This is a genomic window from Sphingobacterium sp. MYb382, assembly GCF_037572665.1.
Classification (GTDB): Bacteria; Bacteroidota; Bacteroidia; order Sphingobacteriales; family Sphingobacteriaceae; genus Sphingobacterium.
Genome location: NZ_JBBGZT010000005.1, coordinates 1 through 57,671, shown reverse-complemented (window position 1 = coordinate 57,671; position 57,671 = coordinate 1). Strand labels below are relative to the sequence as shown.

The window sequence follows — 57,671 nt, the reverse complement described above, 5'->3', positions numbered from 1 at the left end:
ATGAGCTCCTTGAAGTAAATCCATATTGGAAAGGATTGTGGCGTAAAAAAATTGAACTCTATCGGACGATGGGAAATCACGTCGAGGCCGATCGCTTATTAAAGCGTATTTCTCAAATATATCCTGAAGATGAAGAACTGAAGAAGGATCAAACCTATTTGGTCGAGCAAAAGGCCGTGAATGTGAAGAAAACAGGGAAGATAGACGAGCTTATTGATATGGCTAAAAAAGTCGTTGAGGATAAGCCTCAGCAGCAAGATGGTTACCTATTGGCTATCGACAACTTCATCAAAGCTGGTGATTATAATAATGCTTTAGTCTACACGGAGCGTGCGCTAAACCAATTTCCCGGTAATGGAGGCTTTGTGCAGAAGAAAATTGCTATTCTAGAACATCAACAGCGTTATCCTGAAATCCTCGTCTTCTTAGAAGCCCAAATGAAGGGTGGTGGTGGTGCTATGCGCTCTCAGTACAATTATTTCCTATTAGAAGCAGCACGCAGCGCCAAGAACAATGATCCAGCGACGCTATATGGTAAAATATTTGATGGTGCTCCCGGAAATAAGGAAGCCTTCGATTATGTATTCAATGATTTCTTAGCGAAGGATCAGTTGGAAGCATCGCTACTTGCGCTGAATAAACATCGTAAGGCCGTTGGCACAAATAAAGAGCTCGATATGAAAGAGCTTATGGTTGTTAAAAGAACTCAAGATCAAGGGCGAATAGAAGCGCTTACACGCACGTACTTCGCTAAATATCCAGCAGATATCGAGCTTAAGGAATCTTATGTAAACATGACCGTTCAACGTGCTAAAGCAAATGTACAAGAAGGTAAAATAGGCGATGGTATTGCCGAATGGAAAGAGGTCATAAAACATGGCGATGAAGAGTCGGTAGCGATGGCACAGCGTGGTTTATACAATGCCTATGTTGTAGAGAAAAGATACCAAGAAGCCATTATGATACTCGACGATATGTTGCTTGACCAACCCGGGAATAGTGACCTTATGCTTAAGAAATCCGACCTGTATGATAAGCAAGATCGCTATGAGCAGGCCCTTCGTATTTACGAGCAGGTAATTCAGGCTTCTTCGATGCAGGATAGAGAGCGTTTGGTAGGTGGCTATAATGAGATGATTCAACCGCGCTTGAAAGCTCTTCGGGATAGCTATCGTTTGGTTGAGGCAAAGCAGTTGGGCGAGCGTTGGCTACTCGTCGATGAGCGTAATCAAGATGCGCTTCTGGCTATGATTAATATTTCTTACCAGATGAAGGATAAGGAACAAATGCTACATTATGCACAGATGGCTGAAGAGCAGTATGGTGATGATGTTTCCTTTAAAGTGAAGCTTGCCGAAGCTATGTTGAACCAAAAGAACGATAATTTTGAGCGCTCATGGACCTTGTTGCATGAACAAATACAGCTCAATCCTTATCACGTGCCTTTGGTAAAGACATTTATCAACGCTACCGAAGAATATGCAGGGAAATTATTGAAAGAAAAATCAAATACGGTAGCCGTCAAATTGCTCGATACCGCATTGCGCTATGAAGATAATAAGACCTTGAAGTATATGAAAGGATTGGCTTATGAAGGCTTGAAGAACTATGACTCCGCCTATTATTACCAGCGTTTCCATGATCCTTCTATAATGGAATATGAAGAGTTTAAAAGCCATCTCAACTATTTAAGTCATAAAACCTTTAAAAATGTGATAGGCCTAGCTCACCTGCGTGCGCGTTTTGGAGATGACTATAGCATTACTTCGATTTCTACGGTAGACTATACACGATTGATGGCTCGAGGCGGTTCTTATACAGGACGATTAAACTATGCCGGAAGAGGCGATGGAAAAGGAATTCAAGGGCAGGCAGAATGGTCCAATCCATGGACAGACGATATCGTCACACGCGTAGATCTAGCCTTGGCCAATAAGTATTTTGCGCAGCTGGCGGTAAACTTAGCTGCAATCTATACGTTTAAACCTACTTGGGATGCCGAGGTAGGCGTGGGCTACCGCCGATTTTTTACCAAACAGAATTTAATGAATCTCAATTTAGGGATTACTAAGGATATTGACGACTTTAGGCTAGCCGCTAAGTTGAGTAACTTCTACCTTACGGACAACGATAAAAGTCATTACCTATATAGCGTTGGCCTTAAAGGGCAATATTTTATGGGAAATTCACTAAATTATCTTTTAGCGGTAGGTAGCGTCGGGAATTCGCCAGATATAGACCTTGTAAATAGTCAACTGTATAGTGGCTACAATGTTATGAATGCGATGGTTGGGGCCGGAATTGGTCGTTCTATTACTCGCAATATGAATGCGAGTTTAATGGGTACTTGGTATAATTTCCAAGTAGATAAACCGATGGAATTTGGAACGTATAGAAATTTGTATAATCTCTATTTTCAATTGAATGTATCCTTTTAAAGAAATCACTTTTTTTGTCTTTTTGCTCTGCTTTTTTTCGAGCTGCAAGGGTGGTCAATTTGATTTTTCAGCCTCTACCATGGTAATCATCTCTAATGGTGATAAACTAAGCGAAGGGGCCGCCGATTATCTATTTCGGCATATGAATAACCGTAAAAAAGGACAACTGAACATACAGCGGTCGGATAGCTCTCCGGATAACTTTACCGGAGGGATTATTTACGTGGAGGTCGTACCTGATTTAGCCTATGACTACGAAATCAAGAATGAAAAAGGTAGGCTTTCTCTATTCGGGAAGGATAAAGCGGTATTGCAATGGTTAACTTATATGCTGATAGGTCGTTTAAGCGACGCTCAGCCGATGGAGGTTACAGACCTTCCTCCGCATTATATAGCTTTCCAAACGGAAGCTGTACGCTTTGCTTTTGATTATCGTGAGCCGCACTTACAGCCAAATGTGGATCTTATTAATTCAGGTATCTTGTTCACGAATAATGTGGACCGTGACTGGGGATTATGGGGACATAACTTGCATCGTGTATTCGCTAATCATCCGCCGGCCGCAGCCCTGGCTTTAATTAATGGTGTACGCGAGGATGATCAGTATTGTTTTTCTGCTCCGGAAACCTATCAAGCTATTCGCAATTTTGTCATCGACCAATATGGAAGAGGAGAGGCCGACGCTAAGAACTTTATGATTGCTCCGAATGATAATGATCTTGTTTGTAGCTGTGCTGCATGTCGTAAAGCGGGTAATACAAAACAAAATGCAACGCCATCCCTGATGGTACTTCTAAATCGCTTGGCTGCAGAATTTCCAAAGCATCATTTTTATACAACCGCTTATCGAACGACGATGACGGCACCGACTGTAAAGATGCTCGAAAATACGGGTGTTTTTCTGAGCACGATAGAACTTCCAAAAAATGGACTGCTGGATCAGCAGAATAAAGAGGTACGTAACTTTATACGTTTGACGCAACAATGGAAAGACAAGACTGCTCATGTTTATTTGTGGGATTATATCTCGAACTTCGATGATTACTTGACGCCTTTCCCGGTTATGCGTCGGGTGCAGAGCCAGCTTACTTTCTTTAATGAGCAAGGGGTTAAAGGGATGTTCTTGAATGGGAGCGGATATGATTATACACCTTTTGATGATGTTAAAATCTATGTGTTGAGTGCGCTATTGATTAATCCTTCATTGTCGGTAGACAAGCTTGTCGAACGATATTATCAACGTTTTTATCCGATTACGGGGAATATCCTTTCTGCATATATCCTAGCTATGGAAGAAAATGTAACAACTAGAAATGTTGATATAGCTATTTATACACCTTTTCGTCAAGCTTTGAAAAGTTACTTCAATCCAAACAAAACGAATACTTTATACCGCGCATTAATAGAATCATTACCACGCTTAAAAGGGGATGAGAAAGTACGTGTCGAAAAGTTAATAATTGCTTTAAGTTATGCACAGTTGCAGACGAGCTATGAAGAAGCCGCTTTGTCGAACGGTTTTTTTGTGCAAGAAGGTACTTATTTGCATCTTTCATCAAAAAATGAACCTGCGATAGCTTTATTGAATCAGTATACCCGATTTAAGGATATCAGTAGGTACAAAGAAGAGCATGGTATGCTTGCCCACTATTTGAAGGAGTGGGAAAGCTGGAAAAAGAAAAGAACACCGATTAATTTAATTAGTGCTGTGAAAGCTATTGAACTTTCTTCAGGATTACCCTTGGAAGATTCCAATATCCTCATTGATAACCGACCTGGATTTTTATCTGATTTCAATCAAGGGTGGCTGCTTTCGGGCGAAAGTATGCAAGTTGAATGTGAGCGTATAGACCTTGCAAAAAAGAAGGTGGAGCTACAGCTTAATTTTCTAATCAACAAAAAGCATCGAATGCTAGCTCCTGAACGAATAGAAATATGGGAGGCGAATCAACTGTTAGCTCAGTATACCGAAAGTAATTTTCACCTGACAGATCAATGTGCTTCTCTGCGTGAACGTATTGAGGTTGATCCTAATAAGAAAATTGTATTTAAGATTTTTAAAAGTAACAAATTGAAAAACTCCGTAATTGCCTGTGATGAAATCTGCTTATTTTAATTTTATGGTTGTAGGAATATTGTTGTGTACGTCCTGCTTAAATATAGCGAATAGGAAAACAACAATGGATGTGGAAGACAATGATAGGCATTATTACCCGATTCTCGCTGGCCAACGAAAGGATATCGCGTATAAGATTACCAATACAGGGAAAAACCCATTGATGATAACCGATATTATTACATCCTGTGGATGCTTAAATGTCGACAAAGGTACCGCTGTGTTTACGATACCTCCAGGAAAAGATAGAATACTCACACTAAGTTATAATAGTGCTAAAAATGTAGGCTACGTAAAACATTATATCACGCTATATGGTAACTTTGAAAAAGCTTTATTCAAAGAATTGGTATTTGATATTAATGTGGTGCCTAACGCCATGTACACACTTGATTACGAAGAACTTTATGCCGATGAGGTGAAAAAAGATGGCGGCGTAAAAGAGTTTGTCGATGGTAGTGAAAATAATAAAGGCTACTATATGGATGTTGACCTAAGTAAAAGTGTCCATCAAACCAGATAGTTAGTTTTTTTTTAATGATAATATTTAATTAATTGTTTTTCATAATAATAAAAAAATATACTTTAAATCATTTTAAAATGGAACGAAATTTTGATATTAGTAAAGTCTTTATAACATTTAAAGTCTTTGATATCTACCTATGCGTTCAGAGTTTTACAAACCCAAAGAACTATTATCTGCTTTAATTGAAGTCGATGATAGGTTAAAAAGTACAATTGAAAAACATTGCCCGGATAAGGATTTTAAACTTTCAGGTGATGTTGATGTCGATTTGCAGGATTTTTTGCAGCTGACTGCCTCAGCTGATAATGATGTTGCTTACTTGTCGTCACAATTGGCGTTATTACATCTTCGTAAAGAGATGGAAAAAACAATAGAAGTAATTGTCGAAGTGAATGGCTTACGCGCACACCATGACTTCAACTTAATGCGGATTGCGACTCAGAAGGAGTTGAAGGAAAAGGGGAATGACAGTTCTTCAAAAAAGTTAGTACTTATCGGACTCCTTGGAGGGGTGATTCTAGCTTTTGCATTGTTTTTATTCGTTTTGTAAGCTTTGGGGGAGCTTTATCTTAGCTAAATGAGAAAAGTATCTGTATAAGATTTTAATAGCTATTATTGTTTACGAATGAGACTTTTCTTTTTTTCTGCTTTATTTATTTTAATACCATTCAGCTTTGCTTTTGGACAGAAGAACTATTCTAATAAATTTAATGAATTTTATCTTAAGGCGGAAGCATTATTGTCAGAAATAGACAATAATGATATCCATAAAACGATAGACTCCCTATCTGAGTTGGCAAAAACTGATGAGGAGCTTATCAGGTTGCAATTGCTGTTGGCAAGGTTGGCTCAAAAAGAAGGGGCTATAAGGGATGCTATTCATTTTGCGATGAAGGCAGACACCATTGCTGATGCCTCTTTTAATTTTTATTGGAAGGCGAAAACAGGTGTTTTTCTCGCTGCCTCATTTCGCCAATTGGGACTCACCAAGATGTCTTCAGAATATCTAGCGAGTGCGGAAGAGGCCAGTCAAAAAGAGAAAAATATTGATAAGGGGAAGTTCTTACAAATTAGTATTCTCCATGAAAGAGCATTTTATAATATAGCCATAATGGATTATTATGAAGCGAATAGAAATGCTATAGCAGCGGCTAGCTATTCTCGAGACCTTTCTTCTGCCGATAAAGAAACCATTCTTCTGCTAGCAACTAGCGATCAGCTTTTAGGTCTATGTAATATTTACTTGGGGAATTTCGTTGAAGCAGATTTCTTTTTGAATGAAGCTCTGCGTAAAGTCAATAACTTTGAAAATCCGTTAAAACCATTCGTCTTAGTTACGCTAGCCAGCTTAGCAACCACCAATGGTGACCAAAAAAAGGCTGAACTATACCTTAACGCATTGGATCCTTACCTGGTGCTCGGAAATTTGAGAGATCTTAAAATTCAAATTTATGAGGCTTGGGCCGACTATTATCAAAAGTTTGGAAGTATAGCGCTCTCTGTTGACAATCGTACAAAGGCCTTAACAGTTAAAAATCAAGAGTCCGATTCTGTTAAAAAGGTGCTCGATGAGTTAATTGTAAATAGCAAAGGAACGAATCAGCAGTATCGCTATAAATACTATTTTGCGATAGGTGGCGCTTTTTTTATTTTATTGTTAGCTCTTTTTTGCATAGGTTTTATACTTAAGAAAAAAGAACAAATTAAGAAAGATTATCAGTCCCTTGTGGATGCTATTGCTCAACAGGCTGCCGTGGTGCCAACTTCAAAATCAGGGATTAATACGCTATTGACAAAACCTGAAAATAGCCCAGTGAAGACAGCTAGGGAAGTTAATATTTCCAAAGAAACAGAGTCACGCTTGCTTCATGAGTTTGTAAAACAAGAATCACGCTTGTTTTTTCTTGAAAAAGGCTTAACCGTACGCCAATTAGCGAGTTACATGGGTACAAATGCCCGATATGCGGCTTATATTGTACAGAAATTCCGTAATAAAAACTTTTATGACTATGTGCAGTGCAAAAGGATTGAGTATATAATAGAACAATTTGAAAAGTCACCTAAACTACTCGATTTTAAACTATCGCACCTAGCAGATATGGCTGGATTTGTGTCGTTGAGTAAATTCTCCATAGCCTTTAAAATGGTGATGGGAATGCCTCCTTCAGCATTTGTTCATTTACTAAAGAAAGAACAAGAGCAGGAGAAGCGCTAAGCGCGTTGAAGAAATCTTTAATCTAATTTAGGCTTATCCATTTTAATACCTAAGGCAAAGCGGGCATAGCTAAGTTTTCTAATTGCTGTTTTTAATAATCGACAAACAACAAAGGATTTTTATTGTTTATAGGAAAAGTGTATTGTTTTCAGCAGTACATTTGAGTCATTTAATTTATACATATGGGATTTAAAACACTACTAACCGGATTACTTCTAGTGGGAGGCTTACAAAGTTATGCGCAAGATGCAAAGCCTGAGGATGCGAAAAAATGGACTATCAAAGGAGAGAATACCTTTCTGATTAATCAAAGTTCCTTTTCCAATTGGGCTGCGGGTGGTATCAATTCATTTGCGGGTAACCTAGCCCTAAACTATGATTTCAATTATAAGAAAGATAATTGGAGTTGGGATAATAAAGCTATCCTTGCCTACGGACGTACCTTTCAAGATGCTACCAAATGGCGTAAAAATGATGACCGCTTAATTTTGAATAGTTTACTAGGACTTAAAGCCAGCGAATACTGGATGTATACCTTCTATATGAACTTTAATACGCAGTTTACCGATGGCTACGACTATAAGTCTGATAACACCTTAGGGAATGGTGGAAAAGCGATATCACGCTTCTTTGCACCTGCATATTTAACCTTCGGTCCCGGTTTTGCTTTTAAGAAATCGGATAACTTTAGGGTGAATATATCCCCTGTGGCGGCACGTTTTGTGATGGTGGAGGATAAAGCTTTACGTAGTAGATATAGCGTAGATGAAGATAAATTTGCACGTGGCGAGTTTGGTGCTTCTGTAGATGCTTACTACAAAGTGAACCTAATGGAAAATATCACTTTTGAAAATATACTTAAGCTTTATTCCAACTATTTGGATAAACCAAAGAATGTAGACGTTGACTATACGGCCAACTTATTCATGAAGGTTAACAATTATATCTCCGTGAATGCAGGCGTACAGTTAATCTACGATGATAACGTGGACGTGCCAAAATCTGATGGCCATATCGGTAAAGGATTGCAGGTGCGTCAAATATTTGGAGCCGGATTTACCTATAAGTTTTAAAAAAGGCCAAAAACAAGTAGTTTCGTATCGAATTAGTGCTTGATGCCTCTTGGTATTCAAGCACTAGTTTCATTGGACGTACGCTGCGAATGAAAATAGCTATTTACCTTAATCTACGACCTTTAAGTAATTTGCATTTGACGATTAAAGGCATCGAAAAAGTTGCTTACATGTATTCCGTCGCATAGGGCATGATGCACATGCACAGCAACAGGAAGTAGTACTTGAGTCCCTTCAAAGCTCAATTTACCAAATACAATTTTAGGAATACTATCTGTAGAGGCTATATGCTGAGCATGCTGCATACTCGTGAAATTCACCCTAGGGAGTACGGAGTAATGAATAAGGCTTGTTAAGTCCGCTCTTAATTGAAGGCCATTGTTTGTTTTTTCATGATCGATGGCTAGCCTAGCTGTTGTGCTAAATGATTCGAAATTTGGTTGATAGTTGAAATAGGCAAATCCAAAAGTTTCATTTCTTCTCATGACAGTCACAGAACCAGAAATAATTGCATATTCAAACACTTCTTCACCTTCCATTCGATAGCGAAATTCTTTTATTTGATTGACGGCAATCAGGGATTTATGTAGATAATATAAAAAGAAGTTTACACCGTGTGCTTTACAGTAGGCATAGGCTTCGGTACAATTTATCATATTTGTAATACCAAAGAAGGGCTGTTGAAAGCCTTTGAAGAAATTATAATGATCCCTACGTTTCCAGTTACTGATATCTATCTTATATTTGTTTGAGTTCTCCATGCGGCTAAGGTGCCGATTAAAATCATTTGAGCATGTGCGCGAAGGGATGCGAACTAATTACACGGAAGTTTACTGCTGATATCGCTGCCCATGAATCATCAGGTTCTTTATCGGGGGTATTTGATTGTTATTCTAAAAATGTGCGAACAGCAGATTTCGATTTATTGAGATTTAATGCTAGTTTTCAAGATACGTTATATGTCAAAGATTTTCAGGATACGACACATTTAAGTATGCATTTTCAGTTGTCTGGAACTTCTAATGCCTCCATTTCTTGTTTAGCGGCTGATATTCCTATGCAAAAGGGACAGTTTAATATATTAAACTGTGTGGATCCTGTAAGTTCATTTATCTTTCCCGCACAGGAAAAATATGACTACCTATGTGTTGGGTTAAAAACTTCTTTTTTTGATGAAGTCGTCGAAGATTGTGGACCTGCCTATGCTGATGTACTGAAAAAGAGTCAAGCACAAAGGGGATTTAGCCTGTTTGCTGGAAATGCTGTAACCAGTCGACATCAGCTTGACGTGCTAAACTGTTTGCAGGCTCCTCCAGTAGCCGACAATTTAAGGACAAACTACTTAGCGTCAAAAGTTCAAGAATTATTGATTCTTTCCTTAGGGATGTATAGTTCCAGTAGTCAAAGCCAGCTTGATGTTGTTTCAGTTTCCGACCGTGAAAAATTGGAAGCTGTTCGGAGCTATTTATCGATAAACTACCTCTTGGCGCTGGACATGAAGAGTATAAGTAGGCAATTTCTCTTGAATGAATTTAAGCTGAAAAAAGGCTTTAAACTGTTGTTTTCTCAGACGGTTTTTGGCTTTATCCATGAATTACGCATGCTTCATGCCGCCACTTTATTAAATGAGGGGGGCTTATCTATAGGCGAAATTGCAACAATAGTTGGCTATACCTCCGACTCTTCATTTATTAGGGCATTCGGTACTTTTTATGGATATCCGCCGGGAAAAGCTTCGAAAAGAAGATAAAACGTTACTTTTGGTTTTTCCTTTAAGTCTATTGAGCAAGTTCATTTTAATTGATGACATTCATAGGTATTGCTTCGCATAAAGCAGGTTAAATAGTTCTTCATATACCCTCTTTCGTTAAATACAATCTTAGTCCTATCTGGGGGGCTTTTTTCTATAAAAATCTATTTAAATTTTGTTTAAATTTATAAAAAGAAAGCAGATGGGATCCAATCAAGTAAAAGCAGCTACGTTGCGTGAATTATATGGAGCAATGAATCTTCCTGTAGACGACTTGGAAGCTGAATCTGGTTTTACGATTCATTATCTTGAAGATACATTTAAAGAACTACCTTTTCGTTCAGCACCTTTTCGACCCAATTACTTCAGCTTTCTGTTCATAAAAAATGCGTTGGGTTATTATACGATTGACGATCAGCGATTTGAGGTGACCGAGAATACGGTGTATTTTACGAACCCTGGTAACTACCGAGTTTTCGAATGGGAAAAGCTGGAACATACCTGTTTAATAACCTTTGAGGAAGATTTTTTGAAAGAATATGTTCATGATGATGTATATCGTGATTTCTCCTTCTTATTGTCAGAAGTTGTATTGCCACGTGTATTGAGCCAAGAGCAATTTAATCAGGTAGAAGAGTTGTGTACACAGATACTTAAAGAATATAAAGGGAATGCGCTCTACAAGAATAAGATTATTGGAGCTCTTGTTATTGTGTTACTTTTAAAGCTTAAAGCCTTCTTTTTTCTTGATTATAATCCTATTTATGAGGGTAATCGCAGCTCACAAATAGTAAAAAGCTTTAAAATAAATATTGAAAAGCATTTTCGCGACTTAGTAAGTGGAAAGACGAACACGCAGCTTCGCGTTCAAGATTATGCCGATTTACAAGCGCTACATGTTAACTATCTTTCCAGTGTAATAAGTAGTAAGACCGGAAAAACAATCAGCTCATGGATTGCCGACCGTACGACTACAGAAGCGAAGGTATTGCTGCAGAATGAAGAACATAGTATCAAAGAAATTGCGGCGCGCCTAGGTTTCTTGGAAACAGCACATTTCAGCAATTACTTCAAAAAACATACGGAAATGAGTCCCGCCGAGTATCGAAAACATTATTTTACGCAACATCCTTAGAAATTTGCAACAGTTGCTATAATTCTTGTACGTTCCATCAATCAGTTAAGTGCCAACTTTGTTCTATCAAATAAAAACAAAGAATAATGAGCACATTAAATAACAAAGTAGTCCTCGTGACTGGATCGTCAAGAGGTATCGGTGCCGAAGTAGCACAACAACTGGCTGCTGCTGGTGCTAAGGTTATTGTAAACTATGCCGGCGGAAAAGAAGCTGCTGATGCCGTTGTATCGGCTATCAAAGCACAAGGTGGTGATGCTATCGCCTTGCAGGCGGATGTTAGCCAAGCGGAAGCGGTAAAACAACTTTTTGATGCCGCTATCAACCATTACGGAAAGATAGATGTGTTGGTTAATAATGCCGGCATTATGATTACTAAACTAATTAAAGATACTACAGACGACGATTTTACACGTCAGTTTGATATCAACGTAAAAGGTACATTCAATACCTTACGTGAGGCAGCAACCAAGCTTGCCGATAATGGTAGCATCATCAACTTTTCTTCTACTACAACACGACTTATGATGCCTACCTATGGTTCTTATGTAGCGACCAAGGGAGCGGTAGAGCAGCTTACGCGCGTCTTCGCTAAAGAGATTGGTGCTCGTGGCATCAACGTTAATGCCATCTTGCCAGGACCAACAAATACCGAATTATTTACGGCAGGTAAGCCACAAGAAATCATCGATCGCTTGGCAGCATTGAATGCCTTCAATCGTTTGGGAGAACCGACTGATATTGCCAAGATTGTCACTTTTCTAGCTAGTGATGATGCTAAATGGATCAGCGGACAAATTATCGGCGCCAACGGTGCTATGGCTTAATTTTTTACCTAACAAAGATTAAAATCATGAATACCTTTAAAAATAAAGTAGCCCTAATCACAGGGTCTGCAAGAGGCTTAGGGAAAGCTATTGCGGAGCGCTATGCGGCTTTAGGAGCCGATATAGTCTTGAATTACTCGCGCGATAAAGCATCTGCCGATGAGGTTGAAAATAATATCAAAGCGATGGGTGCGCGGGTTATTGCTGTACAAGCAGATGTAAGCAAAGTAGCCGATATAAAACGGTTGTTTGAAGCTGCAAAAGAGGCTTTCGGCAAGGTTGATATCGTCGTGGCAAATGCAGGAATTGAGATGGTAGAGACTCCTGTTACCGCATTTACAGAGGAGCAATTTGATCGTTTATTTGCCATTAATACAAAAGGTGCTTACTTCACCATGCAACAAGCGGCACTGCAGGTGGAAGATAAAGGACGTATTATCTACATTGCTTCGAGTACTACGGCCTTTCCTATGCCGGGTATGGCTGTCTATGGCGGCAGTAAAACAACTCCTCGTTACCTAGTTGATGTTTTAGCAAAAGAGATTGGTCATCGTGGCGTTACCGTAAACACGATTATTCCTTTTGCAGTTGATCACTCCGGAATTTTTGCCGAAGAAGGAAGCTATCCCGAATTACGGAAATCATTAATCGATAGCTGCCCGATGGGAAGACTAGCCGAGGTCGAGGATGTCGCTAATATTGCAGAGTTTTTTGCAAGCGACCTATCTTCATTTGTTAATGGACAACATTTATTAGTCAATGGCGGTGCTACACAATAACAAAAAGTGCAGGTTTATGTTAACCTATATACTTCCAATCTTCCTGCTCGCTTCTCTGCAGGCTTGTGGGCAGATTGGCAATCATCAACATAAAAATATAGGACAGATGGAATACCGTAAAATAAGTAATCAAACAGTGAGAGCTGCGATTACGGCTTGGCAAAAGGGGGACGCTGCATTATGGCTTTCTTTCTTTACGCCTGATGTCGAATTGTTGGACGATGGGAAGCCTAGAGATTTTAAGCGATTTTCGAAAGAGGCGCTTGGTCATGAGCGCTTCACGACGATTGATAAAGTAGAATATGATGGAACCGCCGTGTATGGTCGTTTTCACAGCGATACATGGGGAGACTTTAAAACCTATTTTAAATTACACTTAAATAGTGCAGGAAAGGTTTACAAATTAGAAATCGGTCAAGCTCGTTATTAATGTGGGCATTAAAGTCAATGGTTTGATTTTCATAAGCAACAGCATGTTTTGCATAAGTAGGGGAACATCAATAAATAGGTATTTTTGTATGTAATTAAAAATAGGTGTTATGGCAAAATCGGAGGAAAGCAAAAAAATAGACCAGTTGCGCGATATGGGCGATATTTTACCCATATTTCATGAATCTTTTGATGCGGTGGATATTCAGGTAGTGAGTCGTAGAGATGATCCTTGCAAAAATTACCTTTCACCAAACCGTAGAGATTTTTATAAGATTCTTTACTTTTCTAAAGGCTTAAGCGTATTGACGATCGGCATAAATACCTATTATCTGGACGAACCTTCTATTGTGTTTCTGCATCCCAATGAAATTGTCTCTTGGAAAAACTTGGGGGAAGAGGCCGATGGTTATTTTGTGCTGTTTAAAAAGCACTTTATTGAGGCTAAGCCTATTTTAAAACTGGCCATGGAGCAATATGGTTTGTTTGCGAAGGCGGATCATCATGTTGTACGCTTGGCAGATAGTCACCTTCCTTTGTTTGATCATTGGTTTGACGAAATGTTGCAGCAAATCAAGACTAGAGATGCTTATACGGACGATCGTTTGCAAACCTATATCCAGATGCTGATGATTGAGAGTGTCAAGGTGGCGAATTTTACGGTGCCTAGTTTGGTTTCCGATGCTTATCGACAGGTACATGATTTTTTCCAATTGCTGGAAGAGGAAACATCGCAGATTAATGTAGACAACCCGATTAAGATGAAAACAGCTAAAGAGTTTGCCAATTCATTAGCCATACATCCCAACCAGTTAAATACGCTTTTAAAAAGACATACCGGGCAAAATGTAAGTACACATATAAAAACTCGTCTATTGGAAGAAACTAAAGCAATGTTGATTCAAACAGATTTGACGATGCAGGAAATAGGCTATAGCATTGGTTTTGCTGATCAGCCTAATTTTACGCAGTTTTTTAAAAAAAATATAGGCCTTTCTCCACAGGCATTCCGTAAAAGTTATCAGTCTTAAAGCCCTTGCTTTTCGTAAAACGACAACAAAGTCTGAGCCTGTGCTCAGACTTTGTTGTTTGTGTGTATTCCGATTTGATTTTCATAAGGGATAGCCTGTTTTGAATAAGGATGCCACTTAATAGCGTAGTTACCTTTGTATTGGTTTAAGATTCAGCTGTACAGGTGTTTGCAGAAGAGTCGATTTTACATAAGATAATTAGATAAAGAAATGAATAGTCAAAAAGTATGGCTCATTACGGGAGCCTCCCAAGGATTGGGTTTATTAACCGTAAAGTATTTATTGGGTAAGGGACAGCTTGTTGTTGCTACTACGCGAGATCAGAATAGCTTTGATGCGACCTTGTTAAAAGATGATAATCTGCGCGTTTATAGTTTAGATGTTACTAACGAAGATGCTGTGCAAGAGGTTGTGGAAGAGGTAATCGCAACGCATGGACGTATCGATGTGTTGATAAATAATGCAGGTTTTGGATTTCTGGGCGCTGTGGAAGAAGCTTCTGTAGATGAAGTGAATGATGTATTAGCGGTCAATGTGTTGGGTACCTTCAATTTAATGCGTCAGGTGTTGCCTTACATGCGTAAAGAACATAGTGGACATATCATTAACCTTTCTTCGGCCTCGGGCCTTGTGAGTACCCCTGGTTTTGGTATTTATAACGCCAGTAAGTATGCTATTGAAGGATTGACGGAAGCTTTAAAACTAGAGGTTAAAGGACTAGGAATTAAAGTTACCTTGATTGAGCCTGGCGCTTTTCGTACCAATTTTTTAGGGACATCACTGCGCAGCGCAAAAAAGGAAATTGATGATTACCTGCCTACAGCAGGACATTTTAAAACGATGTTTCACCATAATAATGGGAAGCAGCTGGGCAATCCAGAAAGAGCCGTTGAAGCTTTGTATGCGGTAACTGAAATGGAAAATCCGCCACTACGTTTGCTCTTGGGATCGGATGCTTACACACGTGTTCATAGCAAATTGGAGCAGCTTCTTGCGGAGTTTGATCTTTTCAAGAACATCACTTTTTCTACAGATTTTAAAAATTAAAAATAATGAACAAGATAATTTATGCCTTGGCACTCGGCGTGTTTGGGGTGGCAACAAGTGAATTTTGTGTGATTGGCATTCTGCCGGTGCTCGCCAAAACATTTGGCGTATCCATCGACACCGCAGGGTGGCTCATGAGTGGTTTTGCCCTTACGGTGGCACTTTGTGGTCCTTTTATTACGACATTAACGAAGAATATTAATCGCAAAACAATTTTACTATTGGTATTGGCAACCTTTGTATTATCAAATGTATTATCGGCCTTTGCCACTGATTTTAATGTGTTGTTAATCTCTCGCATCATACCTGCTGTTTTCTATCCTGCATTTTGGGCAATAGCCCTTACCTTAGCTATGAAGCAGGTAGCTCCTAAAGAAGCTCCGCGAGCGATAGCTGTAGTCATGACGGGATTGAGTATTTCAACTGTAGTAGGTGTGCCGTTGACCACCTATTTTGCGGACTTATTTGATTGGAAAGCCTCTTTTATTATTGCAGGCTTGATAAATTTATTGGCCTTCTTTAGCCTCCTGTTTGCCGTGCCTTCGACACCGGTAGAGAAGACTAAAAGTACAAAGCAAGATTTTTCTATATTGAAACAACCGTTGGTATGGGTAAATTATGGCTATATTTTGCTTATGATAGCTGGAATGTTTGCCACCTATAGTTACCTAGCCGATTATTTTACGCAGATCACTAAAATGAATGGAGCGCAAGTAAGTCTGATGTTGCTTTTATTTGGTGCAGCGGGTATTTTGGGAAATTGGCTTGTCGGTAAGGTAATTAGCCGGAATGTACAAATAGGGTTTCGCTATTTTCCAATAGCCTTGATTGTTGTGGAGTTATTGGCTTATTTCTTCGGAACTTGGTTCGCCCCGATGACGCTAATCATCATGATTTGGGGATTTGTACATACCGCTGGTTTTCTAATCGGTAATACGCGTGGTGTATATCAAATTCCTCAGCATACGCTGGAATTTACCAATAGTTTTGTGCCGTCATTTTTTAATCTTGGGGTTACTTTCGGTACGATGGCTGCAGGTTGGGTAATAAAGTTTAGCAATGTACATTACATCATCTGGGTAAGTATCCTATTTCTAGGAGGAGCCTTCGCTTTAAGTTTTGTGAAAGCTAATTTGAAAATAGAGAGCGATGAAGCCCAAAATATGGATGATGTACGTCAATTAAAGCAGGCATAGCTTATAAATCATCCATATTATACATAAATTGGGCGCCTATAAAGACGCCCAATTTATGCTTTAATCTCTTTTTTCGGCAACAATAGCATACACCATCGGAATTTTATTATCCAAATGTTTTATGCGGTATTTTTTAGGTTCTACCTCAACTAAATGACTGAAGGTAGGGTAGGGAGAATAGTCAAATTCTTGAATTTTAGCTAAACTTAAGTTGTTGTTAAGCAAACTGCTGATGACTTCACTCATGCTATGGTTCCAAGTGACATAGGATTGAGAAATAGTAGCATCCTTATCGGCATAAGTACCATTTTCTGTTTCTATAATAGGAGCTACATTAAAGTAATTGTAGCCTATTTTATCAAAATTATCGTCAAACATCCAAACAACAGGGTGAAACTCAACAAACACAAACTTCCCGTGAGGCTTCAAAAACTTCGAAATTAATTTACCCCATTTATCCAAATCGGGAAGCCAGGTGATGGTACCGTAGCTCGTAAAAACAATATCAAACTGTTGGTCTAAGTGATTTTCTAAATCATACAAATCACAACAGATGAACTGTACATCTGCCTGTGTCTCTTCCGCGATTCTTCGCGCACTATCAATAGCCTTATCCGATAAATCAACAGCAGTAACGCTTGCGCCAAGCCTATTTAATGAAATCGAATCCTGTCCAAAATGACATTGTAGGTGTAAGATACTTTTACCCCGTATATCGCCTAACAGTTCTAGTTCAATAGGATTTAGGGAGGTCTCTCCTTTAAGGAAACCCTCCATGTTGTAAAAGTCTGATTTTAAGTGCGTGTCAGTTCTGTTATTCCAAGAATGCTTGTTTATTTCTATATAATTACTTGCCGAGTCTATCATGGTTATCGTATGTTGGTTATACCTCACAACTTTTCTTGTATGTTGTAAATTAACAGCAAAATAGGAAAAATACCGCTTATGGATAGCTTTTCGTTATTTTTCTTTGTTAAAACCCTTTTAGTTTAGGCCTCTGTAAAAGAATATAGAGTAGCAGCCCATGGCAAGCTGCATAATAAAACAAGGTGGCACTTTATGTGATGCCACCTTGCTTGTTATCCTGTTGTAATACACATGCTTTCGCTGCTTATTTCTATTTTACGACGACATTGCTAGGCTTCGTAAGATACATCGTATGACGGTAGCTGCTAAAGGTTGCTTGATCTGGTGGTGCTGATTTGTAGAATAAACGTAGCTGACCGACTTTCTTACCCACGAATTTATTAATTTCATCAGGCACTTTGAATTGGATGCTGTTTGCTGTACGTGTAAATTGTTTTATCTCGACGCTCTCTTCATATGAAATGTAAAGTAAGACCGTCTCCACATCATTGGTACTGTAGAATCTTGCCACTTTACCGCCTTGATTGTCCGTTGCGGCATAGTTAATCGTAAGCATATCGCCCGCATGTATATCCTGACCATCTTGTACAAAGCTCGAGGTGATTTGGGCACCATAAATATCTGGAGCATATACTTGGATGTCAACAGACTTAGTAGGTTTATCACCTATTTTCATATAAAGCTTATGCAGTCCTATTCCCTGAGATTCTGTGAACTCTGGAACTTTAGCGATTAACGAATAATTGGTAGTTCTTTCTTTGATAACTTCTAAAGGAAATTCAAAACCATCAGAAACACGCTGTAAGTAAATACCAATATTAGCGGCATCGGCCTGTACTAAGAAGTTTTCTCCATAAATATTGAGCTGTGTTGTAGAAAGCCAAGTAATGTTTCCCGATACATTAGAAATGGATGGCAATGGCTTTTTAACGATAGGATTTAAGCGGTAAGTTTTTACGTCTCCATTTTCGGCGGTAACGGTATAGGTCGTGTTTTTTGTAAAGGATACAGCCTCACCAGAAGCAGGACTGACAGTCGCTTTTTCATCAACAACAATGCGTGGACTTACCTTATCGGGCATCGCAACATCTGGATTCCAGAATACGGTAATGCTATCGCCTTGTATAAGGCACTTTGTCGTATCACCCGTACTGGTGACGATGTAAAACTGTTTAATCTCATTAAAAGGGCGTAGTAAGTAGTCGTAATTCGTCTTACTACATGATTGTATAAGCATACCCAATAAAAAGAGTATGAAAAATGGCGTGCTGCTGCGTAGTTTCATTAGCGTATTTTTTCCGTTAATCTTTAGGTTATTTCTTAGCATTTATTTGAATGGTATAGTTTATCGATGATAATAAATTATCATTGCCCCATTCGGCCGAATTAAAGTCGAAGTAGAAACCAAAGCCTGTATATTGGATGGTGGTTCCATTGGTTCCCATACTCGTGGAGTAAGCTCCCACAGGAATGTCAGGGAATTTAAATTGAATCTGTGTTCTACTCTGGCTGACGATGTCTAATGCTATAGGTTTATCAAATAGGTTCTCCGGAAAATCCTTTGGATAGTAAGCGCCTGGGAATGTAAAATGTTCCTTGGTGAATTTAATATAGGCACGTTTGACACCTGTGTTGATGCCTCCACCGGATGGCGTATTGTCATTGTATAAGTTTAAAGTAACAATATCGCCAACGTTATAAACTTTAGCTAAACGCTCAAAAACAGGCTTCTTGTAGCTTATGTGTATGCTTGGTAATGTCGCTCTACGACCTTGATGCTCAACACTAACGTAGTAAGTGCCACTATCTACTTGAGCGTTCACATGTAATTCCATGGTATGGGTTTGGTTGTCACGCGTTAGTTTAATAATCTTCAGTGCATTGGGAATAACTTTGTTATTTTTCTTATCAATCAAGTTGACTGTTGCAAATGTACTGCTCGATTCAAAGTTGCCGACAATGTAAAAACGTGCATTAACCGATGTTTCTCCCGTTTCCAAGGTGTCTGCAATAGGATTGTTGTTCGCATCAACGGTCAAAGAATAACCTAACTTTAAGGCGTCCTTGTGTGGAATGATTTTGCTGATTAAGGTGTATTCTCGAATTTGCCCTTCGATATCTTTAACGCGGTATTTATAGCCGGTTGTACCCAATGGCACCGGTTCTAAATCCTCCCGGATATCAATATCTTGTCCATCTTTGTCAATAAGCTTAGCGCCAGTTTCTAGCTTAATTTTTGGTATGATTACCTCGATACTAAGGTAATAGGGGATATATACCGTGATTGTTTTATCGATATCGTCAATAATACCATAAATGGTTTCAGCGGCGTTGGTGACTTTGTATTCAATAATTTTGTTCTGTGCATCCTTTTCGTAATCTACGATTTCCGTTTTTGTGCAGCTTGTCAAGCTAGCGAGTAGCAGGAAAAGTAATAGGTATCTGTGCATGGTTGGTGGTTGTGATGTATTTTATTAATATTTATTTAAACTAATTATAAATTATTTCGAGCGTAAAAGTCAATAACCTTTTTTAAAAGCCCTATATGCAATCCGTATTTTTTTATATGCAATCCGTATTTTTGCTATCCATAGTTTCTTTAGTCTGTTAATTAGTTAGTTAGGTTTGTTTTCTTCTTCTTTTAAGAGGGGGATATCGGACCTTGTATAGGTTCTGTTTTGTACTCCTTGAGCTGCTTTTTAGCGTAAGTTTTATAGCCATAAAACCATTCTTTTTATCTTTTTATATGCTCGCTTTAGGTCCTTAGGAAAGCGGCTGAAAAAACTAAACGTGTTGCTTTTTGTTCAATAGTGTAGTATCAGTGAGTATGTTATGATTTAATAAGAATGTTTTACACTAATTTTTTTATTTATGGAACCAACATTAAGACAAGAAAAGAACAGACGCTCTCGTTATTTAAATCGGATAGCTTGGGGAGCAATTATTGCCGGAGTTATCATAACTATTATCGTTCAATTATTACTATCGCTCTTAGGTGCAGGGATAGGGTTTGCTAGTTTTACGCCTACTTCTGATGCGAAGCCATTTAGTGGCTTTGGAACAGGTGCATCGATATGGTGGTTTGTATCAATTCTTATTGCACTATTTGCCGGAGGATGGGTCAGCGGCTGGTTGGCAACGACGACCAACAAGATTGACCGTCTATTGCATGGTGTCTTAACATGGGCAATATTTGCCTTGTTTAGTCTCTATGTGGTGACAACTTCCGTCGGATCAGCTATTGGCGGAATTGGCGCGTTGATTGGAAAAACAGCTTCTGCAGCAGGGGGAGCAATTAAAGATAGCGCACCAGAAGTATCTACATTAATAAATGACCAGTTGGGTATTGAAAATAGTGACTTGAAGAAGCTGAAAGAGGAGGCCAACACAATCCTTAGACAGACAGGTAAAGGTAGTCTACAGCCTGAAAACTTGAAAGACAAGGCTCAAGGTGTAGCAAACGATGCAAAGCAAGCGGGTAAGGAAGTCGGTGAAAATCCAAAAGCTATTGATGAAGAGTCTGATAAATTGCTAAATAAATTGTACAGCTTGAAAGACGAGGTATTATCAGATGTTGATAAAGATGCTTTAGCTAATGTTGTAGCAGCACGTACCGGCAAATCTAAAGTAGAGTCTAGACAAATAGTAGACAATTGGGTGTCTACCGCCGAGGAGGTTAAGGTTAAAGTAAAACAGTGGTCTCATGAAGCAGAAGAAAAAGCAAAAGTAGTGAGTGAAGATGTCACAAACTCATTAGGCAAATTTGCTATATTTAGTTTCTTTGCACTGCTTTTAGGAGCAGGAAGTGCCATCGCAGGAAGCCATCTAGGCAAAAATAAAGCGCAGTATGATGATGCACAGCCATCAGATTATTAAGAGCCATTTTACAAAATAAAATAGTTCCAAAATACAGCTAAAAGTGTATAGGACTATGGATAAAAAGGCTTAAAATAAAGTTTTTATCCCCGCTTAGGGGGAAATAGGAAGGATAAACGATGCGCAGTCACTATGATTGCGCATCGTTTCATCTTTTTAAATGCTATTCTTTCTCAAAGAAAGTCGGTTGATCTAATTTAACGGCTATGCGATAAGCTGCATTAATCAAGCCTACATGACTATACGCCTGTGGGAAATTCCCCCATTGGCTACCTGTACGTTCACAAACATCTTCACTAAACAGCGATAAATGGTTTGAATAACTCATTAGGTTGTTTAGTATGTCTTGGGCTTCCTCCACACGACCTACGCAAGCTAGCGCCTCTACATACCAGAAGGCACAGACTAAAAAGGTAGATTTAGGCTTCCCAAAATCATCCTTATGTAGATAGCGGTAGAAAAGACCGTTTTTACCTTTCAGCTCTTTCTCCATGGCGTTAAGATGTTTTTTTGCACGGTCACTTGCTGGATCTAGGTAGTTCATCATGATGAGCTGTAACGTGCTGGCATCCAGGTTTTCACTGCCAATGGCATTGGTATATACATTGTTGTCCTCATCAAAGCAGCTTTCAATATGTTCTTTAGCCCTGCTAATCATGGAGCGCGCTTCCTGCGCAATATCTTCCATGTCATACATCTTCGCAATTTTTAGGGCCGCTGTACTTCCTGCCCATTGGAATAAATTGGAATAGCAGTGTCTATTTTCAAATTGACGAAATTCCCAGATACCCGCATCATACTCGTCAATGGTTAACTTTATCTTTTCCAATATGTAAGATGTCCATTCGCGCGCATTAATTTGCTGCTTATAGTTAAATCGGCTGTCCGTCAATAAGGGGAGTAAGGCAATCATCGCCTGTCCATAAACGTCATTTTGGATATGTTCATAAGCTTGGTTACCAACGCGGATAGGCTTGTTACCAAGGTAGCCATCCAGATGGTCTAATGTTTTTTCCGTTAGCTTATTCTGCCCAAATATTCCATATAATGGTTGTAAACGGCCGCTATCCATATGACTGATATTAGCAATGTAAGCAGCATACTTTTCCATCTCCTCAAACTGGCCTAGATGGCTTAGTGCCGTCAACACGTAATAGCTGTCGCGTAGCCAGCAGTAGCGGTAATCCCAGTTACGTCCTGATTCCGGAAACTCGGGTAGGCTAGTGGTGCTCGCCGCAATGATAGCCCCTGTGTCTTCATATTGATGGAGCTTGAGCACCAGTGCGGACCGAATAACTTCTTTTTGAAAGAAATTAGGAATCGATGCATTCTTAATCCATTTCTGCCAATAGGCTTCTGTACGTGATAAGAATTCTTCAGCGGTACGCTCTATCGGTGCTTCAAAAGCGCTGCCAAAGGTTAATATCAGATAAATAGGCTTTGCGAGAACGTAAGTTGTATTGTTTTCAAAGAAATGGCTAATAGGCATATTTGTCGCTAGCCTTATCTTCAAATTGTCATGATGGTACTGCACATGGTTGCTCCCTCTTTGTTTCTCAAACTCTTTCTGTCCATATTCATATTTAGGGTTGCATGTCACTTGAATATTAGGGTACCCCTCCAGCGGCTCTACCTTCCGAATAAGGATTAGCGGCTTGTAATAGCGTTCATATTGTTCAAATCGAGGAGCAAAGTCGGTAATGCGGTAGCTGCCGTCTTCGGTATGGATTTCGGTACATAATATGTTGGTGTTTTCAACGTAGTATTGTTTACTTTCGGTAATAGCTTTGCTAGGTTTTACTGAAAATTCACCTCCTTTATTTTTGTCAAGCAAGGATCCAAACACAAATGAATCTTCAAATGTTGGCCAACATAGCCAATTGATGTTTGAATCCATGCCGATATGTGCGATGTAAGCACAGTTGCCAATAATACCACTATCATAACGATGTCTCTGATTTAATTCCATACTTATTTTTTCTTTCTTCTTAAATGGGATGTTACTTATCTTTCTATAAATAAGGTCTTCAGTAATTTGGTTACTTCTTCTTGATTTTCGACATAAAATTTAGCCGTAGATTTGTTGCTACCTACTTTGATACTAATGGTTTTATCCTCAGGTAGCTCGATAAACATGTCTTCATCGGTCGTGTCATCCCCAATAGCGAAGATGAAATCTGGATTAAAGTCACGAACGATAGAAATGGCTGCTTTACCTTTGTTGACCTCTCTGTTTTTTACTTCTATTACCTTCTCGCCACGCAAAAGCTGAAGCCCATGTTGCGGAATAAGAAAACGCATACTATCGATAAGCTCTTGGGCACGTTGCTGACCCAAACCAGGTTGTGTTTTTCGATAATGCCAAGCCAACGAATATTCCTTCTCCTCAATAAAAGCACCGGCTGTTTCATTGGCATACTTACGCATGACCCGCTTGATGGAGGATTTCCAGCTGTTGGATAAATCCGATTTGCTTTCCCAATTGCTGTCGGGATACTTTTTCCAAACGCCATGTTCGCCAACCAAGATATAGTCTTTGTCAGCAAACCATTTTCCTAATGTCTGATGTGGACGTCCGCTGATAATAACAATTTGATTGTTGGGGCTTTCTTGAATTTTATCCAAAATAGCATATACCTCATGTGTAGGCACCGCTTTGTCAGCATCATTGCGAAAGCCTATTAAAGTACCATCGTAGTCAAGGAAAAATAAACGTTTTTTTGATTCTTGGTAAAACTTGAAGATTGAAGATTCAGTTTCAGCCCTTATTCTACGGGCGTAATCTTTGCCTTGCTGTGTTTTAATTTCCTTGAGTTTGGTGAAGAATAGATTTACCCAGTGATGAATGTTGAATTTCTTCACCAGCGCGATACTTGCGTCTAAACGCTCCCGTTGTTCCTCCCTAGGCATATGTAAAGCCTTAAATAAGGCATCTCGAATTTGATCAATCGAGTGTGGATTAATTTGCAATGCGTCAATCAATTCCTTAGATGCGCCAGCAAGCTCACTTAAAATTAAAACGCCATCGGTATCCTCCTTACAAGCAATATATTCTTTGCTTACTAGATTCATACCATCCCGTATCGAGGTTACCAAGCAGATATCGGCAGCGCGGTAAAGTGCTACCAGTTCTTCAATCGCATAAGAGGTATAGAAATAAACAATAGGTGTCCAGTCATTGTTGCCATAGGATGCATTAATATTACCTACTTTTCTATCGATTTCATCTTTAAGGATTTTGTACTGATCTACGCTATCGCGTGATGGGACAACAAGCATGTAAAGGACTACATTACCTTTCCATTCAGGATGACGAATTAGTAGGTCTTCAAATGCTTCAATCCGAGGTAAAATACCTTTACTGTAATCGAGTCTGTCGACGGAGACAATAATTTTTCTATCGTTGAAATATTCCCTTATCTCTTTAGCACGCTCTTTTATTGTTGTTTTTATGGATAGCGAGTTGAATTTATCAAAGTCAATCCCCATTGGATATACTTCTACATAGATTGCTCGTCCTCCGACGTGCAAATTATTGTTGTAAATGGGTAATCCCAAGATATGGGTACAAGCATCCAAAAAATGCTGACTATCGTTGAAGGTGTGAAATGCAATTAAATCGGCACCCAATAGTCCTTGTAGTAATTCGTTGCGCCATGGTATACTTCGGAATACTTCGTCGGGAGGAAAGGGGATATGCTGAAAATAGCCAATAGCAATTTTATCTCTTTTTTGTCTAATCAGCTGAGGCAATAACATCAACTGATAGTCATGAATCCAAATGGTATCATCATTGCTACAGTGTTGTTCGACAAGGTCTGCAAACTTTTGGTTTACCGATCGGTAATAATTCCAGTTGTCCGTGTTATAGTTAGCATAGGTAGGGCTATAGTGCGAAATCGGCCAGAGTACCTCGTTGGAGAATCCTTCATAATAACCTGTAATCTCCTCTTCCGATAGGAAAATTGGAATCAGATTCAGATCTGCTAATGTTGCTGTTATAAAGTCTTTCTCTTCTTGGTTTTCTGGGACAATGCCAGGCCAGCCTATCCATACGTTATTACCTTTGTTATATATCGAGCCGAGTCCTGTTGCCAGTCCTCCTTCGCTAGGACTAATCTGTAAACCATCTTGTTGCCGTTCAATTTTGACGGGAAGTCTATTTGAGATGATGAGTACCTTACTTGTTTGTTTTTTCATGATGTTAATACCCTTGGTGGGATGTTTTTTATTGACAGCGATGGAAACATCCATTAATTATAGATAGGATCCTGAGTGTTTTGCTGAATGAATACTCCTTACGCGATTAGTTACTTTTTTCTTCTCTCTTTTACAGACCATTTTGATTTCAACAAGGTTGAAGTGAAATACAGGGAAAAGAAACCTAATGATATACAGGTATGACTAACCTAAAAATAACGAATAACGAATGGCAAGTTTGCCGGGTCTATATATAATTAACGCCACAAAAGGAGTTCTGGTATATTTTTTTGTTATTACTTGCTCATCTTGTGGTATTAATCTGATAGATTCTTAGGTTATTAATCCCTTTTAAAGGTTTTTTTGGTATATTTTTGTATAGATTTTTCTACTGTAGATGTATTTGTAATACGTTGTGTATTAGGTGAAATTGGTATGTTAAGGGGTTTGGAGTTTTCTTAGTCTTCATCATAACGATGAAGGACTATTGTTTCAGCTTTCATGTACTATTTTTAATCCATTATATCTTCCAGCATTAAACCAAAGCTTCTTTTTTTTTGTTTTAAATTCTATTTGGTCGGCTCTCTGGGGATAGGCTAGATTAATAATAACGATACTTTTTTACAGCTTTATATGAAGTGTGTTCCTATGTTTATGTGACAACGGAATAGGGCTTTTCTGTTATCGTACTAAGAAAATCTAGCTAAAATATAACTGTCTTACAGTGCTATTCGCTAATCTGTGGATTTTAAGTACAATAGTAGGTTACGTTTTTAAGGAGTCTTTATGCTGAGTTACAAATAAGCATGCTTAACGTTTTAGAATAATCTTTAGCGCTAATTTAAAGGCTCCGCTTTGTTTACCATATAGTAGGTAATCTTATTATCTTAAATATAAGCATAATAAATGTAATAAACCATGTCGAATTTTTTTTATGAAGGCCTTTGTTGTATATTTGGTGCAGAGTATAGAAAATAAAAAACAATACCCTTGAGAACCTTTAGTATTTGTGTATTACTAGTCGCTTTGACACTGCAATCATTTTACCGCAGTGTGATGACTTTGGATTACCAAATACACCTGCCTGAGTATCTTGCTAAATGTATTAATAAAGATCGCCCAGCATTGCATTGTAATGGTCAGTGTGTGCTGATGAAGCGAATTAAAGAAAAAGAAAAGCAAGAAACAAAGAAGAACATGGTGGTCTATGAGTACAGCGCGCTCTATCTCCATAAAGAGCATACTGTTTTTGTTTCTTATCCTTCTTATGAAGAAATCGCCAATCAGTCCTTTCCACACTATACGGCTGATTATCTATTTGACTATACAAATACTGTTTTCCGCCCTCCAATCGCTTAAGGTTTAACCTTTGCAGCTTATTTTTTCGAGAAGATTTTTGTCTTGGTGTTCATGGTTTGCCCAGCGTTAAACGGCTTAGCTATACGTAGTATGTATGGTCTTAAGTAAACGTTATACCAGATAAACGACTAGATAGACCTTGTTTTCTTTGATACGTTCGTGCTTCCCGCAGGACGGTAAGCTGCTTCTTAGCAAAATCCTATTTTTTTACAATAAGTACTAAGTAATGCAGAAAATATTAGTTTTTCTCACCGTATTATGCTTTACGGTGCTATCTTGCACAAAGGGCAAAACAGATTATGAAAAGGAAATAGAAACCGTTGTGCCAGAGCATAATGAGTTTAAAGAAGCCATCGCAATAGAGCAAGATGGCTATCGCATCCATATTGACGCTCTCAATGGTACCTTTTACAAAGGGTATAATGAAATCCGCTTGGTTGTCACGAAAGGTCAAAACAAGGAACAAGTAGTGCCTTCAGCCGTTACGTTCCTACCTATCCGCACGGGAGCAGCAGGGCAGCAGACTTCCTGTCCACATCGTTATACAATGCCTTATTTAACTAGTGAAGGGTATTTTGCTGGATATTCCGTCTTTACGGAGGAAAGTGGTAGCGCTGGTAGCTGGGATCTTTATATCGGCTTTACCATTGCAGATAAAGTTTATACCGTAAAACAAGCCGTTTCTATTCAGGCGCAGCCGAATAAAAACCTCAATATGACTTCCTTCGTGGGTAAGGATGATGAACAGTATGTTATTGCGCTCATCGCTCCACAAAAGCCTAAAGTAGCGAGCAATGCGTTGCTGGCAGGAATTTATAAATGGGACAAGCCGACAAGTGTAGCAGGTACTTTTCCGGACCCTACACAATTTTCCTATAGCGAAGTAAAAGGCTACACGCTACAGCTGGATCCGCGTATGCCTGAACCGTCTATGGGCAACCACTCATCGCCCAATAATGAAGACCTCACACAGAAAGACGATGGGCTATATCATGGTGTCGTCAACTATACTATGACGGGCAATTGGACCTTGAATTTTATCCTGCTTAATAAAGAGGGGCGGATACTGAAAGGAACGCAGGTGTCTCATGATTTTACACCCGGCGTAGCAGGAGCGAAAAGTGAATTATTTATTGATACACTATTTTAAGATGAAGAAAGAGATAGGCTTTGCCTTTTTATTTTTAGCCTTTGGGAAGTCTATATATGCCCAAAAGCACTACGAACAGGCCGATAGTGTGAAAGTAATTAAGGAGCTAAAAGTGCGGGCCTTGGCGAATCGCAAAATAGAATCCGATTTGAAGATGGCGGTATCTGTAGACGAGTTTTTGGCCTCTTCCGATCAGATTAGTTTCATTAAAAGAGGTGCTTATGCTTGGGAGCCTCTGCTTAACAACATGAGTACGGAGCGTTCATCAATTACCATCGATGGTATGCATATTTTCGGTGCATGTACCGATAAAATGGATCCCGTGACATCTTATGTAGAGAGTAACAACTTGTCGACCATCACGATTGCATCAGGACAAAAAGGAAGCTTACACGGTGCAACAGTTGCCGGTAGTATCGACTTGAAACGTAAAAGTACCCCCTTCGGCTTAGAAAAGAAATGGGAAGGGGCTTACCAATCGGGGTTTGAGTTTAACAATAAGCAGTTTTTTAATTTAGGAAACCTTTCCTATTCCGGTGATCGCTTTGTTGCAGATGCTAGTATCGCTTTGCGGAAAGCTGAAAACTATAAAGACGGTAACAACAGTACGGTGAACCATTCTCAATATACCAAGTTCAATACATCGTTGGGTTTAGCCTACAAAGTTAGTCCGCTATCTTCGGTTCGTGTAGATGCTATTTATGACCAAGCCAACAATGTGGGGTTTCCGGCATTGCCGATGGATTTATGGCTGTCGCGCGCGATTATTACCTCGGCTAGCTACAAGCAATTGTTTGAAGAAGGGCTCGTCAAAGTGTGGGACAGCAAAGTGTATTTCAATGCCGTGGAGCATTATATGGATGATACCAAGCGTCCTGAAAATTTGGTTCATATGGATATGCCAGGGTGGAGCACCACCTATGGATTGCTGTCGAAAGTACATCTGAAAAGTGGCAATTATAGCGCCGATGTACAGCTTAATGCCTACGACAACCTGTCTATTGCGGAGATGACGATGTACCCACAAGATCGAAGCAAAAAGACCATGTTCGCCTATACCTGGCCTTGGGTTACCACGCGTTATGTCGGCCTTTCCATGGATAATAACTGGCAGCTTTCGGAAGATAGCCAGGTTAGCCTTGGTGGTTCCTTAGGGAGTCATTACAACCGGTCTAAATATGTGGAGTTCAACTGGATTTTCTATCCCGGTACGCCGCAAGAAAAGACACGTTTCCTTCCATCCGTGCATGCTAACTACAGTCGTCAAGTGAATATGTTCGACTTTTCGGTAGGTGCTGCCTATGGCCATCGTGCGCCTTCTGTTTCTGAAGGTTATGGGTATTATATTTACAATAGCTTTGATCGTTACGACTATATCGGTAATCCCGATTTGAAAAATGAAATCTCTTATGAGGCTAATGCTAGTGTCGGTGTTAAACTCGACAGACTAGGTATTCAAGCTAAAGCAAACTACTTCCATATTCAAAACTATATCGTCGGTAAGATTCTTAGTTTAGGAAGCCCCATGAACTACCAATCAGTAGGTGTGAAGGGCTACACGTCGTTAGATTATGCGAAAATTTTTAATTTATCTCTTAAGGCTAACTACGATATTTTAACGCATTTGCATTGGAATGGTACCGTTACTTACGCGCGGGCTACGGATAATAAAAATGGAAATTTACCTTTTATCCGTCCCTTAAGCTACCAAACAGGACTTCATTTTATGGAAGGTAACTTTGGCCTCCAAGCTTCGGTGAATGGGGATTTCTCGCATCAAGATTATAGCCCTGAGTATGGAGAACATCTGACAGCGGCTTTTAATATTGTTAATATTTCAGGAGACTACAAGCTACGTTTCAAAAAATATGAAGCCGTTCTTCAAATAGGGGTAGAAAATCTGCTAAACAAATACTACACGACTTATGCTGATTGGGGCAATATCCCACGCATGGGACGGAATATTTTTACATCGCTGAAAGTGAATTTTTAGAGGAGATGAAAAGGAGCTTTAGTATATTCTTGATGCTATTATCGCTGTTGATTGGTTTTCGACAAGGGATTATCATCTTGCATTTTAAGCTCAACCAGGCAGCTATTGAGGAGCGCTTTTGTGAAAATAAGAAAACTCCCGCCAGAAACTGTCATGGAGAATGTCACCTCCGGAAGCAATTGCAAAAAGCAGACAGCACGGATGTCGCCTTTCTACATGTTTTTCTGCGTGGTGATATGCTGCCTACGGCACGTATCGAATTTGATGCCGCCATGAGCATAGTGGAGCTTCCAATACAGGAGATTCCGCATCAAGAAGTCGGTTACCATGCGCCTAGCTTGGAAATTTTTGTGCCGCCTCCGCTTGTGGGATAGCACGATAACAAAAAAAAATAAAGTAAGCTGTTTCTAACAGCAATAAGCAAGCATTTAAAAGAACAATTAAACATGAAAACATTAGCGAAATACGCTCTATTAATAACAACTGTTGCCGGTTTGGCATCTTGTAGTAAGGATAGCGAACCTGTAGCAAATAATATGACCCTACATTTTGACAATACCTTTAAAAACACAACAATCATCTTGGGGGATGCCAATGCCACAACGGCGACAACGAATACTTCTGCAAAAGGGCAGATTCATCATTTTTCGGAACTTAAATATGTCATCAGTAACATTCGATTGATAAAAGCCGATGGTAGTGAGTTCCCTTATAATATTAACGATTTAGATAAAGGAGCTACCGTCATCAATCAGGCGAAGCCACAAACTTTAGATTATATTTTGAGCAATATACCTGTCGGAGAGTATAAGCAATTGAAATTCGGTTTGGGCGTTAAGCCTGAGCTAAACCTGTTGGATCAGGTGCGCTTCCCTAAGTTTTATGCTGAGGCGGGTGCTAACGATACTAAGATGCACTGGGAGTGGGGAACAGGCTTTCGCTTCACCAAGCTAGAAGGTTTTTATGAAAACGACAATAAAACGTTATCTATCCATACCGGCAGCACGGTCCAGGGTACTGCTGATGACCCAGCAAGCTATGTGCCTGGAGTGAATGCGTACCGCGATATTACGCTGACGCTTCCAAGCCTTGCTGCGGTAGGGAAAAATGCCCCCATCATCACCATTAATGCGGACTTTGATAAGCTTTTAAGTGGAAAGACGAATACCATCACCATTGGTGCTGGCAATGCGACACCAAGCGCGCACACCGCTGCACAAATGGTCATCTATGTAGATAACCTCGGTGGAAACGGGAGTAGTGATATTTCGGGTATATTCTCAATCAGTAAAGTAACAAATTAATATAATGCATAGGGCCAGTCTGCGTGAAAGCGTAGCACTGGCCTTATTTTTAACGATTGCACGCATGAAAAAGCTTTTGGCTCTTTTTGTACTTGTCGGCTGTTTTTATGCCTGTTCCAAAGATGATATCGCGGAACCGTCCGAAACAAATCCCGAACTAGACTTGGCTATACCTTTTGGCTTTCCAGAGTTGAACGCTTTTGTGAAAGATAACAGGCCTACACAATATGGGGTAGCACTAGGCGAAATGCTGTTTAATGAAAAACGCTTCAGTGGTAATAATACCATCTCTTGTGCGAGCTGCCATAATCCGGCGAATGCCTTTGCGGATGGCAAGAAGCAAGCTGTGGGTATTTACGAACGTGTCGGCATGCGCAATACGCCGCCAGTGCAGAATCTTGCCTTTATGAAGGTATTCAACTGGGATGGCAATATGGTTCAATTGGAGAAGCAGCCACTGGTACCTATTATTACACATGAGGAAATGAACTCTTCTATTTTAGAGGTCATCGGTAAAATACAGGAAGATATGGCTTATAAGGATTTATTCCGCAAGGCCTTTGGTGATGCTGCCATAACCCCTGAACGCATTTATAAAAGTATTGCTCAATATGAGTATACCTTGATATCGGCAAATAGCAAGTACGATAAGGTGAAAAGAGGCGAAGGGGTACATTTTACAGAGCTAGAGGAACGTGGCTTTCAGCTTTTTCAGCTGAAATGTGGAAGCTGCCATAGCGGTGAACTTTTTACAGATCAGAGCTTTAGAAATGTCGGTTTTCCTATGAATCCTAGTACGGAGGAGGCGGGACGTGCACGCGTAACGGGGCTGGCTACAGATTACATGCGCTTTCGTGTGCCTTCCCTTCGTAATGCGGAATACACGGCTCCATACGGTAGTTTCGGTCAGTTTGCTACCCTGAAAGAGGTTTTGGATTATTTCGATAAGGGTGTTTTGGCAGCAGATAATCTTGACCCTCTATTGAAAGCTAATGCAAATCGAATTCCACTCAACGAACAAGAGAAATCTGCTATTATAGCGTTTATCAAAACCTTAAGTGACCCTAGTTTTATTCAATAAAAACAAAGGAGGAAACCAATTTTTTAATAGTAAAATAATTAGCCGCTTATATTATTTTTCTTAGCTTTAAGAACTTAAATTATTAAACAATTATTGCTTTTATTTTTACGTTATGTGATGCTTGTCCGTGGGTAGGTTAATTTAATCTGCACTAATCTATAAGATAGGTGAATAAAGAGCCAATTGAAAAATAATTCTTAGTAGATAATAATTGCTGTTATTAGAAAATAATAATCCCATATATGATGTATGGGGATTAACCAGTTTTATATTTTATTTATTTTAATTATGTGGAGTTTAATTTTATACCTTTTATTTGGGATTGGTCATCCCGCGCAGACACCTGCAAGTCATCCAACCATGCAAACGACAAGCGTTGGCGACAATCAAAACCCAGGAGGTGATGATGAAGATAATGAAGATGGTGTTGGTGGTGACAAAGGTAACATCAGGCCGCCTAAAAAATAATATGGAAAAAGGAGTAGGCTTGCCTGCTCCTTTTTTATTATTGCATTTTTTATAATAAGTAATCTTTGTGATAGCGATTTAGTTGTATTGGAAATAAGTGAATGTGGGTAGAGCTGAGATCTGTTTTCCTTTTTAGTTACACATGCTCCGATCTACATAGGTCTTTCCGCCATTACTATTGATATAGTAACAACCACCTCGAGGACCTCGTGTATAAGAGCGCGAGGATGAACTACGACTACTCGAACTAGCAGTTGTTGTATGGGGGCTAGAAGAGCTTTTTATGGAGCGAGCAGATGAACCACGGCTACTCGAACTTGCTGTTGTCGTATGGGAACTAGAAGCGTTTTTTATGGAGCGCAGCTGATTCATGGAAGAAGCTTTTGACTCTGCATATTCCCAAGTGCCGTTCGCTTTTAAAATTACTTTTTTACCTTCCGCTGTTGTTGCATATTGTATTTGCGCAGATAGCTTTCCAACCAATAAAGAAAGAGTGAATACGAGTAGAATATATTTAAGCTTATTTTTCATTATTATTTATTTGAAGACTATCTATAGCCACATGTCTGTTGGCTTTGTTTAGTACATAGTTTTGAATGATATGCGCGGTGGCAGCACGTAGTGATTTATTGTTGTGTACAGGGTGATGTCCTGCATTCGTGAAAAACTCTACCTCATGATTGATTTTTGAATACCATATTTTCCCAATATCCTTATTACTTAAGGTGTCTTCCCGCATTATTTTTTGGAAAGAATTTAGCTTCTCAATGTCTAGTGCAATTACAGAATTAGCATGTTGTTTATCTTTACAATTTACCTCCACATATTTTTCTCCATTCCAACACATACAATCCTTCTTCGTCATAAAATAGCCACTGCTCAATGATAGAACAAGTGTAGCTGGTGCAGCAATAAAGAGCTGATGTTTTTTTTCTTTTAACCAGTTGATGATTTTATGCAGAAAGTAAGGCCGCTCTGGTTTTTTCGCTCCTTCAGTCTTTTCTACATCTGTTTTTTGTGTTGGATTATCTTGATTTTCTTCCTCAATAGGTAGAGGAGATATAACCTCTTCTATATTTTCCTCAGATGAAGAATTTTCTCCATGATTTGAACTTATTTCTGTATCAATGTATTCTCCACCCGATTCTGGATTAAAATTATCAGTCCAATATTTTCTATTGAAAGGGCGTGGTTGAAAATCAATTAATATAGCCAACAGTTTGGTGGTGATTTCATTTGCATTTGCAGTTGTTCCATTTAAAAAATTTTGTAATTTTCTTAGCTTATCATTGTCTGTTTTTTTTATCGCAAGCGAAATATCTTCATATTTATTAGTTGATCCATAATAAGCCGCTAAAACTGCTAAGTCCTCATTAGTTAAATTTTGCTCTAGCCTTTCTTTACTATAATGTCGCAAATTTGCCGGAGATGGACTCATCAATCGATAATCTAATTTATCTTCTTGATGTTGTAATAAGTATGCCTCCTTTACGGCATTTTGAAATTTCTCGAATGGTTCCATTAGTACAAAAATATAGCAATCTACTAACTGTAAATTACGGAAAACCGTAACCTAAAACTCCTTTTTTATTTTCCGATTCACCGGAAAAACACCCGCAAAACAGGAAATAAACCCGCAATAGCGTAAAGAACGGAAATGTTTGCTGCTTAGCTGTTTGTCTGTCCCTATGTTTGTTTCGAAATCAGACGATAGCGCTTAATAAAAAAACACAACGCTAGCAGTACGATTTCAAAATGAGTGGAACGTGTGATTGTCCTTAGCCGGTTTGGGAAGCAGCTAAGAATGATCATACCGGAAGCTCCTCACTTCCCAAAAAATTCAGAAGGCCTTCTGAAAACAATGTGGTAAACCCATGCACGGAGCATGCGGAGCTACGCAGTTTTTAACATTCTAATTTTTTGAATTATGTGGAGTTTAATTTTATATCTTTTATTTGGAATCGGTCAACCTAACCAAACACCTGCAAGTCATCCAACCATGCAAACGACAAGCGTTGGCTACAATCAAAACCCAGGAGGAGACGACGATGATAATGATGGTGGTGAGAAGGGCAATGTCAGACCACCAAGAAAGTAATATGGAAAAAGGAGTAGGCTTGCCTGCTCCTTTTTTTATAATTGCATTATTTTAGAAAAAGTAATACTTTAGGTAAAAACTTAAGTCGTGCTTAAATATTTTATCGCCCCTATTTTTTTTCTTTGTGTCTTTTTTTCTTGCTCCGATAGGAAACCTGTGGAGACAAAACCTGTAAATAGTGAATTTCAAAAAAAAGCAATTTCTTTATTAGAAAAAGGACAATTAGACAGTTCATTCTATTACTTCGATAAAGCAAAAGAACAATTTATACTAGTTGGTGATAGTGTAAATGTGGCGCGCTGTTTAATCGATATGGCGATTAATCAGTATGAGTGGAGTGATTTTTTTGGTGCTCAGGAAACATCCTTAGAAGCTCTAAAATATTTGGATGTCAAGAGCAAAAAATCAAATGAGCTTTTAGCTTCTGTATATAATACGATTGCGAATGCTACAGATGATATGGGACAATTTGAACAAGCAATTTCTTACTATAATTTAGCGATTCAGTATTCTACAAATCCTGAAAATAAACTTCTTTACAGAAATAATCTCGCCATAAGTTTGCGCAATTCTATGCGTTATCGTGAATCAATTGAATTGTTAGAAGTTCTAGTTTCTGAAACTAATGTAGGATCTGTGAACTACGCAAAATTCTTGAGTAACCTCGCTAAGGTTAAATCATTAATGTCGAAAACCTATAATCCTCTTCCATTGTATAATGAGGCATTAAGAATTAGGGAACAAAAAAAAGATTTATGGGGACAAAACTCAAGTTATAGTACTCTTTATACATATTATCAAGATGTAGCATTTGATTCTGCAATTTATTATGCAGAAAAACATTATGAAATTGCTACAAAAATAAATAGTCCTAATGATCGGTTGAAAGCTTTAAGAGGGCTTATTCAGTCGGGACCAGCTTATGCAACGACCTACCTGCCCACATATTTAGCTTTAAATGATAGCATCCAAAATGCACGCACGAAAGCTAAAAATCAATTCGCCTTAATCCGGTATGAATCGGAAAAAAGCAAGCTTAGAAACCTAGTGCTAGAGCAAGACAATGAAAAGAAAGAAGCGCGTTTATTTAAGCAAACCATAGGTATTATTGCACTTATTCTTGTATTAGTAGCTGTTTTACTTTTTTTTAAAAAACGTAAACAGCGTATGGCGCTTGAAGCTGCCAATAAGCTTAAAGAAACGCAGCTACATTTATCGAAAAAGATTCATGATGTCGTGGCTAACGGCATCTACAGGGTGATGACGGAGATTGAGTATAAAGGTGCTTTTGATAAAGAAGATTTGCTCGATAAATTGGATGGTATGTACCAAAAGTCACGCGATATTTCGCATGACGTGGAAGAGCAGTCCAGTAGTGATCTTCTATATAGTGAACACCTAGCTGATTTATTAAAGTCTTTTGCCGGAGATTATCGACGCGTGCTTATTGTGGGCAATGGTGACGAACAATGGGATGGTTTTAATAAACGTGAACAAGGCGAACTGCTGCATGTGCTGCAGGAACTCATGGTGAATATGGATAAACATAGCCAAGCAGAACAGGTAATCATTCGCTTTAGTAAGCATGATGGCTTACGTGAAATTGTTTATCAAGATAATGGCGTAGGGATGCCTGAGAAAAAAAAATCAGGAAAAGGTCTTCACAGTACGGTTTCCCGTATAAAAAGTATTGGAGGTGAAATTATCTTTGTCAGTGAAGAGAGAAAGGGATTACGTGTGACGATTACTATTCCGTTATGACAAAAGATAAACTATGTTCAATAAAGTACTTATTGCCGAGGATCATGAGGTCGTTAGCTTCTCCTTGCAAGCGACCCTGAAAGAGCTCGGTGTTCAAGATGTTAAATATGTTCATTATTGTGATCATGCGTTAACTTGGATTAACAATTCAATTCGCGACAACCAAGTCTACGATCTATTAATTACTGATATTGAGTTTGTAGAAGATGGAAGCTTACAAGAGCTGAAAGATGGGCTTTCACTCGTTAAAGCTATTAAAACCGTTCAGCCCGATATTAAGGTTATTGTGTTTACCGCGAAAGATCGTACCCACAAGATTGGGGAGATGTTTAAAGCTAACCAAATTGATGGATTGGTACGCAAAGGCCGACGTGATGGACAACACCTGCGCGAAGCCATACAGGCGGTCTACAACAACAAGACTTACCAATCGCCTGATGTGAAGAAAGCAGTTCAAGAGAACAATTCACATGAATTTAGTCCTTTTGATTTACACATTATCAAGTTATTGTACGAAGGGGTGCCTCAAAAAGAAATGTCCGACTACCTGCAACAGCGTGACATCGTGCCGAACAGCTTGAGTAGTATTGAAAAAAGATTAAATATTATGAAGAATGTGCTCGGCTTTTCAAAAAATGAACAACTCGTAGCTCACTGTAAAGAAATAGATATTTTATAATAACCTGATGTAAAGGGGGAACAAATTCAGGTAGCTGAAGATGTTTACCCCTTTTTTATTTATATGTTCCGATTCATCGGTCGAATGGTTAATCCTAAAGAAAGATGTTCTTTAGGATTGTTATTCTGTTACCGGTTTAGCCCAAAGGCCTAACTTATTTTCTTTAGCATGTTGTTGTGCCTTGACGAAAACATCCTCATATTGGACGTTAGGAGCGATGGTCATAAGTACCGCATAGCCATCTTTGACAATTTTTTCGTTGATAAATGTTCCATCAGTGAAGTAAGCATAAGCGAGCGTACGGCCGAAGGGATCTATAGAGTCTACATCAAACGAAAGTTTAATAACTTGGTCGCTAAGTAACTCTTTGGCATAGGCACTGGCCTCCCTACCAAACGGTTGTTCTTTCTTGTTGAAGTAGTTCCGTGGTTCTGGTGCATCAATACCTATAAGACGTATTTTTAGCTTATCGCCCTTGTCGTCCATGCACCAAAAAGTATCCCCATCGGACACCTTGGTGATGGCGTATAAACCTGGAGGAATGCGAATACCATTCTCGGTTGAAATAACCTCATTGTCTTCATGAAAAGATAGTTTGTAGCTTTCTGTTACAGATTGACAAGCGCTTAGCGAAGCGCAAAGGAGTATAGTGCTGATGGCGTACCGTATCTGTTTTTGACTTCGTATCATTTGATTTTTGAAGGTTGATTTTAGTGTTGAAAGACTCTATTTAACAGCCCTAAAAGTAAGGATGTATGGTTTCCCTTCATTATGGTTTCCCGTAGCCCAATTGCTTTGCCTTTTAATTTATTTTTTCCTTGGCTTATTGACTATTTTCCTTATTTCTTTCTTTTTGGCTTTTCTGTGTCTTTTCCTCCAAGTAATTTGCACTAGCACAAATGAATTATAAGAAGATGAAGAATAAAGAATTAGTTTTTTTGCGAACATTTGCCCTTGTAACAGCCGTAGGGACACTCTGTATGTTAACAGTAGCCTTCAAGAATAGCGGAAATCAACGATTTGCCGAGATTGATGTGGAGCGTATCAATATCGTAGAGAAAGATGGTACAGTAAAAATGATAATTACCAATGTTGACCGTTTCCCAAATGGAAAAGTTGAAGTTAATGATCGTTTGGTCAATGAAGAACGTAAGAAACGTTCGGGTATGTTGTTTTTCAATGAAGACGGTATCGAATGTGGAGGCTTTATATACGACGGAAAGAAAACGGAAAAGGGCCATTCAGCAGGGCTATCCTTAACTTACGATCAGTATGATGGCGACCAAGTGATGCAACTACTTACACAGGATTACCAAGAAGGAGATAAGCGTTACGTTGGTAGTACGCTCGCTTTTAATGACCGCCCTCATAAAGAGTCGCAAGCTACCACCATGGCCATTATGAAGGAGCTACAAGAACTTCGTAAAAAAGACCCAAAGGCCATGCAAGAAAAGTATAAGGCCTACGAAAAAGAAGGTATTATTGGAGAGGTACCTCGTATCCTGCTTGGCAAGTCAAGGAGCCAAAATAATGGTTTATTTCTCTTTGACGACAAAGGCATGCCACGTGCGATGTTTTACGTAGACAAAGAAAACAATGCTAAGCTCGATTTCTTCGATGAAAAAGGAAATACCATAGCTTCATTCCCGCAACAGTTAAAATAAAGTCCATTGCTTACAAAAATAGTCCTTTAATTTTAAAGGACTATTTTTGTAACTTGGTATAGACCCGATGAAGAAACTGTTGTACAACACCTATAAGCACCGTTATTTTCTGCTTTTTATTCTACTGTTTGCTTATGTACAGTCGATTTATACCCGCATTTCAGTGCGTCGTGTAATCGATGCGTACGTATTTACCCCTGAAGCAGCATTAGCAACTTTAGTTGATGCCGGATTACTATTTTTGGTCATTCTTTTCTTTATCCGCCGATGGCAGAAAGACGCTGTTTTTAAGCGGCATATCATGCTCAAAATATTTGCCGTATCATTGCTTATCTACATGCTTATTATGCTTGTGAGTGGGTTTTCTATCGCACTTCTATTTGATACCGTGGCTCGTAATTTTAACCGAAACACGTTTATTCTTTCCACTTTTTCGAATTTTCTGGACGGCTTTATTTATGGAAGTTTCTTTTTGGCCTATTACTATTATCAAAGTAGTAAAAAACAGCAAAAGCAGTTTCTGAGGTATAATGAAGTGCTAGCTGAGAGTAAAATCAATCAGTTAAAGACGCAATTGAATCCTCATTTTTTGTTTAATAATCTCCATGTTTTAGATCAATTGATTGAAGAGGATAAATACAAAGCATCGGACTTTTTAAATGAGTTTGCCGACATTTATCGCTATGTGCTTCAAGGAGCAGACAAGAAACTCGTTTACATCGAGGAGGAGCTCGATTTTGCTCAACAATATTTCAGACTTATTCACCACAAATATGGTGATGCGTATCAACTTAAGGTCGCTGGTGAGATTCCAGAGGGCTTTATCGTACCTTTAACCTTACAGTTATTAATTGAGAATGCTGTGCAACATAATTTAGGAACAGCAATGCATCCAGTTTTTATAACAGTTACGTTGAGCGATCGTATTTACGTTTCAAATACTGTAAATTTGAAAAGAAAGATGAAACCAACATCTGGAAGAGCCTTAGGTAATCTGAAGGAACAATATCGATTGTTGACGCAACAATCGATTATTATAGCAGAATCTAAGTCTACATTTTCCGTTTCCATTCCTTTTATTAATAACGTTACACATGTTGAAAGTACTCCTTATTGAAGACGAAATTCCTGCTCGAAAAAAGCTTAGGCGGTTTTTAGAAGCCTTGGATACCCCTTTGGAAATCGTAGGAGAAATTGATCAGGTCGCCGAGGCCATTTTATATTTAAATACGAACAAGGTTGATTTAATATTTTCGGATATCGCCTTGTTGGATGGTAATGCTTTTGAAATTTATAGTCAGGTAAATATTTCTTGTCCCATTATTTTTACAACAGCTTATGATCAGTTTTGGATGGATGCTTTCGAAAGTAATGGCATTGCTTACCTACTTAAACCGTTTTCTCATGAACGCTTTCAGAAGGCTTGGGATAAGTTTATAATCTTGCGAAATGCAGATCCGAATAAGCAAGAATGGCTGGATAATATGGCTACTTTATTAAAGAAGCATCTTCCTGAAAATATATATAAGCAACGCTTTACAATCAATAGCCGCCAAGGACTCTATTTCTTAAATGCAAGTTATATAGTTTTTTTTGAGGCACAAGATGGTCTCGTCTCTGCTTATGATGGAAATGGAAAGCGACACCCATTGACAGTAGCTACACTGAAGGAAATGGAAGACCAAGTAAACCCAAATGATTTTTTTAGAATAAACAGAGCTGTTTTACTAAATAAGCAGCATATAGAACGGATAGAGCGCTATACTAAAAATACATTAGCAGCAAAAGTAAAAGGATATGATGTGCTCCTCAAGACGAGCCAAAGTGCAACGGCTGCTTTTAGGGAATGGATTGATAGATAGTTTGCTCATGTTTTTGATAAAGTAGGAAGCATAAAAAAGGATAATCTTTATCCATATGAATTATTTTTTCCGCAGAGGTAATAACTGTTTAGTCCAAATGTCTATATTAGGTTTGAAAATTAACAAGCTCATACTTCTTTGTTAACGCATGGAATATGATCTTTTTTGATAAACCTGAGCACGTATATTGTATGAAAAAAATCGGATGGTTATGTATCGCACTATTGTCTACACATTTAGCATTCGGGCAAGGAAAGAAGTTTTTCGAAAAAGGGACTGTGAAGCTAAATGAATTTTCAACACAAAATACCAAGGGAAAAGGCCTCAACGAGCAGCTTTCTGTCCGATTGACGAATGGTTTACCTTTAGTAGAGGTGACCATCGGTGGAGAGTCGTACATTTTCCTATTTGACTCAGGGGCGCCTACTGTCATTTCCAATGCCATCTATGAACGATTGGGGCTTAAACCAGTACACGAAGGCAAGGTTTCTGACTCGCAGAATAACAAAAGCGAACAAGTTTTTACGGTTCTGCCCGATATGCAGCTTGGTGGTCTCTCCTTTACCGATATTGGAGCAGTAGTACTCGATCTACATAAATCTGTATTCGGATGTTTTAAAATTGATGGTATCCTAGGAGCCAACCAGATGGCTAAACTATTTTGGCAAGTAAATTATAACGATAATAGTGCGCAAGCTACTGATGACCTGCGTAATTTTGACCTTACGGGTTATGATATGGTGCTCCCGTTTGAGACTTCAAACCAGAAAACGCCCTATATCAAGTCGAACATCTTTGGTAAAAACTTAAGCTTTACCTTTGATACGGGCTATACGGGGCGATTTAAAGTGGAGAGGAAGTATTTCCAAGTCAATAAGGCAATCGACTATATAGAAATGTATGGAGCTGCTTCTGTAGGCGCTTATGGCACGGCAAAGGCTGATATTGGCTACTTATTCAGGACGAATCAGTTGCATTTTGATAAAGCTAATTTAGATGAGGAAAGAGCTACAACAGGAACGTCAAATTTAATCGGTAATGATTTTCTAAAAGACTTTTCTTATATCCTAGATTGGAAGAATAATAAAATTTATCTCAAGCGTATTAAAAAAAGTAAAATAGAGTTCAAGTCATTTGGCTTTGAATACCTTTTCGAAGAGAATAAACCAAAGGTTGTCTCCGTTTTTAAAGATCAGCAAACTCTTCAAGTTGGTGATCAAATTCTAAGTATAAATGCTATTGATTTGCAAAACCTTTCTAGTGAGCAGGCATGCCATTATTTGTTAAATAGGATTGAAAAGGATCTAGATACGATAGCCATTAAAATTCAACGAAAGGACGAGGTGTTAGAGCTGAACCTAACGAAGAATACCTATTTTGATTAGCCATCACGGGAACCATTTAATCGCAAAGAGTCTACTTTACTTTTATAAAAGGAAACCTATTGATATTTTGCCCTGATAAAAGGAGCGAAGTGACTCTTCCCTGCTTGTTCCGCTTAAATTCAACCTTACCAAAGAATCCCGCTGTCGCATAAAAAGTGTCTTTAGCTAAGGGATGCAAAGTAATAGCCGAATTTAGTGCATGGCTAGCAACGAGCTCGCCATCTTTAACCGTCAACGTATAAGCCGTGTGTAAGCTCTCATTCCAAAAGGTACCTATAAAATCTTCTCGCACAACAGTCTTAGGTAGGTGTATGTTGACTTTTGTACATAGATAGGAAAAATCGGAAAAATGCCAATGAAGCCCCTTCTTGTCAAATACAAATTTGCTATGTGCAGCATAAGGATAGGTGAAAATACCATCGCCTTCAACGGGTAGTGCATAGTTTTCTTGTTGTCCAAAGGGTTGGATAAACAGTCCATCGTCTTTCGCTAGTAGCGTAAAGAAAGAACCTGGGAATATTTCATAATTGCCTGCCCATTTTTGTAAATCAGCTGTGCTATATTTAGGCTTAACGGTTTCTGCAGCTGGGCTCATGTGCTCATGCAGATATAAGTCTGTAAGTCCAAAAGCAAGATCTAAGGGATTAAAAGATTCTAAATTGCCTAAGATGACAACCGTGAAATGCTGCTTCGGAATACGCATCAAGTAGGAGCGGTAGCCCGCATCACCACCACCGTGAAAAATAAGGTCAAGCCCGCGGTAGCTTTTTGTTTCCAAACCCAGCCCATAAGGTATCTCCGTGCCATCATTAAGCAAACTTGGCTTTTTCATCTTCTCAAAAATAGCGGTATTACCTATTTTAGCTTCTTCAAAGTTGAGCGCCCATAAAGCCAAATCCGTAGATGTCGTATTGATGCCCGAACCTCCAACAACGGTATAGTTGTAAGGGGTTTTTGCATAACCACTTTTTGTCTTTCGGTAGGCATAGGCCTTGTTAGGAACAATAAGGCTGTTGTCATCAAAAACGACGCTGTTTTCCATGTGTAAAGGGTCGAAAATCTCCTTTTTAACGAACTTAGCAAATGGCATTCCCGATACACGTTCTATAATTTCTGCCAATAACGTAAAACCCGTATTGTTATATTGGTACTGGCTTCCTGGTTCAAAATTCAGCTGTCGCTGATTAAGAAGGATGTTAACCATTTTACCATGCGTCATTACCTCATCTGGGTTAACACCAATCAGCTGTGCTAGTTCAAAAGTATTGGGAAAGCCATGTGTATGGTTTGCGAGTTGGCTTAAGCGCACGGTAAACGGTAAGTCCTTTAATTCGGGAAGATATTTTTTGATGTCATCATCCATAGATAACAAACCACGGCTTTCGAGCAGCAAAGCGGCAAATGCAGTAAACTGTTTCGATACGGAAGCAATATGAAAAGGTGTTTCTGCCGTAATCAGCGTGCTATCCTCTAAGTTTGCAAAGCCAACCTCTTTTGTATATATGGTTTTTCCATCACGAATGACTTTTACAGCTATTCCAGGGCCATTTTTAGCTTGATATATATGAACCAAAGAGTCTGCTATTTCTGTCTCTGTTTTTATTTGTGCCTTAATAGGTACTAGCAAAAAAGTCAATACAAATACAGTGATGAGGCGAGTTATCTTGAAGACATACATATTCATAATTAGGCGATAGTAGTTTGCTACTCCAAATATCAAAAAATAGTTGGAAAATACCACATAAGTTATGTGACGACAAGTCTTGTTTTTATAGACTTATATTAAATCATGTGTATTAAAAAGATTCTCAGGTTAGATTTTGTAGACATTTACAATGAATCAATTTAACGATATATGTAGATGTCCCTTTTTAGCCTTGTAGCTGTAATACTGAATAGCTACATCTTTGCTATACCAATCTTGTCTAAAGGTTGTATCAATTTTTCCTTTAGGAAATAGTCTGTAGTTGATAATAATGGAATCATCAATCTCTCCCTCAACTTTAATATGTAAGATTCCGTTAGGATCCTTAGTTAATGTTGTTTCAAAGATGGTGTCTTTCTTGATATCTTGAACAGAAAAACTCGTTGATGGTGAAAAATTACATGCTGTTAAGCTTAAAAGAAGGAAAGATAATAATAGGTAAAGCTTCATGTATTGATAATTATTCCATGTAGATTAAAGAAACGCCATAGCTCTTGCAAGGCCTGTAAAAGTAAATTTCTGACAGCTCTATTTTATACGGGTTTCCGTAAAATGAATCGGAAAATAGATGAGAATTTCTGTTTCCTAATGGAGAAAAAGTTTATAGGAATATTGTTTTCCGGCTAGGAAGCTATACGGCGGGGTGTATATAAACAAGCAGAAGCTTTCTAAAACTTCTGCTTGACTACCATAAAAGTAGCTTTTGTTAATAATAGGTGAGCTATTTTATTGGTTTAATGTTGCCAACAACGGCCTCCACCGACAACAACACGTTGGCAGTAGCCGGCTTTTGTTTTATTCTTTGCTCCACATACCGACGACTGTGGTTGGCTGTTTCCTCCCGTGTTACCTGAACCGTTAGATCCTGAATTACCATTTTGGCGAGCCCCATACGTTGCGGTTCCCTTTTCTTGTTTAGTATCGTAACTCACTATAGCATGGTTATACCCCATACCGCCATATACGACATCGTTATTTTTTAAAATATAAGCTTCTATTGTTTGATCCGTAGTAAGTACCGTTTTAATGGAAAGGTTGAGTTCAAATGTAGTAATGGCATTAAAACGATAACTCCATTTTCCTTGATTATTTGTTACCGTCTTTTGCGTATTGGTTTGATCCGTATAGGTAATATCACATTTATTACATGTTACTTCATAACTAAAATCGTCTTTAGGTTCATCGACAGGATGATCTTTTTTGCTGCAAGCAGAAATAAAAAGTAGAAGTAAAGGGAAGCAAAGACTCAATTTTGTGAAGCGCGTTATTGATTTCATTAATATATAATTTTAGTTTCTGCCAAAGCTAATGAAGGCGCTCTACTTTGTGTTACGGTTAACCATAGATGAGGTTTTATAAACATATAATTAGCTAGAAAGTAAACTCTAGTGCCATTAAACTGCTGTTAGCATGGATTAATTTTTTAATTTTATATTAGTGTAAAGACCTAATTTGTATACTATGATTATTGATTCAAGAGTTAAAAATCTTATCACCAAAACTAATTTGTATATAGGCGATAGCATACAGGAAATTCAATTGAACCATCGCTATAGACTAGTTGATACGTTTGGTTTGACAGTAGGCATGCGCATCTTGGAAATAGGTTGTGGACAAGGGGATACCTCTGTGGTGCTTGCCGATATCGTTGGGCCAACTGGTCATGTAACAGCTATTGACTTAGGCTCGCCCGCTTATGGAGCACCAGTATCTTTAGGCGAAGCAACAAAGCGTATTAAATCCAGTCCAATAGGAAAGGCTATTGACTTTCTGCTAGAGACTGACTTTTTAGACTTTGTTATCCCACAGGATTATGATGCTGTGGTCCTTTCTCATTGTTCATGGTATTTTAAATCCGAGGACGAACTATTAGCTTATTTAATAAAAATTAAAACAATCAGTGCTAAACTATGCTTTGCAGAGTGGGATATAAATATCAATAATTCAACACAAATAGCCCATTACAATGCAGCTATCTTAGCCGCCATCTATTCACAACAAGTGACGAATGAAGGTAATATACAGTCTCTTTTTTCGCCGCAGGCGATTCAAACATTGCTTGCTAGAGCAAACTTCGCTGAACAGACTTTTTTTTCAATTTCATCCGATTATTTACAAGATGGACAATGGGAAGTAGATTTTGTTAATGCCATTTATCCAGATTTAAAGAATAGTACGACATGGAATCCGGTTTTATGTCAATCGCTGTTGGAAACGATGAACGTACAAAAAACAGTGAAATCTTTAGATAGCTTTGTAATCGTAGCCCGTTAGTAAAAGTTCAGAGTCTTCACTGTAGAATAAGACTCCGAACTTTTGCTGCTTAATTTGAAACAAGATTTCCTCTGAAATATATCTCTTGAATATGATAATCGGAGTCAAAAACCACAAAATTTGCTATTCTTCCTACAGCGATGCTACCATTATCTCCTTCAATCCCCAGTGCCTTGGATGGATATAAGGTTGCCATATTTACGGCTTCAGCGAGTGATATCCCTACCTGTTGTACACAGTTTTTTATAGCTTGTAACATCGTTAATTTAGAACCCGATAAAACAGGAGTGTCATCATGCGTGCTTTTAGTCACAAATCTATCTCCCGCGTCGGTATGCTGATAAATACCCGTACTACAGCTCGTCGCCGCGTCTGATATTAAATAAAGCGATTCACCAAGGTTTTGTTTGGCAAAGGCAACCATGCGGAAGTCCACATGAATACCATCAGCCACAATGCTAGTGTATGGCTTTTTTTCAAAGATAGCCGGTATAGGCCCTGGGGCACGATGATGTATAGCGGGCATCCCATTAAAAAGATGGGTTATGGTTTTTTGCTTACCCTCCAAAAAAGCTAAAGTATCGTTGTAGGTTGCCGCAGTATGGCCCATCGCTAGTACTATTTTTTGTTCTTCTAGGAAAGTCATTGTTGCAGAATCAAACTGCTCAGGAGCAATAGTCATCATTTTAACTACGGACTTATTTTCTTGCATCATCTCTTTAATATCGTTAACCGTAGGTATGCGGATAAATTCCTTGGGATGGGCGCCTTTATTTTTTTCATTGATGTAGGGACCTTCAATATGAAGTCCAAAGAAATTTCCTAATGATTTTTTTTGATATTGTGCCGCAATACGAATAGATCTCTGCATAATCAACATCGAATTGGTAGATACTGTCGGTAAGAATACAGCTACACCTTGCTTCAATAAGGATTGTTCCATAGTCCAAAGTGCATCAGCAGTCGGATTACCTCCATACAGCGCACCATCTGCTCCCATGACTTGTAAATCAATAAAACTCGGACATACATAGTTTCCCTTTAAGTCAATAACTTGATATGCTGCTAGGTCAACGAATTCCTTGCTGAAGCCTACAATACGGTCCCCTAAAGTAAAAAGGGTATAACCATCGTGTATGCTATTGTTTGTTATGATTTTTCCGTTTATAAACGCTTTCTGTTTCATAAAACTTTATAATGCGCTATGTTAGGTTATAATCCTGCTAACAACCAAAATCTTTTGCCTGTAGTAGCTCTATTTGCCATTTAATGTGGTCGAGCGTAATCGGATAGGCAATATCATTACGTAGGTTATCGTGAATAGCGTTAAAAAGTAAGCTATAATCTCCTTTTTCTGCCGGTATTAAGCGTGTTTCCTTTGTGCCATCACTAGCTATAGTGACCAGTTTACCTTCATTTCCTTTTTGTTCAAAACCATATAGGTTGTCGCTAGGTTGCATGCCTGCTATTAATTGTTCCTCTTGCACATCAGCCATGGTCTTAGTAAAGCTTCCTTTTGTGCCGTGTACAACAAAAGCTGTTTGCGGGTCTGCGACGAGTAGATTTGCCGTTAAGAAAACTTGTAAATTATCACCATACTGTAGCTGATAATGGAAATAGTCAGGAACTTGCGAGCCTTCTCTATTAATTGCTGTTGTTTTATTAGCTTTCAGCGGTTTTCCAAATAGAGAAATAGCTTGATCGATAACGTGGGGACCTAAATCATAAACCAAGCCACTCGAAGCATACTGACTGTTCTCTTTGAAATCTTTTTGTCCAAGCTCCATTTTGTAACGGTCAAAGCGTATATGTACTTCGGTAAGCTTGCCGAGATGACCTCCTTCAATAATTGATTTAACCAACATAAAATGGCTATCAAAACGTCTGTTTTGGTAGAAGAAAAGTTTCTTACCCGTCTGCCCACTCAGTATAGATAGTTGCGCTAGCTGCTCTAAATTTTCAACTGCAGGTTTTTCCAAAAGCACATGCTTGCCCGCTAGTAAGGCCTCGCTGGCAAACTGAAAGTGTGTATGATTTGGGGTGTTCACAATAACAAGCTCAATGCTATCATCCGCCAAAAGACGCGCAACACTGTCGTAGCTTTTGACGTTTGCATAAATTTCATGAGCAGCTTTCTTTGTTCTTTCCACCACGGCAGAAAGGTTAAAGTACGGATTGCTATGGATAAAAGGCGCGTGAAATACACGCCCCGACATGCCAAAACTAAGGATGCCTGTATTTATTTGCTTTGTTTCCATGGTTGGTTTATTTTATGAATTATAAAATTTGAATACCTTGCTTTTTATAGCGTTGATAGTCTGTTGTTAAAGGGTCTTTTTCAGTGATTAAGAAATCAATGCTACTCGCTGCGCGGATGAAGAAAGCCTCGCTAGTATCCAGCTTATTGGAGGTTGCTGCTGCCACAATTTTGTCCGAACGTTCACACATTACGCGTTTTATCGCCGACTCTTCAAATGAGCGAGCGGTAATTCCTTTCTCACTGTCGATACTGCAAACACCCAAAAAACAGAGGTCCGCATATACCTGCTCAAAAGTTTGTATCGTTTGTGTTCCTTTCGTTGTTAATGAGGATGAGCATAATTCGCCACCGGCAAAAATCAACTTTACATTAGGGTGATTAGCCAGCACGTTAGCTATCGGGAAACTATGGGTCACCACAGTGAGTTTAAGGTGATCAGGGATATTACCTGCTATAGCCTGTGTAGTGGTACCTCCATCAAAAAAAATTACTTGACCATCTTGAAGTAGGCTGATAGCCTTTTCTGCTATTTCATTTTTCTCATTAATATCAAGTGGCGTACGATCAAATATATTGAAAGGCATACTTGATTTTACCGTTGCACCACCACGAATAGCCGTCAGTAATCCCGTATCGGAAAGCTCCTTTAAATCCCGTCGGATGGTATGTTCAGAAACCTGTAGCTCATCTGCCAATGCCGTCATAGCTATTCTACGGTCTTTTTTGACCTTCGTTAGAATAATAGCATGACGTTCTTCTTTTTTCTCCTTCATTCTTTAATATAGCTTTATGTAGCATTTTAACGCTTCAAATATATCAATATATTGCATTATTTTTTATTTTTAATGTTAAATATTGCAATATATTGTTTTTTGTTTCTGCCGAATATACACGGGGTATTAGTGCTTTTGTAGAGGAGGGGGGAATGAAGTCTTTACGTAGTTTTTAGGGAAAACAACAGGTGGAGGCATTTTTAGTAGATGGGAGGAGGGGGCATGGTTACACCTGCCTGTTTGTAAATTATATACTCTATTGCCATTCAATTAATCGAGGCTTTAGAACGCCCGGGGCCTTTAATTAAGAATATTTCCCAAACAGGAGGGAATCTTAAAGTCTAATATAGGGAGGATACATTTAGTCATTTATTATCAACAGCATTTAGAATAATCTAAAGAAAGGTAAGGAGGAATAAGCGACGTATCCCCATATTTGCACATCGCTTATTAACCTCCTTATTCGTTGCGTCTAGGCTCATAAGAAATTATTCGCCTGCAAACTATTATATTTCTTCGACAAGGATGTAACTTCCTAAAGTAGTGTCACTAGACGCTCCACCAATGTAGTAACCCTTTGCCGGTGAAGCTGAACCGCCATACTTAACCTGAAGCATAACATTTGCTCCTTTGCTACCTGTTCTTACAATTATAATCGGCATGGAAACACCTCCATCGTCATAAGTTTCCGTAGATGATTCCGTGTAGCCAATTGTTTGTACCAATGATTGAGATCCGTCATTATTGATATCTTCTAATTCAAATTTTGATACAATGTAAGCCGGATTAGTGGTTGTAGGTGATTCAGTAGCACCAATGATTCCTATACTTCCTGTTATCTTTAAAGTTTTGTTTGGTGGAAGCTGTATTTTTTTCTTATCAGCAGATATGATTAACTTATCACTGTTGATACCATTTACCACACCATCTAATAATACGTAGTAGTAGCTACCTCTGTTTTCCAAACGCTGTCTTGCTTGCTTGTTAATAATACCGTAAATTCGGGTTTCAACAGGCGGAGCGATAGTTTCTATATCTGTGTAGAATATATTTCCATTCTCGTCTGCCACGAGTATTTTTTTAGGTCTATTGGTGTAAAGCTCCAAATCGGCAATTCTAATTTTGCCGTTTATATCTAATTTTACACTTGGCGTGAGCAATCCGATACCTACATCCCCATTCTTCGTGATAACGACATCATTTAGCTGTTGTGCCGGCGTAGGATTGGTCGTTTGTGGGTTGTCGCCTTGCCCATCAATGTGAAGAACTTGACGTGGGTTCTTTGTGTTTATACCAGTTTGTCCATAACAAATGGTGATGAAAATAAAGCTGCAAAGGAATATAAGTGTGAACTTTGTAAACGGAGTTGTCATGACTTGTTTTTTATGTGATTTATAAGAAAAATGATTACCTTGAAGTGATGTTCTTCTTAGTGTGTTTTGCTTGCTTATTTATCGAGTTTCCTCATAATAAATATTGTTTTTTTAGTAAAGAGTATAAAATTAGTGAATGTTGTGGTTGGAGGAGACCGTAAAAAGCCCACTTACTATCAAAAAAAGACATATCGAAGCTGAAATGCTATTCTTTTACTTTTTAGTAAGGAATAACTTGAAGTATTTAACTAATAATGCCTTTTGTTTATATTAATTACGTAAATAGATTCCCGTAGATTGGGGATGCTTTGAGTATTTTTTTATCTTTAAAGGATAATATTGCTAATTTTTTCAGGTATGGATCAATCATATACATTTGAAATTCTACAAGAGTTAAAGTCTTTTAGCGGTAGAGATTTCTTTCTCCAAATTGTATGGCCCTTTTTCACAACGCTACTTGGTTTCTTTGGTGCATACTTACTGCTTTATAGACAGTTTATACAACAAAAGAAAGTGGAGCGGGAAAAAGAAAAAGAGGAACAGCAGATGATTTTCAAAATTTTATGTAAAACGAATCTTAACCTTAAACGTGCATTAATTAGTAACTTGGAACACTTGCGTAAATCAAAGACAAATCTATATGTAAACAAATTTGATATGTCGTTTGTCTTCGAACTTAATGGCAATTTCTTTTCCTCTATTACATCAATTGGCTATCAAAAATTGTATGCCTTATTTGAAAAGGCTAGGCTCGTAGATGTAGATTATTTTATTTCCTATTGGGGAGTCGTGTCTAATATGACCAACCATCTTCAAAATATTGAGAAGTACTTTTTAGCTGTTGATAGTAGGGTCGTAAAGCTTACAAATAGCCTCGAAAGATATGTTACCGACATCACGATACAAGCGGGAGAAATACTTTATGCTTACTATCCTCCTTTTGATAAAAGTGGAACTGATAATCAAAAAAATAATCTTGATCCGAAGTTTCGGTTAGCTAATAAAATCCAGCAGATATTTAATGAATTTGACCATAGTCAAGAGAGTCAGTTAGTTAAAATAACACATTTTTTAGACTCCTTTAAGCAGCTTCATGAAGATCCTGAGCTTACTACTGGTTTAAATGTTAGAATTGTACAGCTCGTTTTAAATGCTTCAGCCGTTATTACTACGATGGAGGAATTGTTTGCAAGTGCTCAACTTGCATACGAAGATTTTGAACAGATATTGGAGCATGCTCTTGTTGTAATTGAAGATTTCGATAATAAGGACTTTAGCGTATTCGATAAGGAATAAGGCTTAATTTCAGCGTGAAGAGCTGTAGCTTGTTTTAAGAAAAGTCAAAGAGTGTATTTGAGTTTTATACTTTTTTAGGCTTAAGATTATTAGCCTTTCGGCTAATAAGGAAATGAAGCAATTTGCCTGCTGTACTGCATAGAGAAACTTCGTAAACTGTTGCGCAGGGTTGTGTTTTTCCTACACAACAGTTTGTATATGATGTTAGATTTCTTCAACAAGAATATAACTTCCAATGGTTGTTTCGCCAGGCTCTCCGCCAATATAATAACCATTTGCGGGAGCGTCTGATCCATCATATTTAACCCGTAAAAACACGTTCGCACCTATGTTTCCTGTTCGCACAATAATAATAGGCATCGATACCCCTCCATCATCGTAACGCTCTGTCGACGATTCGGTATAGCCTATAGTACGTACCAATAGTTGTGAACCATCATTATGAATGTTTTCCAAATCAAACTGTGATACAATGTAGGCTGCATTAGTGGTTGTAGGAGTCTCATTTGCCCCTATAATTCCGATACTGCCTGATATCTTTAAAGTCTTGTTGGGAGGTAGCTGAATTCTTGTTTTATCTGCTGAAATAGTTAATTTTTCGTTGTTAACTCCATTAACGGCCCCATCAAGTATCATTGGATAGTAGGTAGACTTAGTTGCTAAACGCTGTCTGGCATTCTTATTTATTATACTGTAAATCCGATCCTCAACAGGAGGTGCAATAGTTTCTACATCTGTATAGTAAAGATTGCCTTCATCATCGGCTACAATTACTTTTTTTGGTTTAGTGGTTAATTTCTGTAAATCTCCAATCCTGACACGGCCATTAACATCTAATTTCGCACCAGGTATCAGTAAACCAATACCTACATCACCATTACTAGTGATGACGACATCATTTGATTGTTGCAGAGCATTCGGAGGTGTTGTGGAGGGATTATCTCCTTTTCCATCCACATGAAGGGGGTGAAGCGGGTTCTTGGTGTTGACACCTGTTTGCGCACTGCAAACAGTACCGAAGAGAATACTTAAGAAAAATAAAGTAATCGTTCGTCTGGTATAAATAATAAGCATAATTTATAATTTAAAATGTAAACTAATTGTATTACTCTAATGTATATTTTCTTAAAAGTAGTATTTTTTTACAGTAAGTGTTTAATTATATTTGGTTTAGGTAATTTTATTATTTTGTGATATGGATTTTTTTTAATCAAAATAGAAAATGAAAGTATGCAAAAAGAGCTTTTTGCATGGATAAAGACATATTTGTTGTATCCATTCCTTAATCTATAGTGTCGGCGTACTTTTTTATTTTTCTTAATTGGATAGCCGGTTTTTGATGACGCTATTTGTTAGGAAAGCGAATACGAAAGGAAAGCTTAGGGAAGCGCTGGATGGACAAGATTAATTTAAAATTGGAATCTCTTACTAATTAACAAGCCCCATCGCCTTATCGGCGATGGGGCTTGTTGGGTAAGCGTATCTATTATAGATTACAACTGCTTTAAAGCATCGTTGATGAACTGAACTTCTTCTGAAGACAATTTGATATGAATGGCTTGGGCATTAGAAATCGACTGTTCTGCATTTCTAGCACCAGCTAGCGTAATGGTAATCGCCGGTTGCAATGTTGTCCATTTTAAAACAAGCTGTGAAAGAGTGGCGTTTTTAGCCTCCGCTAATGGCTCTATTTTCTCCAAAAAAGTCTTTACTTTTTCCAGATTGAATTGACCGAAATAGTTAGAACGGTGGTCGCCAGAGGCGAAGTTCACATCTTTGAAGTATTTACCGGTAAGCAAACCGCGCTCCATAGGGCTATAAGCAATAATGCTTAAATCATTTTCTAAAGCATAGGGTACCAAGTCTGCTTCAATGTTGCGGTTCAACATGCTGTAGGGCACTTGATTGCTTACAATATTTACAGTTTCTCGTGCTTCCTTTACCTGGTCAACACTATAGTTGCTGACACCTGCCGTACGTATTTTTCCTTGTTGCAATAATATATCCACAGCTTCCATCGTTTCACTGATTGGCGTAGTTGTATCAGGCCAGTGAATTTGTAGTAAGTCGATGTAGTCAGTACCCAGGCGCTTTAAGCTATCTTCAACCTCTTTAATTACACTTTCTTTCCCTGCATATCTGTAGATATCGATGGCCTTACCTTCATTGTTCTCACTGTGCATCGCGAAGTTACCTTTGGGTGATTCTAGGTCCCAACGCATACCAAACTTAGTTAGAAGCTGTACTTTATCACGAGAGATACCTTTTATAGCTTCTCCTACAATTTCTTCACTTACACCTTGTCCGTAGATTGGTGCCGTATCAATGGAGGTCACGCCTTCGTTGTAGGAAGCAATAATAGCTTCTACGGCATCTTTTCTGTCGGTACTTCCCCACATCCATCCGCCAGCTGCCCAGGCACCAAAAGTGATGGCTGAAACCTCTAATGTTGAGTTTCCTAATTTTCTAAATTCCATTTTATCTAATTTTTATGTCTATACAAAAATAAAGCTTATCGATAACCGTGGTTTTGTTTTAAGATTCATTTCATATGATTATAAACGTCAAAAACTAAAATATAGTTTTTTTTATGTGTCTTAAGGATAGTTTTCGTGACTTACAGCTAACATTTCGATACGAGGTTGTTCGTTTCAGTTTATACCATAATGAAAGTCTGCTATCAGGAAAGAGGAATGTTAAAAAATATTTTATCTATAGATTTAATATTTTTTATATATTTATGTTGTAGTAAGGTTCACAAAATAAGTGTTTTATAATTTTTAATAATCATTTAATTCTTTTAAAATAAACATATATCATGGAAATAGTCTTCTTTATAATTGGATGCTTAATAGTATTAACCTATATATATACGAGCTATAGGATTAGTAAATCAAAGGAAAGAATTTCTGCTTGGAAATTACTCCTTATTGTTTTTGTCCCATTTTGGGGATGTTTTATTTATTTGGTATCAAGCAAGAGTTCGTTTCGTATTGTATAAAAGTTTGTAATTCTGTTTCACTTCTTTTGAAATGATACTTCGACTTGTCATCCTAAGCCTGTCGAAGGGCAGCATGACAAATAGGAAAAATTGATGTAGAACATAATGACGATTTGGATAGGTCGCTGCAAAAGAAAAATGAGCTGCAAAACAGAACTAATTTGCTTTGCTAAGAAGAAGGCCTAGGCATCTGCTGAGTAAATCGTAGTGCCGTAAATTCCGCAAGAACAAAACTTTGTCTGAGCGTAGCGAGTTCGTTTTGTTCCGTAATTTACAAGCGAAGATAGCAGCGTATGCCAGCCTTGATTTTTGCCACCCTTTTCATCAAGGAAAAGGGTGAAGCCCGGTCCTGGCTAAGGACACGCGCTATAATTAAGCAAAATACTCCAATAAGCGTTGCAAACGCTATGCTCCAGCATCCTCGTTGCAAACGATGACGATAGACAGTGCAAACAAACGGAGAGAACTAGCGGACGGTAGCAAATCTGGTATTCCTTATATATAGGAGCAAACCTTCCTAAACGATTCTTCGACTTGTTGTCATCCTGAGCCTGTCGAAGGGCAGCATGACAATTTGGAAAAGGGAGTGCAAAATAGAAAAGTCTTGTTATTATAAAAATAGAGATCTAAACCAAGTATTGCTTATATATTAGGAGTAAGCCTTTCTAACACGATGCTTCGACTTGTCATCCTGAGCCTGTCGAAGGGCAGCATGACAATTTGGATAGGTTGCTGCAAAAGAAAAATGAGCCGCAAAACATAACTGACTTGCTTTGCTAAGGAAAAGGCCTAGGCATCTGCTGCGTAAAATCGTAGAGCCATAAATTCCGCAAGAAGAAAACTCTGTTTGAGCGCAGCGAGTTCGTTTTGTTCCGGAATTTACAAGTGTAGATAGCAGCGTATGCCAGCCTTGATTTTTGCCACCCTTTTCATCAAGGAAAAGTGTGAAGCCCCGTCCTGGCTAAGGACACGTTCTATAATTAAGCAAAGACTCAAATAAAGCGTTGCAAACGCTATCCTCCAGCATCCTCGTTTCAAACGATGACGATAGACTGTGCAATAAGCCTTTCTAAATGATGCTTCGACAAGCTCAGCATGACAACTTGGATAGGGGGGGAGTGCAAAAGAAAGATGTGTTCAAAACATAAATGGCTTGCTTTGCTAAGAAGAAGGCCTAGGCATCTGCTGCGTAAAATCGTAGTGCCGTAAATTCCGCAAGAGCAAAACTCTGTCTGAGCGTAGCGAGTTCGTTTTGTTCCGGAATTTTCAAGCGAAGATAGCAGCGTATGCCAGCCTTGATTTTTGCCACCCTTTTCATCAAGGAAAAGGGTGAAGCCTTGTCCTGGCTAAGGACACGCACTATAATTAAGCAAAAGACTTTACTCAGCGTTGTAAACGCTATCCTCCAGCATCCTCGTTGCAAACGAAACGATAGGCAGTGCAATAAGCCTTTCTAAATGATGCTTCGACAAGCTCAGCATGACAACTTGGATAGAGAGGGTGGAAAATAGATAAGTCTTGTTATTAAAGGGAGAGATTTAGACAAAGTACCCCTTCCTTATATATAGGAGTCCCCCTTTCTAAGATGATACTTCGACTTGTTGTCATCCTGAGCCTGTCGAAGGATAGCATAACAAATAGGAGAGGAAAGTAAAAACTATAAACCTCGCAAGAAGCAACTCAATCCAGCGGATTTACCTAATTACAGCCAAAGTACATGCCGATAAGAAACTACCCCGCGGGGTCGCATCCCCAATAACAGCCCTAATTCCCTAACCAAACCGCCTATTTCCCCATTAAAAACGAACCCAAGGAAAGATTATCTAGTATCGTTATCAAGTACTTAAGGAAAACCCGTAATAAATAAGCTAAAAACATTTGGAAGTAGGGGTATAAAACTTCTATCTTTGCACCACTCCGCAAGGGAGGGACGATTGAAATAAAGGGTTAAAAACAAGGATAGCGGCATTATAAATGCGGTTTTTTCTAAATTTAACGAAAGAGGAGCTAGAAAAAATAAAGTAAAATTTATTTTGGAAAATCAAAAAGCTTTTCTACCTTTGCAGTCCCAACCGAAACGAAGGGCGTACATCGCAAGGATGTATGAAACAAATAAGATTAAGTTTAACCTAGCGATAGGGAAAATATATAGCCAAAGCGCGACGCGGCGGCGAGAGAAGTTCTTTAAGAAAATGATCATGAAAACGTAACGAGTAGTTGGTTATACTAACGAAAGTTAACAAATAACAATCAACCTAGTCAGTTCAAATTAGATATTAAAAAAAGACAATTCTAATTATTTTATAAATAGTTAGGTTTCTAACAATTCATTTTTACAATGGAGAGTTTGATCCTGGCTCAGGATGAACGCTAGCGGCAGGCCTAATACATGCAAGTCGAACGGGATCCAAGATAAAGCTTGCTTTATTTTGGTGAGAGTGGCGCACGGGTGCGTAACGCGTGAGCAACCTACCCATATCAGGGGTATAGCCCGGCGAAAGTCGGATTAACACCGCATAACAATACGGAATCGCATGGTTTTGTATTTAAATATTTATAGGATATGGATGGGCTCGCGTGACATTAGCTAGTTGGTAAGGTAACGGCTTACCAAGGCTACGATGTCTAGGGGCTCTGAGAGGAGAATCCCCCACACTGGTACTGAGACACGGACCAGACT

At 38.6% G+C, this 57,671-nt stretch carries 48 protein-coding genes and 1 rRNA gene (1 of these 49 running past the window's edge); 31 read left to right on the top strand and 18 right to left on the bottom strand.

Features of this window, described 5'->3' with window-relative positions:
• From WH223_RS00270 to WH223_RS00245, 6 genes are all read left to right on the top strand, one after another.
• Nucleotides 1-2,438 carry the 3' portion of a tetratricopeptide repeat protein gene (locus tag WH223_RS00270; protein ID WP_340045514.1) on the top strand. The gene continues 379 nt to the left of window position 1, outside the view, so 2,438 of the gene's 2,817 nt are visible here — the last part of the coding sequence; its start codon lies off the left edge, out of view; it ends in the stop codon at nt 2,436-2,438.
• Between the two features lie 79 nt (nt 2,439-2,517).
• Complete coding sequence (locus tag WH223_RS00265; protein ID WP_340045513.1) at nt 2,518-4,554, top strand: DUF4838 domain-containing protein; 2,037 nt, start codon at nt 2,518-2,520, stop codon at nt 4,552-4,554.
• Nucleotides 4,555-4,618: 64 nt separating this feature from the next.
• Entirely contained in the window at nt 4,619-5,077 is a 459-nt protein-coding gene (locus tag WH223_RS00260; RefSeq protein WP_340045512.1) for a DUF1573 domain-containing protein, read from the top strand.
• 139 nt (nt 5,078-5,216) lie between these two features.
• A complete protein-coding gene (locus WH223_RS00255; protein WP_340045511.1) occupies nt 5,217-5,630 on the top strand; it encodes a hypothetical protein in 414 nt (137 codons plus the stop codon).
• A 75-nt stretch (nt 5,631-5,705) separates the two neighbouring features.
• The gene (locus WH223_RS00250; RefSeq protein ID WP_340045510.1) at nt 5,706-7,295 is read left to right on the top strand and encodes a helix-turn-helix domain-containing protein; all 1,590 of its coding nucleotides are present in this window, start codon (nt 5,706-5,708) and stop codon (nt 7,293-7,295) included.
• 182 nt (nt 7,296-7,477) lie between these two features.
• Nucleotides 7,478-8,368 (top strand): DUF3078 domain-containing protein, encoded by an 891-nt coding sequence (locus tag WH223_RS00245; RefSeq protein WP_340045509.1) that lies wholly within the window; start codon nt 7,478-7,480, stop codon nt 8,366-8,368.
• Nucleotides 8,369-8,490: 122 nt separating this feature from the next.
• Here the strand turns inward: WH223_RS00245 and WH223_RS00240 are convergent, their stop codons facing one another.
• The gene (locus WH223_RS00240; RefSeq protein ID WP_340045508.1) at nt 8,491-9,129 is read right to left on the bottom strand and encodes a CatA-like O-acetyltransferase; all 639 of its coding nucleotides are present in this window, start codon (nt 9,127-9,129) and stop codon (nt 8,491-8,493) included.
• Between the two features lie 32 nt (nt 9,130-9,161).
• Here WH223_RS00240 and WH223_RS00235 point away from each other — a divergent pair, with 32 nt between their 5' ends.
• The 8 genes from WH223_RS00235 to WH223_RS00200 all read left to right on the top strand — a co-directional run bounded on the left by WH223_RS00235 (nt 9,162) and on the right by WH223_RS00200 (nt 16,562).
• Nucleotides 9,162-10,118 carry a helix-turn-helix domain-containing protein gene (locus WH223_RS00235; protein WP_340045507.1) on the top strand — a complete coding sequence of 319 codons (957 nt, stop codon included), beginning with the start codon at nt 9,162-9,164 and terminating at the stop codon, nt 10,116-10,118.
• A gap of 202 nt (nt 10,119-10,320) precedes the next feature.
• Nucleotides 10,321-11,253 carry a helix-turn-helix domain-containing protein gene (locus WH223_RS00230; RefSeq protein WP_340045506.1) on the top strand — a complete coding sequence of 311 codons (933 nt, stop codon included), beginning with the start codon at nt 10,321-10,323 and terminating at the stop codon, nt 11,251-11,253.
• Between the two features lie 86 nt (nt 11,254-11,339).
• Complete coding sequence (locus WH223_RS00225) at nt 11,340-12,080, top strand: SDR family oxidoreductase (RefSeq protein WP_340045505.1); 741 nt, start codon at nt 11,340-11,342, stop codon at nt 12,078-12,080.
• 26 nt (nt 12,081-12,106) lie between these two features.
• Nucleotides 12,107-12,859 (top strand): SDR family oxidoreductase, encoded by a 753-nt coding sequence (locus WH223_RS00220; protein WP_340045504.1) that lies wholly within the window; start codon nt 12,107-12,109, stop codon nt 12,857-12,859.
• A gap of 16 nt (nt 12,860-12,875) precedes the next feature.
• The gene (locus tag WH223_RS00215; protein WP_340045503.1) at nt 12,876-13,289 is read left to right on the top strand and encodes a nuclear transport factor 2 family protein; all 414 of its coding nucleotides are present in this window, start codon (nt 12,876-12,878) and stop codon (nt 13,287-13,289) included.
• Between the two features lie 109 nt (nt 13,290-13,398).
• A complete protein-coding gene (locus WH223_RS00210; RefSeq protein WP_340045502.1) occupies nt 13,399-14,319 on the top strand; it encodes a helix-turn-helix domain-containing protein in 921 nt (306 codons plus the stop codon).
• Nucleotides 14,320-14,529: 210 nt separating this feature from the next.
• Entirely contained in the window at nt 14,530-15,366 is an 837-nt protein-coding gene (locus WH223_RS00205; RefSeq protein ID WP_340045501.1) for an oxidoreductase, read from the top strand.
• Nucleotides 15,367-15,371: 5 nt separating this feature from the next.
• A complete protein-coding gene (locus tag WH223_RS00200) occupies nt 15,372-16,562 on the top strand; it encodes an MFS transporter (protein WP_340045500.1) in 1,191 nt (396 codons plus the stop codon).
• 60 nt (nt 16,563-16,622) lie between these two features.
• Here WH223_RS00200 and WH223_RS00195 read toward each other — a convergent pair whose 3' ends face one another.
• The 3 genes from WH223_RS00195 to WH223_RS00185 form a co-directional block, all read right to left on the bottom strand.
• Entirely contained in the window at nt 16,623-17,456 is an 834-nt protein-coding gene (locus tag WH223_RS00195; protein ID WP_340045499.1) for a class I SAM-dependent methyltransferase, read from the bottom strand.
• A gap of 223 nt (nt 17,457-17,679) precedes the next feature.
• Nucleotides 17,680-18,756 carry a hypothetical protein gene (locus WH223_RS00190; protein WP_340045498.1) on the bottom strand — a complete coding sequence of 359 codons (1,077 nt, stop codon included), beginning with the start codon at nt 18,754-18,756 and terminating at the stop codon, nt 17,680-17,682.
• A complete protein-coding gene (locus tag WH223_RS00185; RefSeq protein WP_340045497.1) occupies nt 18,743-19,879 on the bottom strand; it encodes a hypothetical protein in 1,137 nt (378 codons plus the stop codon). The genes WH223_RS00190 and WH223_RS00185 overlap by 14 nt, the downstream gene beginning before the upstream one ends.
• A gap of 421 nt (nt 19,880-20,300) precedes the next feature.
• Between WH223_RS00185 and WH223_RS00180 the strand changes: the two genes are divergently transcribed.
• Nucleotides 20,301-21,305, top strand: coding sequence for a hypothetical protein (locus WH223_RS00180; protein ID WP_340045496.1), 1,005 nt, complete (start codon nt 20,301-20,303; stop codon nt 21,303-21,305).
• Between the two features lie 163 nt (nt 21,306-21,468).
• Here the strand turns inward: WH223_RS00180 and WH223_RS00175 are convergent, their stop codons facing one another.
• Complete coding sequence (locus tag WH223_RS00175) at nt 21,469-23,274, bottom strand: glycoside hydrolase family 15 protein (RefSeq protein ID WP_340045495.1); 1,806 nt, start codon at nt 23,272-23,274, stop codon at nt 21,469-21,471.
• A 35-nt stretch (nt 23,275-23,309) separates the two neighbouring features.
• A complete protein-coding gene (locus tag WH223_RS00170) occupies nt 23,310-25,505 on the bottom strand; it encodes a bifunctional alpha,alpha-trehalose-phosphate synthase (UDP-forming)/trehalose-phosphatase (protein ID WP_340045494.1) in 2,196 nt (731 codons plus the stop codon).
• 1,026 nt (nt 25,506-26,531) lie between these two features.
• Between WH223_RS00170 and WH223_RS00165 the strand changes: the two genes are divergently transcribed.
• The 7 genes from WH223_RS00165 to WH223_RS00135 all read left to right on the top strand — a co-directional run bounded on the left by WH223_RS00165 (nt 26,532) and on the right by WH223_RS00135 (nt 32,860).
• Nucleotides 26,532-26,864, top strand: a complete 333-nt coding sequence (locus tag WH223_RS00165; protein WP_340045493.1) for a hypothetical protein — start codon at nt 26,532-26,534, stop codon at nt 26,862-26,864.
• Nucleotides 26,865-27,090: 226 nt separating this feature from the next.
• Entirely contained in the window at nt 27,091-28,014 is a 924-nt protein-coding gene (locus tag WH223_RS00160; protein WP_340045492.1) for a hypothetical protein, read from the top strand.
• A 1-nt stretch (nt 28,015) separates the two neighbouring features.
• Nucleotides 28,016-30,007: a TonB-dependent receptor gene (locus tag WH223_RS00155; protein WP_340045491.1), complete on the top strand. Its 1,992-nt coding sequence runs from the start codon at nt 28,016-28,018 to the stop codon at nt 30,005-30,007.
• A gap of 5 nt (nt 30,008-30,012) precedes the next feature.
• Nucleotides 30,013-30,381 (top strand): hypothetical protein, encoded by a 369-nt coding sequence (locus tag WH223_RS00150; RefSeq protein ID WP_340045490.1) that lies wholly within the window; start codon nt 30,013-30,015, stop codon nt 30,379-30,381.
• A gap of 72 nt (nt 30,382-30,453) precedes the next feature.
• Complete coding sequence (locus WH223_RS00145) at nt 30,454-31,311, top strand: MbnP family protein (protein ID WP_340045489.1); 858 nt, start codon at nt 30,454-30,456, stop codon at nt 31,309-31,311.
• Between the two features lie 64 nt (nt 31,312-31,375).
• On the top strand, nt 31,376-32,392 hold the full coding sequence (locus WH223_RS00140; RefSeq protein ID WP_340045488.1) for a cytochrome-c peroxidase: 1,017 nt from the start codon (nt 31,376-31,378) through the stop codon (nt 32,390-32,392).
• Between the two features lie 288 nt (nt 32,393-32,680).
• Nucleotides 32,681-32,860, top strand: coding sequence for a hypothetical protein (locus WH223_RS00135; protein ID WP_340045487.1), 180 nt, complete (start codon nt 32,681-32,683; stop codon nt 32,858-32,860).
• Between the two features lie 132 nt (nt 32,861-32,992).
• On the opposite strand, the gene WH223_RS00130 is transcribed toward WH223_RS00135, so the two are convergent.
• Nucleotides 32,993-33,391 carry a hypothetical protein gene (locus WH223_RS00130; protein ID WP_340045486.1) on the bottom strand — a complete coding sequence of 133 codons (399 nt, stop codon included), beginning with the start codon at nt 33,389-33,391 and terminating at the stop codon, nt 32,993-32,995.
• The gene (locus tag WH223_RS00125; protein ID WP_340045485.1) at nt 33,381-34,382 is read right to left on the bottom strand and encodes a hypothetical protein; all 1,002 of its coding nucleotides are present in this window, start codon (nt 34,380-34,382) and stop codon (nt 33,381-33,383) included. Before WH223_RS00125 ends, WH223_RS00130 begins: the two co-directional genes overlap by 11 nt.
• Before the next feature lie 663 nt (nt 34,383-35,045).
• Here WH223_RS00125 and WH223_RS00120 point away from each other — a divergent pair.
• Together WH223_RS00120 and WH223_RS00115 are read left to right on the top strand one after the other, a co-directional pair.
• Nucleotides 35,046-36,719: a tetratricopeptide repeat-containing sensor histidine kinase gene (locus tag WH223_RS00120; RefSeq protein WP_340045484.1), complete on the top strand. Its 1,674-nt coding sequence runs from the start codon at nt 35,046-35,048 to the stop codon at nt 36,717-36,719.
• Nucleotides 36,720-36,732: 13 nt separating this feature from the next.
• Nucleotides 36,733-37,398: a response regulator gene (locus WH223_RS00115; RefSeq protein WP_340045483.1), complete on the top strand. Its 666-nt coding sequence runs from the start codon at nt 36,733-36,735 to the stop codon at nt 37,396-37,398.
• Between the two features lie 120 nt (nt 37,399-37,518).
• Here WH223_RS00115 and WH223_RS00110 read toward each other — a convergent pair whose 3' ends face one another.
• Nucleotides 37,519-38,088, bottom strand: a complete 570-nt coding sequence (locus WH223_RS00110) for a thermonuclease family protein (protein ID WP_340045482.1) — start codon at nt 38,086-38,088, stop codon at nt 37,519-37,521.
• 224 nt (nt 38,089-38,312) lie between these two features.
• Here WH223_RS00110 and WH223_RS00105 point away from each other — a divergent pair, with 224 nt between their 5' ends.
• From WH223_RS00105 to WH223_RS00090, 4 genes are all read left to right on the top strand, one after another.
• Complete coding sequence (locus WH223_RS00105; RefSeq protein WP_340045481.1) at nt 38,313-39,062, top strand: hypothetical protein; 750 nt, start codon at nt 38,313-38,315, stop codon at nt 39,060-39,062.
• A gap of 67 nt (nt 39,063-39,129) precedes the next feature.
• Nucleotides 39,130-40,179: a sensor histidine kinase gene (locus tag WH223_RS00100; protein WP_340045480.1), complete on the top strand. Its 1,050-nt coding sequence runs from the start codon at nt 39,130-39,132 to the stop codon at nt 40,177-40,179.
• Entirely contained in the window at nt 40,157-40,924 is a 768-nt protein-coding gene (locus WH223_RS00095) for a LytR/AlgR family response regulator transcription factor (protein ID WP_340045479.1), read from the top strand. The genes WH223_RS00100 and WH223_RS00095 overlap by 23 nt, the downstream gene beginning before the upstream one ends.
• Nucleotides 40,925-41,115: 191 nt before the next feature.
• Nucleotides 41,116-42,309 (top strand): aspartyl protease family protein, encoded by a 1,194-nt coding sequence (locus WH223_RS00090; protein WP_340045478.1) that lies wholly within the window; start codon nt 41,116-41,118, stop codon nt 42,307-42,309.
• Nucleotides 42,310-42,340: 31 nt separating this feature from the next.
• Here WH223_RS00090 and WH223_RS00085 read toward each other — a convergent pair whose 3' ends face one another.
• From WH223_RS00085 to WH223_RS00075, 3 genes are all read right to left on the bottom strand, one after another.
• On the bottom strand, nt 42,341-43,993 hold the full coding sequence (locus WH223_RS00085; RefSeq protein WP_340045477.1) for a serine hydrolase domain-containing protein: 1,653 nt from the start codon (nt 43,991-43,993) through the stop codon (nt 42,341-42,343).
• Between the two features lie 156 nt (nt 43,994-44,149).
• Complete coding sequence (locus tag WH223_RS00080; protein WP_340045476.1) at nt 44,150-44,464, bottom strand: hypothetical protein; 315 nt, start codon at nt 44,462-44,464, stop codon at nt 44,150-44,152.
• A gap of 284 nt (nt 44,465-44,748) precedes the next feature.
• Entirely contained in the window at nt 44,749-45,291 is a 543-nt protein-coding gene (locus WH223_RS00075; RefSeq protein WP_340045475.1) for a hypothetical protein, read from the bottom strand.
• A gap of 184 nt (nt 45,292-45,475) precedes the next feature.
• On the opposite strand from WH223_RS00075, the gene WH223_RS00070 reads away from it, so the two are divergent.
• On the top strand, nt 45,476-46,288 hold the full coding sequence (locus WH223_RS00070) for an SAM-dependent methyltransferase (protein ID WP_340045474.1): 813 nt from the start codon (nt 45,476-45,478) through the stop codon (nt 46,286-46,288).
• Nucleotides 46,289-46,337: 49 nt separating this feature from the next.
• Here the strand turns inward: WH223_RS00070 and nagA are convergent, their stop codons facing one another.
• The 4 genes from nagA to WH223_RS00050 all read right to left on the bottom strand — a co-directional run bounded on the left by nagA (nt 46,338) and on the right by WH223_RS00050 (nt 50,694).
• Nucleotides 46,338-47,474, bottom strand: coding sequence for an N-acetylglucosamine-6-phosphate deacetylase (nagA, locus tag WH223_RS00065; protein ID WP_340045473.1), 1,137 nt, complete (start codon nt 47,472-47,474; stop codon nt 46,338-46,340).
• 37 nt (nt 47,475-47,511) lie between these two features.
• Entirely contained in the window at nt 47,512-48,546 is a 1,035-nt protein-coding gene (locus tag WH223_RS00060; protein WP_340045472.1) for a Gfo/Idh/MocA family protein, read from the bottom strand.
• A 19-nt stretch (nt 48,547-48,565) separates the two neighbouring features.
• Nucleotides 48,566-49,321 (bottom strand): DeoR/GlpR family DNA-binding transcription regulator, encoded by a 756-nt coding sequence (locus WH223_RS00055; RefSeq protein WP_340045471.1) that lies wholly within the window; start codon nt 49,319-49,321, stop codon nt 48,566-48,568.
• A 506-nt stretch (nt 49,322-49,827) separates the two neighbouring features.
• On the bottom strand, nt 49,828-50,694 hold the full coding sequence (locus WH223_RS00050) for a hypothetical protein (RefSeq protein WP_340045470.1): 867 nt from the start codon (nt 50,692-50,694) through the stop codon (nt 49,828-49,830).
• Nucleotides 50,695-51,051: 357 nt separating this feature from the next.
• On the opposite strand from WH223_RS00050, the gene WH223_RS00045 reads away from it, so the two are divergent.
• Nucleotides 51,052-51,990 carry a hypothetical protein gene (locus WH223_RS00045; RefSeq protein WP_340045469.1) on the top strand — a complete coding sequence of 313 codons (939 nt, stop codon included), beginning with the start codon at nt 51,052-51,054 and terminating at the stop codon, nt 51,988-51,990.
• A gap of 204 nt (nt 51,991-52,194) precedes the next feature.
• Here the strand turns inward: WH223_RS00045 and WH223_RS00040 are convergent, their stop codons facing one another.
• Nucleotides 52,195-53,064, bottom strand: coding sequence for a hypothetical protein (locus WH223_RS00040; RefSeq protein ID WP_340045468.1), 870 nt, complete (start codon nt 53,062-53,064; stop codon nt 52,195-52,197).
• A 419-nt stretch (nt 53,065-53,483) separates the two neighbouring features.
• Entirely contained in the window at nt 53,484-54,467 is a 984-nt protein-coding gene (locus WH223_RS00035) for an aldo/keto reductase (RefSeq protein WP_340045467.1), read from the bottom strand.
• Nucleotides 54,468-57,326: 2,859 nt separating this feature from the next.
• On the opposite strand from WH223_RS00035, the gene WH223_RS00030 reads away from it, so the two are divergent.
• Nucleotides 57,327-57,671: ribosomal RNA gene (locus tag WH223_RS00030) — 16S ribosomal RNA — on the top strand; the annotation flags it as partial.

Bases quoted from the DNA above. Each gene is read 5' to 3' on its own strand.
- WH223_RS00040 (WP_340045468.1), bottom strand. From the start codon at position 53,064: ATGCTTATTATTTATACCAGACGAACGATTACTTTATTTTTCTTAAGT.
- WH223_RS00170 (WP_340045494.1), bottom strand. From the start codon at position 25,505: ATGAAAAAACAAACAAGTAAGGTACTCATCATCTCAAATAGACTTCCC.
- WH223_RS00055 (WP_340045471.1), bottom strand. From the start codon at position 49,321: ATGAAGGAGAAAAAAGAAGAACGTCATGCTATTATTCTAACGAAGGTC.
- WH223_RS00100 (WP_340045480.1), top strand. From the start codon at position 39,130: ATGAAGAAACTGTTGTACAACACCTATAAGCACCGTTATTTTCTGCTT.
- WH223_RS00085 (WP_340045477.1), bottom strand. From the start codon at position 43,993: ATGAATATGTATGTCTTCAAGATAACTCGCCTCATCACTGTATTTGTA.
- WH223_RS00220 (WP_340045504.1), top strand. From the start codon at position 12,107: ATGAATACCTTTAAAAATAAAGTAGCCCTAATCACAGGGTCTGCAAGA.
- WH223_RS00245 (WP_340045509.1), top strand. From the start codon at position 7,478: ATGGGATTTAAAACACTACTAACCGGATTACTTCTAGTGGGAGGCTTA.
- WH223_RS00240 (WP_340045508.1), bottom strand. From the start codon at position 9,129: ATGGAGAACTCAAACAAATATAAGATAGATATCAGTAACTGGAAACGT.
- WH223_RS00070 (WP_340045474.1), top strand. From the start codon at position 45,476: ATGATTATTGATTCAAGAGTTAAAAATCTTATCACCAAAACTAATTTG.
- WH223_RS00130 (WP_340045486.1), bottom strand. From the start codon at position 33,391: ATGAAAAATAAGCTTAAATATATTCTACTCGTATTCACTCTTTCTTTA.
- WH223_RS00060 (WP_340045472.1), bottom strand. From the start codon at position 48,546: ATGGAAACAAAGCAAATAAATACAGGCATCCTTAGTTTTGGCATGTCG.
- WH223_RS00035 (WP_340045467.1), bottom strand. From the start codon at position 54,467: ATGGAATTTAGAAAATTAGGAAACTCAACATTAGAGGTTTCAGCCATC.
- WH223_RS00135 (WP_340045487.1), top strand. From the start codon at position 32,681: ATGTGGAGTTTAATTTTATACCTTTTATTTGGGATTGGTCATCCCGCG.
- WH223_RS00125 (WP_340045485.1), bottom strand. From the start codon at position 34,382: ATGGAACCATTCGAGAAATTTCAAAATGCCGTAAAGGAGGCATACTTA.
- WH223_RS00105 (WP_340045481.1), top strand. From the start codon at position 38,313: ATGAAGAATAAAGAATTAGTTTTTTTGCGAACATTTGCCCTTGTAACA.
- WH223_RS00115 (WP_340045483.1), top strand. From the start codon at position 36,733: ATGTTCAATAAAGTACTTATTGCCGAGGATCATGAGGTCGTTAGCTTC.
- WH223_RS00185 (WP_340045497.1), bottom strand. From the start codon at position 19,879: ATGCACAGATACCTATTACTTTTCCTGCTACTCGCTAGCTTGACAAGC.
- WH223_RS00080 (WP_340045476.1), bottom strand. From the start codon at position 44,464: ATGAAGCTTTACCTATTATTATCTTTCCTTCTTTTAAGCTTAACAGCA.
- WH223_RS00205 (WP_340045501.1), top strand. From the start codon at position 14,530: ATGAATAGTCAAAAAGTATGGCTCATTACGGGAGCCTCCCAAGGATTG.
- WH223_RS00230 (WP_340045506.1), top strand. From the start codon at position 10,321: ATGGGATCCAATCAAGTAAAAGCAGCTACGTTGCGTGAATTATATGGA.
- WH223_RS00160 (WP_340045492.1), top strand. From the start codon at position 27,091: ATGCAGAAAATATTAGTTTTTCTCACCGTATTATGCTTTACGGTGCTA.
- WH223_RS00155 (WP_340045491.1), top strand. From the start codon at position 28,016: ATGAAGAAAGAGATAGGCTTTGCCTTTTTATTTTTAGCCTTTGGGAAG.
- WH223_RS00090 (WP_340045478.1), top strand. From the start codon at position 41,116: ATGAAAAAAATCGGATGGTTATGTATCGCACTATTGTCTACACATTTA.
- WH223_RS00140 (WP_340045488.1), top strand. From the start codon at position 31,376: ATGAAAAAGCTTTTGGCTCTTTTTGTACTTGTCGGCTGTTTTTATGCC.
- WH223_RS00250 (WP_340045510.1), top strand. From the start codon at position 5,706: ATGAGACTTTTCTTTTTTTCTGCTTTATTTATTTTAATACCATTCAGC.
- WH223_RS00045 (WP_340045469.1), top strand. From the start codon at position 51,052: ATGGATCAATCATATACATTTGAAATTCTACAAGAGTTAAAGTCTTTT.
- WH223_RS00145 (WP_340045489.1), top strand. From the start codon at position 30,454: ATGAAAACATTAGCGAAATACGCTCTATTAATAACAACTGTTGCCGGT.
- WH223_RS00075 (WP_340045475.1), bottom strand. From the start codon at position 45,291: ATGAAATCAATAACGCGCTTCACAAAATTGAGTCTTTGCTTCCCTTTA.
- WH223_RS00095 (WP_340045479.1), top strand. From the start codon at position 40,157: ATGTTGAAAGTACTCCTTATTGAAGACGAAATTCCTGCTCGAAAAAAG.
- WH223_RS00260 (WP_340045512.1), top strand. From the start codon at position 4,619: ATGGATGTGGAAGACAATGATAGGCATTATTACCCGATTCTCGCTGGC.
- WH223_RS00225 (WP_340045505.1), top strand. From the start codon at position 11,340: ATGAGCACATTAAATAACAAAGTAGTCCTCGTGACTGGATCGTCAAGA.
- WH223_RS00265 (WP_340045513.1), top strand. From the start codon at position 2,518: ATGGTAATCATCTCTAATGGTGATAAACTAAGCGAAGGGGCCGCCGAT.
- WH223_RS00255 (WP_340045511.1), top strand. From the start codon at position 5,217: ATGCGTTCAGAGTTTTACAAACCCAAAGAACTATTATCTGCTTTAATT.
- WH223_RS00215 (WP_340045503.1), top strand. From the start codon at position 12,876: ATGTTAACCTATATACTTCCAATCTTCCTGCTCGCTTCTCTGCAGGCT.
- WH223_RS00235 (WP_340045507.1), top strand. From the start codon at position 9,162: ATGTGCGCGAAGGGATGCGAACTAATTACACGGAAGTTTACTGCTGAT.
- WH223_RS00150 (WP_340045490.1), top strand. From the start codon at position 30,013: ATGAAAAGGAGCTTTAGTATATTCTTGATGCTATTATCGCTGTTGATT.
- nagA (WP_340045473.1), bottom strand. From the start codon at position 47,474: ATGAAACAGAAAGCGTTTATAAACGGAAAAATCATAACAAACAATAGC.
- WH223_RS00050 (WP_340045470.1), bottom strand. From the start codon at position 50,694: ATGACAACTCCGTTTACAAAGTTCACACTTATATTCCTTTGCAGCTTT.
- WH223_RS00190 (WP_340045498.1), bottom strand. From the start codon at position 18,756: ATGCTAAGAAATAACCTAAAGATTAACGGAAAAAATACGCTAATGAAA.
- WH223_RS00175 (WP_340045495.1), bottom strand. From the start codon at position 23,274: ATGGAATTAAATCAGAGACATCGTTATGATAGTGGTATTATTGGCAAC.
- WH223_RS00110 (WP_340045482.1), bottom strand. From the start codon at position 38,088: ATGATACGAAGTCAAAAACAGATACGGTACGCCATCAGCACTATACTC.
- WH223_RS00200 (WP_340045500.1), top strand. From the start codon at position 15,372: ATGAACAAGATAATTTATGCCTTGGCACTCGGCGTGTTTGGGGTGGCA.
- WH223_RS00180 (WP_340045496.1), top strand. From the start codon at position 20,301: ATGGAACCAACATTAAGACAAGAAAAGAACAGACGCTCTCGTTATTTA.
- WH223_RS00210 (WP_340045502.1), top strand. From the start codon at position 13,399: ATGGCAAAATCGGAGGAAAGCAAAAAAATAGACCAGTTGCGCGATATG.